The sequence below is a fragment of the Dolichospermum sp. FACHB-1250 genome, assembly GCF_014696335.1.
Lineage (GTDB): Bacteria > Cyanobacteriota > Cyanobacteriia > Cyanobacteriales > Nostocaceae > Dolichospermum > Dolichospermum planctonicum.
This window is the reverse complement of sequence record NZ_JACJPZ010000013.1, coordinates 1-57,671: the sequence shown is the minus strand read 5'-3', so window position 1 is coordinate 57,671 and position 57,671 is coordinate 1. Positions and strand designations below refer to the sequence as shown.

Genomic DNA, 57,671 nt, shown 5'->3' with positions numbered 1-57,671 from the left:
GGAAAATTTTAACAGCTAGTCCCCAAACAGGTTTGTTTTTCACTTTTTTATTAGTGATGACTATTAGCTTGTTTATGCAAGATCCTATTCTAGAACCTTACGCAGGGGAAGTGTTTAAAATGCCTTTAGCGGAAAGTACCAAACTCAACGTTTTTTATGGAACGGGCATATTAATCTCCTATGGTATCACAGGTTTTTTGATTGTGCCTCGGTTGGGTAAACGCAAAACTATAAAATTAGGCTGTGTTTTAGTCGCATTTGCGGCTTTATTACTGGGTTTTTCGGGATTATCTGCCAATCCCTTGGAACTGAAATCAACTTTAGTTTTATTTGGTTTAGCGACTGGTGTTGTCACCACTGCGGCAGTTAGTCTGATGTTAGATTTGACAATTGCTGAAGCTGCCGGTACATTTATAGGTGCTTGGGGACTTGCTCAGTCTATATCTAGAGGAATTGCCATTGTCATTGGTGGTACTATTTTAGATGTGGGGCGCAAGTTGTTACCAGATAACTTAGTATTAGCTTATGGTTTGGTATTTGCTTTAGAAGCTTTGGGAATGTTGGTATCAATTGCTTTTTTGAATCGTGTCAATGTGGCAGAATTTCAAACTAATACCAAAAAGGCTTTAGCTTCTGTTCTCGAAAGTGATTTAGATTAATGGTAATGGGTAATTGGTAATTGGTAATTGGTAATTGAAAACCAACTGACAACGGACAACGGACAACTGACTAATAACAAATGAACGACTTTTGGAATACGATTTTAGAATTTGCTGAAACCACTACTATCAGAGTAGGAAAACAGTTAATGCAGGATTTTGGCAAAGTTCAAGCTACACAAAAACCTGATGGTAGTTTAGTGACAAAATCCGATAAATGGGCAGATCAAGAAATTAGAGATGCTATTGTTTCTACTTTCTCAGGTTACGGCATTTTGAGCGAAGAAAGTGATAACGTGCTGCAAGCAGGTCAAAGTTTTCCTGATAAAGAATGGTGTTGGGTAATTGATCCTTTAGATGGTACAACTAATTTCACCAGAGGACTTCCTATTTGGTCAATTTCTCTGGGTTTACTTTATCGAGGAACGCCGATTTTTGGCTATGTTTATGTGCCACCATTAAATCAAGCCTTTTACGGGTTTTGGGCGGGTTCATCGGGCTTAACAACGCCAACGGGAGCATTTTTAAATCATCATCCTATCCATACAAGTAAAGATATTCCTAGCAAAAACCACTTTTTTAATCTTTGTTCTCGCAGTACCGGCATTATTAAACCGGATTTTCCCTGTAAAATTCGGATGTTAGGGGTTGCTAGTTATAACTTTCTGACAGTCGCAACCGGTGCGGTTTTGGGGGGAATTGAAGCCACACCAAAGGTATGGGATATTGCAGCTGCTTGGGTAATTGTTCAAGCTGCTGGTGGTACATGGTTATCTCTCAATTCTGTGTCTTTTCCATTATCGCCGGGAATGGATTATAGCGATCGCTCTTTTCCGACCATGGTTGTGAGTAATTTAGGTTTAGTCCCCATTTTTACACCATTTCTCTCTCATCTCAAACTCTAAAATGTCTAGTTTGATTTTTGGAGATTTCTGGAATTTAGTACAATCATGGTAGCTACTATGGCTAAAATCAAAATTTTACAGGACAATAGATATTATAGCTTGTTATTATGGGAATTTTAGAAGGAGTAGAAGTATAGAAATAACAAATAACAAATAACAACTAACAAAATTATGAAAGGACTTTGGCTAGAAAGTAATCAATTACAATTACGTACTGATATTCCTATTCCTGAACCACCAGCGGGGGAGGCTTTAGTGCGGGTTTTGTGTGCGGGAATTTGTAATACTGATTTGGAATTAATTAAAGGTTATTATCCCTATACTGGCATTATTGGCCATGAATTTGTTGGTGTTGTAGAACAAGGTCCAGAACATTTAATTAATCAAAGAGTAGTGGGGGAAATTAATGCTGCTTGTGGTTATTGTCGCTTTTGTCGCAGTGGACAACCTACCCATTGCGAAAATCGGACGGTTTTAGGTATTGTGAACCGTAATGGTGCTTTTGCAGAATATCTATCTTTACCTATTGAAAATTTGCATATTGTACCGGAAAATGTCTCTACAGCAGCTGCAACTTTTACAGAACCCCTGGCCGCAGCTTTGGAAATTCAACAACAAATAACATTATGTGAAGATGATCGAGTATTAGTAGTTGGAGATGGTAAACTGGGTCAATTAATAGCCCAAACTTTAGCTTTAACTGGTTGTGATTTATTAGTAGTGGGAAGACATGAAGATAAATTACTAAATTTGGCAGCGAGAGGAATTAAAACCGCTTTGGCTAATAGTGTCAAGGATAGATATTTTGATGTTTCTATTGATTGTACAGGAAATCCAGAAGGTTTTAATACTGCCCGACGGGCTTTACGTCCTCGTGGTACATTGATATTAAAAAGCACCTATGCAGGAAATCTCAGTTTAGATGCTTCTGCTTTGGTGGTAGATGAAATTACTCTCATTGGTTCTCGTTGCGGTCCTTTTGTGCCAGCGTTAGAATTATTAGGGACCAAAAAGGTAAATGTACAATCTTTAATTCAGGGTATTTATCCCCTATCTCTTGGTTTAGAAGCTGTTGAAAAAGCTAAAACTAAAGGGGTTTTAAAAGTGTTGTTAGAGATGATTTGATAGATAATTGTCAGTTATTTTGTAGCTGTATTTGATAATGTTCATTATTTCTATGATCCAGTAAGTTTAGCTTGAGTAAGGTATACTTTATGCGGGCAAGATGCCCGCACCACAAGAGTTTTATCATTAATAATTAATATCTGTACTTGATAATATCGGGAATTGCTGTAAGTGCTGTATTTGATAATGTTCATTATTTCTATGATCCAGTAGGTTCAGCTTGAGTAAGGTATACTTTATGCGGGCAAGATGCCCGCACCACAAGAGTTTTATCATTAATAATTAATATCTGTACTTGATAATATCGGGAATTGCTGTAAGTGCTGTATTTGATAATGTTCATTATTTCTATGATCCAGTAGGTTCAGCTTGAGTAAGGTATACTTTATGCGGGCAAGATGCCCGCACCACAAGAGTTTTATCATTAATAATTAATATCTGTACTTGATAATATCGGGAATTGCTGTAAGTGCTGTATTTGATAATGTTCATTATTTCTATGATCCAGTAGGTTCAGCTTGAGTAAGGTATACTTTATGCGGGCAAGATGCCCGCACCACAAGAGTTTTATCATTAATAATTAATATCTGTACTTGATAATATCGGGAATTGCTGTAAGTGCTGTATTTGATAATGTTGGGTAACATTATGTCAACCCAACCTACATATTAAATAAGGATTTAGAAGGAGAAAAAATCATGAATGTGATTGATAATCTTTACAACCAATTGCTGCTTCTGTACTAGCAATATATGGATTTACTGTACATTTAAGACGGTAATTATTGGTGAAAAATTGGCAATTATGACAGGGGATTTTGTGCATTTCTTGGGCAATTTTAACAGTTTCCTTTGTAGCTGTCCATAAATTCAAAAACACCATAATAATCATGGTCCAAGCTATGAAAAAGCAAATCGGAACTAAGAAAGGTTGTATCCCGTGAGTGAGGAAAGAGATAAAATTTAACATGACAATTGCTAAACTTGGTAAACTGAGGAGTTAAATCCCCGACTTCTGAAAAAATCGGGGGATTTGGAATTAATAAATGTTAAACTCCAGCATGACCTAATGCAATACCCGTTACCAACATTCCCAAAACCAAGAAAGGTTGGGCGCTGGCTTGATATTTGACATCATTAGCTATGGGGTCACGGAGGAAATACATATCTTGGAAAGTGATTTGGGGGATAATTAATAATACGAGAATAGCTGCATATAAATTCTCGTGAATACTGACCAAATAACCAGCAACCAAACCTTGAAATAAATCAATCATGACCACACAAATTAAGGCCGCAGTTTGTACCCCAAACATAACTGGTAATGATTGTAAACCTAATTGGCGATCGCCTTCCACACTTTTAAAATCATTAACAATGGCAATACCCAAACCTGCCAAACTATAGAACAGAGTCAGAACGACAATTTTCCAATTCAATTCACCAAATAAAGCATGACCGGCCCACCAAGGTAAAGCGATATAACTAGCGCCTAAAGCATAATTTCCTAACCAACCATTTTGTTTTAACTTTAATGGAGGTGCAGAATAGATATAAGCAATGAAAGTACCAAAAACAGACAACATTAAAACAGTAGGAAATGGATGATTTGCCCATAAATCCAAAGTATAAGCTACCCCATATCCTAATAATAGTAAAACAATGATTTGGCTAATTACTTGCTTTTCGGAAATTGCCCCGGAAGGAATAGGTCTGTAAGGTTCATTAATAGCGTCAATGTCCCGGTCATAATAATCATTGATAGTTTGAGTATAACCGGTTAATAAAGGACCAGAAAGCAGCATACAAAGGGCTGATTTGAGAACATTTTCTAGAGTCCAAGTGTAATTACCAGCAGAAGCCGCACCACAGACCACACCCCAAATTAGGGGAATCCAAGTAATCGGTTTCATCAATTGTAAGCGAATTTTCCAAATAGAAGTTTCCCCTGGACTTGCACCTTTCATTCCTAGTAATTGCCGAGTTTTGGCATTACGGTCTTCCGTTGTTGTTACTTCTTGATTTGTAGATTCTCCAACTACCCCATTTGCTTGAGGATTTGGATTAATAGAATTTGATTCGGACATAAGGTGTAATGGTAATTGGTAATTGGTAATTGGTAATTGGTAATAGGCAAAATTGGTTGTATCAATTTCTTTTACCTATTACCCATAACCTAAAAAGAAATTATCAAATAACTGTTTTGAAACTTTGCCCCAGTCACAGGTTTACCACTTAAAGCAGGAGGGAGGAAGATATTGCGTCTTTGATCTCCGGCTTCTACCGTGACTTCTGGACCGTACTGAGTAAGTTTAACTTGTTTTTTGTCAAAACCAGGTAAAAAGAGGCGTACTTGGCGATTATGTACATCAATTTCTATTGGTTGATTAGCTTGTAATGCTTGCTCAACAAAATTGGGTAAAGCATTAATTAGAGGTTGCCATTCACCATTAGATACATCAGGAACTATACTCACAGGTAGAGGTGCAAATTCCGAGGTTAGATGAGTATTTTCCCCTCCAGCTACTAAAATTAACCCACCAATAGTTAGACCAACTTGTTGAGCGCTTCCCCAAAGATAGCGCGAATTTGCCACATCAATTGAGTCTGATGTTGTCACCAGAAAAGCAGCGACACGCTGGGGATTAGCCACAGCGGCTTTACCTTGTTCGAGAAAACCATTAACTTGGTTAGTAGGTTGAGCGAAATTATCAGCAGTCCAATTAACATTAAAAAGACTACTAATTAAAGGTTGAAGAAAGGGAGATTCTGTAATTGTTTTCCCCAAATCAGAGTTAATAAACAATTGCCGAAATCGTCTCACGTACCAACTCAAAGATTCTGGCATTCCTAACATTCGCAAGGTGGAATCATCTCCGGTGCCATCATAGATAATCGCGTCATATTTGCCACTGGCATCATATTCACGCAGGGCATTGAGCGCGAGAGCGTGATCCATACCTGGTAATGCTACTAATTCTTGCCCGTAAACTTCTTTAAAAATCGGTGTACGCAGGTATTGAGCCTCTAGTTTTTTCATCTCGTCCCAATTGCGTTCTAGCAGTACAGATGCTGTAAACTGTACTGCTTGGAGATTGGGAGAGATTTCCTGGGGGTCAGGAGTCAGAGCCGTATTGAGTAGAATTGGCAATGTTGGATCTGCTAGTCCTGCTAAGAGTACCCTTTTACCTTGTGTTGCCAAACTAATGGCTGCGGCGATCGCTATCTTACTGCGATAGATGCCGTTTTTGCCCAAAAATGTCAGTATCAAGGCCATTACTCAATTTCCAAATCGCCTATCTTGTCAATTACAACTTAGCACTCAACCAATCTTTTTAGCTTCTGCTGTGAGTTATTTTGATTAAGCTGGTTTGATTTCATCGGCAAAAAACCAGGTAGAGAAGTTATCGTCAAACTTCACCACCACGCCAATTCCTGCCCCGTCAGTGACTTTGTAGCCTTCGATAATGCCGATTTTTCCCAGTTTTTGAGCGATAGTAGAGGATACCCGGTCGCGCAAACGAATCACTTTAACTTTTTGTCCAATTTCCATGATCTAGTTAACATCCAATAATCTCAATCTCAGTGTAGCGGAATCTGGCACTCTATTTTCACCCTCTATAGTTTAAAATTAAATCAGTAAGCAAGTAGGTATACTCTTATGTTTGTTACAGCCCAGCAGCTAGAACAACAAATGCCGGATGCCACTCGTTTGTTAAGTGATGAACCGGAAATGGAAAGTTCTTTACATTATATGCAGTTACTAATACTAGTAACTAGTTTAGAATGGTTGTGGCGCGATCAAAATGATTTTTTTATTGGTGCAAATCTCACTATTTACTTTAGTCGTCAACAGTTAAAAAATCGAGAATTTCGCGGACCTGATTTCTTTTTAGTGAAAAATACGGAAAAAGTTCCTCGCACTTCTTGGGTTGTATGGGAAGAAGATGGCCGTTATCCAGATTTGATTATTGAATTACTGTCAAATAGTACAGCCAAAATTGACCGCAATTTAAAAAAAGCTCTCTATGAAACCCGCTTTCGTACTCCAGAATATTTCTGGTTTAGTCCCGAAACTTTAGAATTTACAGGTTTAAGGCTCGTAGGCAATCAATATGAAGAAATTGTTCCCAATGAACAAGGATTACTTTGGAGTGAAGTCCTAGATTTATATTTAGGTGTGGCAAATGGTCAACTTCGCTATTTTACAGCTACAGGCGAATTAGTACCAACACCGGAAGAAACAGCTACAAAAATCCAAAAAGAAGCTCTGCAACTTAAAAACCAAGCTCTGCAAGCTGAACAGGAAGCTCAAGCATCCCAGCAAAAAGCTTTGCAAGCTGAACAGGAAGCTCAAGCATCCCAGCAAAAAGCTTTGCAAGCTGAACAAGAAGCTCAAGCATCCCAGCAAAAAGCTTTGCAAGCTGAACAACAATTAGCGCATGAAAAAGACAAAGTACAACTTTTAGCAGCGCATTTATTGTCTCTGGGAATAGACGCTGATAGTTTGAAGTAACTAAATATGGAGGGGATACTAAATAAACTCTAAACCTATATAAATCAAAGGGTTGGGGTTGATAAGAAAGAAAATAGGTGCCAGGTTTTTGAAGGTAAGAGGCGCGAAAAATGTAGGGTCAGTGCCTCATGAGGTACAATTGTAGCGGGCAAGATGCCCGCACCACAAGATTTTTATCGTTAATATCTATACCTGATAATATCGGAAACTGCTGTATCTCGAAATTAATCGTAATTAATGGTGTAAAATAGCCAAATGAGTTTTTTCCTGTGTGTAACGACGGTGCTTGAAAAATGACACTTTCCCTGAAAAATAATTTACATTGGTCACAAGTACAGCGTTATTGGGAACTGCTGTATGTTTTAGTAGTGCGAACTCTGAAAGTACGCTACCGGGGTTCTTTTCTAGGGGTTTATTGGTCGCTATTGAACCCATTGATTATGACGGGGTTATATACTGCTATTTTTGGTGCTACCTTTGCATCTTATTATGGTAACTCTATTCTTAACTATATGCTGGCGGCGCTGACAGGGCTGTTAGTCATTAATTTTTTCTCCGCTTGCACGTCCCAGGCTTTAAGTAGTGTAGTCGGTAATGGTGCATTATTAAATAAAATTCAGTTGCCAGTTAGTGTTTTCCCGGTATCAATGATTGCAGCTAATGTCTTTCAATTTTCAGTGGGAGCATTTCCGTTACTGGCAATTATGACTTTAGTTAATGCCAAAAGTCTAGTCAATGTCCTAGCGTTGATATTTCCATTTATCGCACTGATTTTAGTTTCTACAGGGGTGGGGTTTTTAGTTAGTGCTTTGTATGTATTTTTTAGAGATTTACCTTATTTTTATGAATTAGTGGTATTTGTAATTTGGATTAGTAGTCCTATATTTTATCCAGCAGCTATTGTACCAAAGCAGGTTAAGCCATTTTTAGGTTTAAATCCCTTATCCCCAATTATTGAAAGTCTACGTCAGATTACATTATCAGGTGCATCACCAGATTTAGGTTTGATTTGGGGGGCTTTGCTGAGTGGTATAATTATTTTAGCTTTGGGATGGACTTGTTTTCATCTGTGGCGACATCAGTTTATGGATTTACTGTAACATGGTGAAGAGTTGATAATTAGACTGGGTAGGTCCTGATATTTTATCATTAACAAAAGATAGTAAATTATCCCCATAAAATTTATGGCTTTAACCGCACAAGAAATAGAAGCATTAATGCCAGATTGTACGGAACTACTCAGCGACGAACCAGAGATGGAAAGCTCTTTGCATTATACACAACTATTAATCTTAGTAACTTGCTTAGAATGGTTATGGCGTGATAGAGAGGATTTTTTCATTGGCGCAAATCTCAGCATCTATTATAGCCGACAACAGTTAAAAAATCGAGACTTTAGAGGACCTGATTTTTTTCTAGTCAAAGACACAGAAAAACGTCCCCGTCTGTCTTGGGTAATTTGGGAAGAAGACGGTAAATATCCTAATGTGATCATTGAACTACTTTCTGATTCTACTGCGAAAGTAGATAAGGGATTGAAAAAACAGTTATATCAAAATCAATTCCGCACTCCTGAGTATTTTTGGTTTTCACCAAATACCTTAGAATTGGTAGGGTGGAGATTAACAGACAGTGAATATAAAATTATTCCCGTATCGGAAAATGGCTGGTATTGGAGTCAAGAACTGGGATTATACTTAGGAGTTTGGGAAAATAGATTGAGGTATTTTACCGTTGCGGGAAGATTGGTACTCACACCGGAAGAAGCAAATTTAGAGGAAATGAGAAAAGCTGAAACTGAACGGGAAAGGGCTGAAACTGAACGGGAAAGGGCTGAAACTGAACGACAAAGGGCTGAGACTGAACGACAAAGGGCTGAAACTGAACGGGAAAGGGCAAATAAATTAGCAGAATATTTGCGATCGCTCGGTGTAGATCCTGATAGTATAAATTAAACTTAAGCAAAAATCAATAATATGTATTAAAATTATTCAGCATTGTCAAAATAAACCATGACGACAATGTATGATTTAGCGATTGATTTAGTAGGATAATCAGGATTAACGGAGGAATTTGATTGTCTACAGGAGGTTGTTTGAAAAGTCTAATTTAATACTTGTCTTAGGGACGATAATTCCTGGCTATACAGACAAAAACCATTTTTATGGGTTGCAAATCTACGCAGGTGGACTTTGTTTGTGTATTAGCGATTTATAATCGCCGATAGCCAGGTTGGCGTAGCCAATATCATATATCTTGAAAACAATCTCCTAGTGGCATAATTATTATATTCTGGGATGGACTTGTTTCATCTGTAGCGACATCAGTTTATGGATTTGCTGTCAATGGAAGTAATACGTTTAGATAGTGTTTCGCTGTGGAGAAGGACTCAAGAGGAATTTTCCTATGATTTGAAAAAAACGCTCCTATCTGTGGTAGAGGGTAAATATCGCCAACCTGCGAAAAAGTTAGTGTTAAATAATGTTAACCTAGTAGTTGACAAGGGCGAAAAAATAGGTATAATTGGTGCGAATGGTTCTGGTAAGTCCACGCTGTTAAAGATAATTTCTGGTATTCTTAAGCCTACAGTTGGTAATGTCAGGGTTAGGGGTCAGGTCGCACCTTTAATTGAACTGGGAGCAGGTTTTGATCCAGATATTTCGGTGATGGACAATATACTTCTCTATGGCGTATTATTGGGTTTTTCTAGGACTGAAATGAAAGCAAGAGCGCGTTCTATTTTGGAGTTTGCTGAATTAGAAGATTATGCTTTAGTTCCAGTTAAGGGTTTATCTTCGGGTATGGTGGCTCGTTTGGGTTTTGCTATTGCAACTGATGTCCAGCCGGATATTTTGATTTTAGATGAGGTATTGTCGGTGGGAGATGAGGGTTTTAAGAACAAGTGCAAGCAAAGGATGGATCAGTTTTGGGATGATGATGCTACGGTTTTAGTTGTTTCTCATGATTTAGAGTTTGTCAGCACATCCTGTAAAAAAGCGATTTATTTAAGTCAAGGAAATATTAAATTTGCTGGTGATTCACAGGAGGTGGTAGATTTCTATTTAGAAACTGTTAAACAATCTGAAATGGTGACTTATTGAGGGTAGATATGGAAAGGTTTAAAGATGGAAGCTAAGGCTATAAACTTAAAAGAACTGTATGAACGAGATTATTTATTGTGGTTAGAGGAGAATGTTAGATTATTGAGCGATCGCCAATTACAAGAGTATAGATATAGTTAATTATCATTTATAAAAATTGTCAGCTGCTAGGAATTATCACTTAAATAGGATATATGACAATGATTACAGCACAACTAGATGAAGATGTACTCTACCCTGACAGTGATGGTAAACCAATGGCGGATAATACGGAACAATATAAATGGATTGTTATTATTAAGGAAAATTTAGAAATTTTGTTTGCTGATGTAAATAATGTTTTTATAGCTGCTGATTTATTATGGTATCCAGTACGTTCTAAAGTGATTACACCAACTGCACCTGATGTTATGGTAGTATTTGGCAGACCTAAAGGTAAACGTAGATCTTATCGTCAATGGAGAGAGGAGAATATACCACCCCAAGTAGTGTTTGAAATTCTTTCAACTAGTAACAACGATGATGAAATGCAGCGTAAGCTAGAATTTTATCAGCAATATGGAGTACAGGAGTATTACATATATGAGCCTGAATCCTATGAAATTGAAGGTTGGATCAATAATAATGGCTCTTTGGTACAACTTGAACAGATTAATGGTTGGATTAGTCCCCGGTTAGGAATAAAATTTGATACATCTCAAGGAGAATTAATTATTTATCGTCCTGACGGAGAAAGGTTTTTAACTCCTGTACAATTAAGAAAGGAGTTAGAAGCACAGCGTGAATCTACTGATATAGAACGTCAAAGGGCTAATGAAGCGGAAGCTAAACTGTCTATATTAGCTCAAAAGTTGAGAGAGTTAAATATTGACCCTGATAGTTTATGAATAATGATCACTAATAATGATATTATTTTCTGGATTAGAGAAAACACAATGATATGACTCAACAGGAGAAAATTCACAATGGAGTCTGTGGACAACTTGCAGAAAAAACAACCCCCAACTAATTTCCGTTGTTATTGAAAACAATGAAGATGGTTATTTAGCTAGAATACCTGGTATTCTAGGTGCTTTTGCGGAAGAGGATACTCTTGAAGATGCTATGTTTAATTGTATTGATGTTTTTAAAATGATTATTGATTATAAAAAGGAGGAAGATAAACCAATTTGGAAACTATAGAAATTTCTGATTTGATTAAATTATTTGACATAATAGGCAATAACCAGTTATCATACAAAGTAATTAAGGAGAAAAATATGACTCTAGCCACTCCTATTCAAACAGAAAAAACCTATTATACCCCAGAAGAATATCTGGAGTTAGAAAGTGAATCTGAAAGCAAAAATGAATACTTAAATGGGCAAATTATCGCCATGACTGGGGGAACAACAAATCATAATAAATTAGCAGGACAAATTTATGCTTTTCTTTTGTTTAATTTAGGTAATAAAGGTTATGAAGTATATATAGGAGATGTAAAATTATGGATTGAAGCATCTAATCGTTATACTTATCCTGATGTGATGGTAGTGGAAGGTAAAGCGAGTTATCAAGGTAAAACTCAAAATGTTATTACTAATCCGCTTGTGATTATTGAAGTCTTATCAAAATCCACAGCTAACTATGATCAAGGGGATAAATTTGATGCTTATCGGACGATTCCCAGTTTTCAAGAATATGTTTTAATTTCCCAGACTGAATATTATATTAAACAGTTTGTGAAAAATGAACAAGGTAAATGGCTATTAACTGATTATCGAGGAGAATCAGAAGTTTTAAAGTTGGAATCTGTGGATTTTGAGATGAGTTTAAAAGCACTTTATCAGTACATTGATTTTAGTCAAGGTGAAGATTAGAAAAGATAAACAATTAAAGATTAATTTGTGCAACAACAGGGTACTTCCCGATTTTTACAAAACTAAACATATCTCGATTTTATTGTGTCGCCTTACTTAATTATAGCCGTTCCCATTCGAGTGAGGTACAAGCAGTAATAATTGAACGCAGATGGACGCAGATAAACGCAGATAATTTTGTACTTCATTAGACTGGAAAACGCTATATCCTATTTTCTCGCTTTTTTACAAAGAAATCCATACTCGATTTGAGGTATAAAAAATGGCAGCAATAAAGCACTTGGACATAATAAACTATAATACTATTGAATTTCCCTTTGCTAAGATTATTCAGGAAATATTCGGTTTACCCTTAGAAAAACTACATGAGTTAGAAGAATACCCTCTTTTTACTCGTGCAAGCGATCAATTAACAGTTTTTCATCGCAAATTTTATGATGCTTTTAATAGTAGTTTAAAAGATATGTATTTATCATTTCTTCAAAATGTGATTCATCCTTATGTAGGTGATGATTTAGCTTATCAAAAAGTACCCACCTTTAGGGTAGGTTTTCCTAATAATGTCTGGGTAGGTGAATATCATCGAGATAGTTGGTATGGACATCCCCATGAAGAACTAAATTTTTTAGTACCTTTTACTGATATGTATGGTTCAAAATCTCTATATATTGAATCAGAATCTTCTAAGGGAGATTTTCAACCTCAGGATATTAAATATGGTCAGATATTACATTTTGATCATACCGGATGTACTCATGGTAATGAGATTAATAAAGAAGGGACAACTCATGTAAGTTTTGATTTTAGAGTCATACCTTACCGCCATTATAATGATGATGTGAGTGCTAAATCTATCAATACTGGGATGGAATTTAAAATAGGTGGATATTTTGATTTAATGCAGTTTTAACTACTTATAGATGAAGTTATTGAAGTTATTTATGAAAATTTGCCTTTTAGGAAGTACAGGTATAATTGGTAGTGATTTAGCTTTGCAGTTATCCCACCTGTCCACAGTGGAATTAGTGTCTTTATCTTCTTCTGATTTAGACCTATATTCTTATTTACAAGAATTAGAAACTGTATTAAGGGAAATTCAACCACAAATCATCATTAATGCAGTTGGTTTTACCAACATTGACGCAATCGCTAATCACCAAAATAAAGGTTTTTTTCTCAATTGTCTGCTTCCCCATATATTGGGAGAGTTTTGTGATCGCCACTCTATCCAATTGATTCATTTTTCGTCAGACAATGTTTTTGATGGTGCGAAAAATAGTTACTATATCGAAGAGGATCAATTATCACCGATTAATTACTATGGTTGGACAAAAGCTCACACTGACCTGCTTTTATTACAGTATTTTCCCCATCATTCAACCATTTTCCGAATTTCTGGTATTTATTCCCAGAACCGAAAAAACTTTTTTACATCTTTTCTCCATCGTCTAGCTACACAAAAGCAGTTAGAAGTGGTAAATGATATTATAGTCGCGCCTACTCCTAGTAGATTAGTAGCAAAATTAATTACAGAATTGATTAATAATCAGAAATTATTTTCTCTCAGAGGTATTTATCATTTAACACCAAAAGGTAGCTCCTCCTGGTTTGATTTTGCTAACACTATAGTTAGTGCTTTACAGCTTTCTGACAAGTCAATTTCTCCGGTAAGTATTGAGAGTTATTCTACTACAGTCAAACGTCCTCGCAACTGTTTGCTTCTTTCCCAAAAATTAGAACAAGAAACAGGTCTAGTTTTACCTCACTGGGAAGACGAGTTTCGGGAGTTTATTACAGCGGATGGTCTTCAATCTTTAATTAAGCAGTATTTTTAGGTTTATAAAAACTATGGGTATTTTTTTGGAAACAGTAAAAAAAATAGTAATAAAAGCTTTAATAACTTTAGAAAAAAAGCTGATTATCCCCTGTAAAATACAATATTTTGCCATAGATTCAGCGATTGTTGAAGAGGTGATTTATGATAAAAATACTCATGGATTTACCTCCTGTGTTTTGTTTTGTCATTATAATAAACATGGCTTAATTTTAGAACAAGTAAAAGAACTTTGTTTATTTTTTCAATCTCAAAGAATAGATGTAATATTTGTCACCACTAAAGTATCTTCAGAAGCTAGACTGTGGCTAGAGAAAAATCTCTCAGCCCTCATCATCAGAAAAAATTTCGGTCGGGATTTTGGAGCTTGGAAAGATAGTATTTCCTTTTTAAAGAAAAGGGCTTTATTTAGTAACTGTTCTCAGTTATATTTAATTAATGATAGTATTTTATTACTTGAAAATAACCTGCGAAATGGTCACTTTCAAGCTGAATTTGTGGATGATAATAATAGTGATATGATTGGTTTAACTGAATCCTGGCAAAAGGCCTATCATTTGCAATCTTATTGCCTCAAATTTAATCAAAAAGTTACCCAATCTGAATGTTTTTCTAATTATTGGGACAATTATTATTTAATTAACTCGCGCAGATTTTCTATTGAAAATGGTGAGATTGGACTGACACAAATGGTGTTAAAAAATGGATATAAATTAAAAAGTTTATATCCATTATCAGATATATTAAAAACAGAAAATTTAGAAAGGTTTTTATCTATTGTTGAGGATTTACCTCTCCCAGAATTTAGCGAAACTAGGGAAAGGTTATTTGATGAATTATTTTTACTGGATTTTAACGATATTAATCCTTCTCACCGTTTGTGGCCATTAATTGTATTAGCTGGTTGTCCAGTTTTGAAAAGGGATCTAATTGAAAAAAATCCAGATGGACTGCTTTCTATGAAGTATTTTATGTATTTTATGGAAAAATTTATTGACAATGATCAGACTAAAGAGTTGTTGCAGTCCTCTCTCTTGCATATTAAATATCAATCTCTTTAGGAAAATCAAGACTGACAGACTAAGGAAAATGAATGGAATTAGGGGCAACTTTCTGGTAAAGTAGAGGATGATATAACTAATCCTAGTCAAAATCAAACCGAGGTAAAAATAATGGAACTATATACAATTATTCAACAACAATATAATTCTGTTCTTAAATGTCCAGTCTGTGGATATGAACATATTTTTGAACATTTAGTCAGCTACTCAGGTAATCAATTACATAAAGACTACATTAAGTGTAGTTCTTGCGGATTAGTTTTTTCCCATCCACTCACCGTCCCAGATTATACTGATAGTCACTCTAGTGATCTTGCTGGTTATTATGGCTATCAATCTTATGTAGATATCGGTGCGGGGATAGAATCCATGATTCGTCCTTTAATTGCATTACTTACTAATTCTATTCCTAACCTAGATAATTTTTTGGATGTGGGTTGTGGTTTTGGCTATTCTGTCAAATTTGCTAGTAGTTTAATGGGCGCAAATGCTATCGGCTACGAACCAGGGGAATACGGAAAAATCGGTTCAAAAGTGATGGATGTGAACATTATTAATGAATATTTCTCATCAAACTCATCCCCAGAAAAATATACTGTAATTTTTTCATCAGAAGTGATTGAGCATATTCCATATCCCTATGATTATCTTCAGACTTTATGTAATAATTTACAACCTGAAGGGATTGCTGTTTTAACTACACCTAATAATCAATATTTACATGAGTGTTTAGATAAAAAAGATAATTCAGATATCAAAGCTATGGCTTTACTAAATCCTGGACAGCATCTTTGTTTATTTAATCGAGAATCGATAATATTTTTATTAAAAAAATGTGGTATTTCTCAATATAAAATTTTTGAAGAAGATGCTAGTTTAATTATTTATTTTAGTCATCATAGAGATTTAAAAAACTTTAATTTTGTTACTAATGATGAAGCTAGAAGCTGTTATTTAAAATTTCTATTTCTTCTACTTAAAAATGATAAAAATCATACAAAAAACCAGCTAGTAACTATTATAAATAAAATTTTACCTGGTTTTATAAAAAATAATAATCACAATTATCGGGACAAACTTATCACTCGTTTTCAGTTAGGTACTGCTTATCGTTTGATGAGAGAACTAACTAATGATGGTGATTTTAAAAATGCTAAGGAAATTCAACAAAAGTATGAACTTCTTTATCAAGAATGTTTTGATATTACTGTTAATCAGGCTTTAGCTTCTATTGATCCTCATGATATCCTTGAATGTGCCAACCCACTATCTATTTTAGAACTGTTTACACAACGAAAAGTCAGTTTTAATCTTTACGCGTTTTTATTTTATAAGACTAATCTTACTCTCAATGATGGTAAAGAAGATCTACAGAGTAATCTTTTGTTATTGATAGACGCTGGAAAAAAAGCCACTGCCATTTTAGCATCTTTATTTGTCAGTTTAAAAGATAATCCCTTAGCTCTGACATGGTTTTGCGAGTATTTTCGATTATATCCGCGATTTTGCTTTGGATTAGCAATCTTACACATACACGCAAATAGAGGAGCAGAAGCTTTAGCTATCTTGGAACAATTATTAGTTATGATTGCTCAGGATTCTTTGGAGATTGATTCTAGACTGATACCCGATTGTCTTTTACAAAAGTCTGTGATCTTTCTACGCGATCGCGATCTAATCAATTTCTCTGCTTGTACTCAGGAGCTGACTACAAACTATCCTCAATTTTCTGCTTCTAGTGGATTACTAGCTGAACTTATTCAGAAAGCAGAAGAATTTTCTATTTAACTATCATATTAAAGCTATGCAATCAAAAGTAGCCGCTTATATAACTTGTTATCAAGATCAAGAATCCGCTAATAGGTGTATTCAAGCTATTGAAGCCCAATCAATTAAAGTTATAGCTATATATATAGTAGATAACTCTGAAAAACCATTACTACTTCATAGTAATAGGAATCTATTATTAATTCATCACTATCCCCAGAATATTGGAATTTCCGAAGGTTTAGTAAAAGCATTAGCATGGGCTATTGATCAAAAATATGATTTTCTATGGACATTTGATCAAGATAGTATTCCTACACCAAATTGCTTAGAGATTTTACTCAAAACCTATTATCAATTATTTCAAAAACATAATTACAAAATTGGTATTATCGCTCCTACTCCTTGTGACGCTAGATCCTGTAAAATTATAGAAGGTGCAATTTTTGATTATGATCATTTCATAGGAGTTAAACATGATAGTAATGTTGATTTTTATGAATGTGATTCACCAATAACTTCTGGATCTTTAATTTCTTTAGCGGCTGCTCAAACTATTTCTCCTCCTTGTGCTGACTTGTTTATTGATGGTGTTGATTTTGATTATGGTTTAAGACTTACAAAAAAAGGTTTTCATAATTTGATTGTCACTCAAGCAATTATGTACCATAATTTTGGCAATCCTGTAGAAGTAAAATTTTTTCATAAAAAACGTTATCTACAAAAATACTCAGCTTTACGCCATTATTATATATGTCGGAATCATACTTATTTAGAAACCAGATTTTCACAAGGTTATTATCGTTTGACTAGTTTCTTTAAAAGAATCAAATATATGAATTTTACTATTTTAAAAATAATGCTATATGATTCTGAAGATAAACAATTAAAAATATGGGCTTGTCTATTAGGAACTTATCATGGCTTCATAGGTAAACTTGGTAAGACTTGGTAATTAATATCCTCATTACACAACGTTTAAATATTTGTTCTAAAATAATTATTTTAAAAGAAACTTATTATGATATATTTTTTAACAGTTAACTATTACTCGACCAATCTAATAACTAAATTAATAGGTTCTCTGCCATCTTGTTCAGATAGTAACTATCAAGTTATTATCATTAATAATTCACCTGATGATAATTCAATTAATAAACTTAAAAATCAATCAACAATAATTATTGAAGCAGAAAAAAATCTTGGTTTTGCTAGTGCTTGTAATTTAGGTCTACAATGGATTTACAATCAAGATAAACAAGCAATTGTTTGGATAATTAATCCAGATGCTTATTTACCAGGAAATACTTTAGAACAAGCTCAATTATTTTTCGATTCACATCCAGAATTATCAATTTTAGGGACAATTATTTATACTCCTGAAAACAAAATATGGTTTGCTGGTGGTCAGTTTATTCCTGAAAATGGCGCGATTTTAGAAGTAGATTTATTAACTAATACAGATACAGATTATACTAATTGTGATTGGGTTTCAGGTTGTAGTTTAATAATTAATTTAAAGAATTTTTCTGAATGTCCTTTATTTGATTATGCTTATTTCCTATATTATGAGGATTTTGATTTTTGCAGACATTATGCTAATCAAGGACATTTAATAGGCATTACTAAAAAGTTTAGTGTCATACATCAACCATCATCAATCACTAATAGAAATATGTTTAATAAAATTAGGTATAGTACCTATAGTTATTTATTAACATTAGAAAAATATACTAATATACAAATTATAATATTAAGACTTAGCAGACTGATTCTTTTTGCTATTATCCTTTTTCCAACTCAGCCTAAAATAGCATTTGGCAAAATTTATGGTATATATGATTATGTTAGAAATAACCGAAAGAATAATAGTTGATATTATAAGAAAATGCAATTACTGATTAATCTTTCATTTTTACTGACCAAACCTACAGGTATTAGCACTTATGCGTTTAATCTTATACCTCATTTAACATCTCTCAATCCTACACTATTAACATCAGAAAAATACCCTAATTATAACTGCTATTCAGTCCCCAATAATCTTACCCCTGCTGATGGTACAAAAGGACATTTAAACCGCTTAATTTGGACACAATTCCAACTCCCAAAAATCTATCAAAAGCTGAAATCTCAACTTTTATTTTCCCCTATCCCCGAAGCACCTTTATACACTAACTGTCGTTTTATTGTCATGTCCCACGATATGATCCCATTACGCTTTCCGAAACGGTTTTCACCGCTGACACCATATCATCTTTACTATGTTCCCCAAGTTCTTAACCAAGCACAACACATTATTTGTAATTCCTACGCAACAGCTAAAGATTTAGTTGATTTTTTCCATATTCCTAGTAATAAAATCACACCAATTCCCCTAGCTTATGATTCCTCACATTTCCAATTTCTCAACCTCCCCACCCGCAATTACTTCCTATATATCGGTCGTCAAGATCCTTACAAAAACCTGCAAAGATTAATTACCGCTTTTTCTGCACTACCTAACAGAAATGACTATGAACTATGGTTAGCTGGTCCCTACGATAAACGTTATTCCCCATTGTTAGAAATCCAAACTCAAGAATTAGGCATAAATCATTTAGTAAAATTCCTTAACTATGTACCTTACGACGAATTACCAATAATAATTAATCAAGCAATTGCGCTAGTTTTCCCCACACTTTGGGAAGGTTTTGGTTTACCTGTTTTAGAAGCTATGGCTTGTGGTACTCCCGTTATTACTTCTAATATTTCCTCGCTTCCAGAAGTTGCGGGAGATGGGGCTATTTTAATTAATCCCTATCATATAGAAGAAATTACAGCAGCAATGAAAATGATCATTAATGATTCAGAAACTAGAAAACAACTTTCAGAACAAGGTTTAAAAAGAGTAAATCAATTTAGTTGGGAAAAAACGGGACTGGCCACAGTTGAGGTTTTGAAACAATATCTTTGAGGATATCTCACATTCAAATGATACAGCAAGTTTAACTTGAGTGAGGTACACTTTGTGCGGGCAAGATGCCCGCACTACAAGATTTTTATCATTAATATATGTACCTCATAACACCGGGAAGTGCTGTATCATAAAATTATGATAAACTAGGAGAAGAAAAAAAACTAAATCTTGAAATACAAATGATTTTTAACTCATATTCACACAAAAACAATGGCAAAAGATGTTTTTCACCAACAGGTAAAAAATGCTTTAATAAAAGAAGGATGGAATATTACCCATGACCCCTTGACGATTCGCATTAGTGAAGCAGTCAAACTCCAAATTGATTTAGCCGCAGAAACCACCATAGCCGCAGAAAGGGACTCAGAAAAAATTGCTGTAGAAATTAAAAGCTTTATTGGAGATTCAGATATCAGTAGTTTCCATACAGCATTAGGTCAATATCTTAACTATAGCCAAGCACTTGAAGAACAAGAACCAAACCGAATTGTTTACTTAGCCATTCCTTTTGAGACTTATTACGACTTTTTTCAACTTCCATTTATCCAACGAATGCTACAGCGATATCAAGTCAAGCTGATAATTTATGATCCCAAACAGGAGGAAGTTCGACAATGGATAAAATAGAAAAGTATAGACAATTTATCACACAAATTTTAACAGAACACGCCCAGATTTGTACCACCAATGATACAGTCAAAGCACAACTAATATTTGATAGTGAACATGACCATTACCAACTCAATTATATCGGATGGCAAGGGGATAAACGAGTGTTTGGACCAGTGATGCACTTTGACATTGAAGACGGCAAAATTTGGATTCAGTACAACGGAACTGAGGAATCTATAGCTGAAAGATTAGTGCAAATGGGTGTACCAAATTCAGATATTGTTCTTGGTTTTCATTCTGCTTTTAAACGGCAATTTACACCTTATGCAGTGCAGTAAGGGAAGGTTTGTAACATTCTACGCGCTAAAAATGAGAAATGCCATTACTCACTAATCTTTCATTCTGACTTTAACAGTCAAGATGTTACGGTTTTTTCTGGCAGAAATAGCAAAACATAATTATATTAATTACAGTTCTCTTATTTAATGGACTGATTATGACCACATTAGCAGCAGCAAATCCCTATTTACAAGGGAATTTTGCACCCATAAACACGGAAATTACCACTGATACCTTAGAAGTAATTGGAGAATTACCTCCAGAATTATCAGGGATGTTTGTCCGTAATGGTCCCAACCCCCAACGAAATCCCATTGGTCAATATCACTGGTTTGATGGTGATGGAATGTTGCATGGTGTACAGCTTCATCATGGTAAAGCTACTTACAAAAATCGTTATGTGAGAACGAAGGGATGGAATATTGAACATGAAGCGGGTAAGGCTATATGGACTGGAATGTTAGAACCACCACAATTAGACAACCCCCACGGTATTAGTAAAAATACTGCTAATACAGCCCTTGTATGGCATAATAAACAACTTTTAGCATTATGGGAAGGAGGTGCGCCCCATCATATTAGTATTCCTGATTTAGAGACTATTGGAGAATACACTTATAATGATAAACTAGTTTCTGCTTTTACTGCCCATCCCAAGGTAGATCCAGTGACAGGGGAAATGATGTTTTTTGGTTACGGTTTTAGACCGCCTTATCTACAATATGGCATAGTTTCTGCCCAAAGTGAGCTATTATCAACAGTACCAATAGAAATACCAATGGCTGTAATGATGCACGATTTCGCCATTACGGAAAATTATAGCATTTTCATGGATTTACCTCTCACATTTAGCGTGGAACGAATGCAGCGGGGAGAACCAATGTTAATGTTTGAAAAAGATCGTCCCAGTCGCTTTGGTATCATACCTCGTCATGGTGACAACAGCAATATTCGCTGGTTTGAATGTCCTTCTTGCTATGTCTTCCACACCCTCAACGCTTACGAAGCTGGAGACGAGGTGGTACTTATTGCTTGTCGCATGAATTCTACTAATGTCCTTATTTCTAATGATACATACAGTGATCCCCTAGAAGGTATCCCTTTTTTACACCGTTGGCGCTTTAACCTTTCCACGGGTAGAGTCACGGAAGAACAATTAGATGATGTACCTGGAGAATTTCCCCGTGTTAATGAAAACCTGTTAGGTAGAAAAAATCAGTATGGCTACGTGGGAAAAATAGTATATTCTCAAAATCCTTTATTTGAGGGTGTCATTAAATACGACTTTGAAAAGGGTACATCCCAAACCCATGAATTTGGTAAAAATCGTCATGGTGGAGAATCAGTATTTGTACCATCTCCTAATGCTACTGCTGAAGATGCAGGATGGTTGATGACATTTGTTTATGATGAAAATTCCCAAAGGTCGGAACTCTTAGTTATTAATGCTGAAGATATGACCAGCGAACCCATAGCGCGGGTAATTATTCCTCAGCGTGTACCCTATGGATTTCATGGTACCTGGATATCCTATTAGGAGGATAGCAACAGGAAGGTTTTTAACTTTTTAACTAATTACGAAATATTCACTAAGGTAAGGGTGAGGTTAAGTTAGTCTTACCTTTTTTTTTGAGATTGTAAAATTATCGGTTTGTGATCATTAGACGTATAACCAGGTAGAATTTCTACCCCAAGCTGAGTTAACCTCAATGTTAAAGAAAGCCGTAATTTACCGCTCTGATTACGGATAGAACGATGTATAAGGTTGTCGGTAAATAAGACAAATTCTCCAGGTTTTAGGACTACAGGAATAGCTTTTTTTTCAATTTCATGAGGGATATCAAAAAAGTGATTACCACTAAAAGGATCTGTCATTTTTATCTGACACTTTTGAGAATCATTATGAGGTATATATTCAAAACCATTATGTTCATTAACTTCTGTCAAAGCTATATAAGCATGAATAGTTTTACCATTTCCTTGGAGTAATTTGGGATAAGAATCTTGGTGCCACAAAGGAATTAATTGTTGGGAAGGATAATTTACCCACAATTCTGAGCGCCATAATACCAAATTTTCTCCTAAATATTCAGTCAGCTTTTCTAATAAGCTTTCATTGTGACATAATTGCATGATTATGGGTGAATCTAAATGTCTTTCCATGTAAAAAGATTTTTTAAAACCTTGAAGTATGATCAGCAAAAAAGATCCAAAATCAAATTTGATTAATGATAATAATAGTTGAGTAAATAATATTTTCTTTGGAAATCTGGGCAAGACTTTATTTAAAATATGTTTTGTAATTTCCTCTAGTTCGTTGTTATCTAAATTCAGGGAACTAGGTCCCCAAATACCATCATTTTCATGATAATTAATTGTTTGTAAATTCTGCTGTTGATTGCAACCAGTCCATAATAAACTACGTTGCCATAATTGCTGTAATATTGCTTGATTTCGCGCTATTTTGGGTAATGGAATTTCTTGGTTATGACGGTCTAAGAACTTTCCGGTAATATCTTGATAATCTGGAGAAGTAGTACAAATTAGGGTACTATATGCTCCAGCTGCTGGGGAAATGCCTAAACCTAAATATTTACTAAAATGATGCCAGATAGTAATATTTGATTGCACAAAACCTGGATGAATTGCGTTAACAGTAATTTGAGAATTATTTAATCGTTGAGAAAGTTCTTGGGTTAATAGCAATAAGCAGAGTTTAGAAATGGCATAGAGGTTGAGAAAATTTAATGGTGTTTTTTTAACTAATAAATCCCAGTTAATACTAGTTGGAGATAATGCTAAATCTGAGGATATCATAATAATGCGACCTGGTGCAGATTTTTGCATTTTTTCTAATAATAAATAAGTCAATAAGAAGTGACCTAAATAATTAGTTCCCCAAATAAGTTCAAAACCTTCTTTTGTTGTACCTCTGCGGTTAAATATGCCGGCATTATTGACCAATATATGCAGGGGTAAGTTTTTACTATTGAATATTGTAACACAGTTGCGAACTGAATCTAAGGAAGCTAGATCAAGGGGTAAAAATTCCACGTTTTGATTCCCTGTCGTTTGCTGAATGTATTCTATAGCTTTTGCTGCTTTAGTTGCTAAACGACAAGCAATAAATACATGATTACCTAATTTGGCTAAACCTACAGCCGTCATTAAACCTACACCAGAATTACCACCTGTAACTAGACAAACTTGCATTATTAAACCTCTTGTAAACCTTGATTTATTATCTACATTATATAACAAAAATTGAAATTTTTTCCAGTTTTCTCCAGTCTCTAATAGATAATCTGAAAAAGTTAAGCTATTAGCAAGGAACTAACTAAAGTTAAAGTTCCCTGCGATGATTATCTCACGGAAAATGCCTCGCTGAAACGTCGAGTGATAGGTTCAACAATGAAGGTCAAAACCGATTTTTTGCGAGTGACAATTTCGGCGTTAGCAACCATTCCGGGATTAAATTCTACTTCTTTTCCGCGCACATTTAAAGAATGTTTACTTAACTTAATTCTGGTGGGAAAAACCAAACCTAATTCTTTATCAATTGTCGCATTAGGACTAATTTGTAATACTTGACCTTCAACTACACCAAATTCTTGAAAGGGAAAAGTAGCGATTTTAACTTTCGCTTTCATTCCCTGATTAATAAAGCCAATATCACGGTTAAGAACTTTTACCTCTAGGAGCATTTCTTCCCCTTCTGGTAAAATTGATAATAGTTCTTCTCCAGATTGTACTGGACCTTTAGTAGCTTTAATTTTGTAAATTGTACCAGCAAATGGGGCTTTAATAGTTTCTCCGTCTTTTTGTTTTCTAGCTTGTTCTAATTGACCAGCAACAGTGGTTAATTCTTCTTTGCGTTTGTTGATTTGGGTGAGAATTTCACTTTGACGTTCTGAGGTTAAACGGATATTTTGATTACGTGCTGTTTGATAGGCTTGTTCTGCTTGATTAATTTCTTGAATTTGAGCAGCAATGTCTTTTTCTAAAGATGTAATTTTATCTTTGGCTTCTGTGAGATTATTTTGAGTTTTTGTGATTTCATCTGCACTTCTAATCATCTCTGTCTTGGCACGATTTAATCTTTCCTGAGCCTCTAGGTAATCAACTCTGGGTAAAGCGCCTGGTTGCATTAAAGTCCGCAGATTTTCTTCTCTTTGTTGGGCAATTTGTAAATTATTATCTAACATAGAGCGCAGGCTTTTTGTATTTTCTAAGTTTTTTTGAACATTGCTAAAAGTGATTTTAGCATTGGCCAAATTTTCCTGTAAACGACTTAATCTAACTTGGGCTTGATTCATAATTGATTGTTGTCGTTTGGCTTCGGCTGCTGCTGCTGCTTGCTTGGCTTTATAGTCTAATAAACGGGAGTTTAAAAGTTCATCTTGGATGATTGTTCCCGCAGTTTTTCCTCCAGAACGTTCGGCTTGTAATCGTTGTAAATCGTCTTCGATTAATTGACTAGATTTAGCTAAACGGTTAACATCTGTTTGTTGAAAATTGGGATCACGTTGAATTAAAATTTGATCTTTAGTAACGCGATCGCCTTCTTTGACTTTTACTGCTAAAATAGAACCATTGCCCAAAGCTGTCACTGGTCTAACTTGGGTAGAAGCAATTAATTCTCCTGTTGCTGTGGCTACTTCATCAATTTCTGAAAAATGCGCCCAGGAAATTGCGCCAAATATGACAACACTAATTGTTCCTGCTAACAATCTTGTGTAAAGTGGTGGTAATTCCTGTACAGCTTTACCCAATTCATAAGACAATTTTTCTTCTGGTTTAGCAAATCGCTCTTTTGTCTGACGCGCTTGTACAGCATTTGCAGCTAGGGAAAATTTCATATTCATAATTGCTGGGGTTTGTTAGTTGTTTTTTATTGAGTTATCCCAATTTTATCTAAGGCTTATAAAACTATAACGGTATGCACTTACATGAGAAAATCTTTTCCTCCGACGGGTTTTTATATCTGGAATTAACAAAAGAACCGCTATAAATTCTCAAGGAGAAAACGCCGAACCGAACTTAATAATTTGTATGACCAATAAACAAGGACTAAATGACTAAATAACTAAATATTTAATGGTAATCTATGGGAATATAAAATACTGTTATCTATGTCACCACTTTTAACATATCCAGATCCCCGACTTCTCAAATAAATCGGGGATTTTAAAAACATGAGAGTTTTGAGAAAAATTATCTGTATTTCTTTCTACAGTTAGAAGCAATTTTCTCTACAATGTATTTTAATCAGCTAGTAGCTTACTAGCCAAGGAAATAACCAATTAACTATATGATTTACCACAGCGACGCGATTGCATCTCGCCAAGAAGGCAAATTTTCAGGTGTGGGTGGGCTTGACTTATATTACCAAAGCTGGCATCCTGGGGGGGAAGTCAGGGGAATATTAGCCATTGTACATGGGTTGGGAGGACACAGCGGACTTTACAAAACCATAGTTGAGCATTTGTTACCCAGAGAATATGCGGTTTATGCCTTCGATTTACGTGGTCATGGACGTTCATCCGGTCAAAGAGGTTACATTAATACTTGGGCTGAATTTCGTGATGATTTACAAGCTTTTCTCAAGTTAATTCAACAGCAACAACCAGGATACCCGATTTTCCTGTTGGGACATAGCTTGGGGGGAGTAATTGCATTAGATTATACTCTCCATTATGTCAAAGATCAATCTACATTAGCGGGTGTGATTGGTTTTTCACCTAGTATTGGTCAAGTAGGAGTACCACTGAGTCGCGTAGTTTTAGGTAAGTTATTTTCCCGCGTCTGGCCGCGTTTTTCCTTGCATATTGGCTTAGATTTTAGCGCGGGTTCACGAAATCAGAAAATTTTAGATTCCTATACTCAAGATAAATTACGTCATACCCTCGCTACTGCTAGGTTATCTACAGAGTTTTTTGCTACAGTAGATTGGATTCACACTCACGCGGAAAAATGGCAAGTACCACTGTTAATTTTACATGGTGGTGCTGATAGAATCGCTTTACCAGCAGGAAGTAAAATCTTTTATGAAAAGGTGAATTATCCAGATAAGTTAAGAATTGAATACCCTGGTGGTTATCATAATTTACATGATGATATTAATTATCTTGAGGTAATCACTGATTTAGTGGATTGGATGAATAAACACTAAACTGTCACAAAACCTCAATAAATCTCCACAACAATATCCCGGAATTCTCTCACAAGTCCGGGGTTGTGAAATCTCGATTTTCAAACTAATCATGAATACGAAATAGATAAAAACCAGCAAGTACCAAAATAAAAATCATAGTTGCTGAGTAGACAATTACATCTTTCACCAGAAAGGAAATCCAATCTTTTCTCAATTCTTGTTTAAACTTGAGTTCTCGTAATTTCCGCTCCAGTTCTATATCTTCTTTCTCAGGTAATCTAATGTAAGGACTAATTTCTAAATCATCAATAATCTCTTCTGTTGGCTCTGGATTTTGCCAATTATCTAATGTAGAATTAGATCCAGTAACGATGATTGGCTGATGATCCTGATTTTGATTTTTTATCTCTTTTCTAATTACCTTTTTGACAATTTTTATAATTAGAGTTTCTAAGTTTTTATCCGCCATATTGAGTGAAATTCAATTTATTTATACCATTTCCTACTCCACCAAAGTACAGATTTATCTGCGGTGAACTTCCTCACCTCTCTCCTGGTCGGAGAAAGGCTGGTCAAACCGTTATTCCCTAGCAGAGAATGAGGTTTAAATTATAGTTCACCGATAATTTCCGGCTGATTTAATTCATCAGACATTTCAATAATTGCTCTCAATACGGGCTTCATTATTGAATCTTCGTTATTTTCAAAATCTTCATAACGTCGGCGTTTAGCACGGTTTGCAACTCGCACCGTAATGCGGTAGCGATTTGAGGCCGCACTAATTAGTTCTTCAGCACGGTGCATGATTTGAGACTGAGTTGCCTCGAATTTAGAACGCTTAAGCATAATTGACGACTCTGGAGATTCTATCCCAGTTTACTCGGATTTTTGAATTTAGGATGATTTTTATTTTTTAACCAATATCCTGCGGAAATTTGCCTAATGAGAATGATCAGGCTGATAATTTGCTGTATTTGTTGGATTTGCTGTTGAAGTATCTGATTTTTTAAGTTGAGGTTCTGAATATCTTCTTGAACTAGATAAATATTATCTACTGCTGTATGTAGCACTGCATAACTAGCGCGTTCATATTCATTAAATAAATCTGCTATCAGTGTTAGAGCATCCTTGGCTTGCCATAATTTTTGAGCTAGACAAAGAAGTAGGAGGGAAATAAGAATGTTAATCAGGACAACGAGAGTTACCATTTTTTATGTTGTTTGCCACTGATTTACCATATTATATAGTCGTAACACGCCCTAATCAAATTGGACTACTGTAAAATTTTGTAGATATTACTTTTGCTGTAACTGCCATGACCGTAAACACAAGAACTATCGTTATATTTGATATAGATGGCGTTATCCGTGATGTGAGTGGGTCCTATCGTCGAGCGCTATCAGATACGGTAGAATATTTTACCGGACAAGCCTATCGTCCCACAGCAATAGACATTGACCACCTCAAATCAGAGGGAATCTGGAATAATGATTGGGAAGCCTCCTGGGAGTTAATTTGCCGTCATTTTGTCAGTCAAGGACAGGAGCGGGAACAACTATCATTAGATTATAAAGAGATTGTTACTTATTTTCAAAGCCGTTATCGAGGTACAGATCCTGAAAATTGGAATGGTTATATTTGTCATGAGTCTTTATTAGTAGAGCCTAGTTATTTTCAAGAATTAACGCAAAGTGGTATTGCTTGGGGTTTTTTTAGTGGTGCGACTCGGTTGAGTGCTAAATATGTCTTAGAAAAACGGTTGGGTTTAAAAGCTCCTGTATTAATTGCAATGGAAGATGCACCCGGTAAACCAGATCCTACGGGGCTTTTTGCTAGTATTAACCTGTTAACAAATGGTAATGATCAAAAATCAACAGTTGTGTATGTGGGAGACACAGTAGCAGATATGTATACCGTGGCCAAAGCCAAAGCTATAGATAATTCACGGACTTGGTTGAGTGTGGGAGTGTTACCTCCTCACGTTCAGGAAACAGCAGCGGGACGTGAGCATTATGCAGAAATGCTGATGAAATCTGGGGCAAATATCGTATTTAATAATGTACAAGAACTAACAATTAAGACAATTTCCAAATTAGAATCATAATTTTACATCATGTCCCAAAATGCTGTAATCAATGTTGTGTGGAAACCTCAAATTCAGTAAAAACTTTGGCTTGTTCTAAAACCAGTTCCATTGCTAGAGCTTCCATATCAGGAGGATAGCGATATTTATGCAGTATAATACTTTGCTTCAGTTCTACTTGCGTCATCAGTCCACCTGAGTTTTCCGGTTCTTAATTTGGGAAATGTTCTTATTTTAATTTCAAAAATTTATCTAAGGCTAATACCATACTTGGCGGCCAACGGCGGATATTTGTCACCCAATTTATATCTTTATAACGAATATCTAATCCATAGGCTGCTACCCAATTACTTTCGGCTTCACCTCTATTTCCTGTCACCCAATAGGCTGCTGTTAACGCGGCTCGCATATCAGCAAACCGGGGATATTTACGGACTATATTTCGCATTTCCCGAATTGCTTTTTTTATTTGATTAGTTTCATATAAAGCTAGGGCGTAATTGGCTCTAGCAAAGGCAAAATTGGGGTTGATTTCTGTGGCTTTTTGGTAATCTAAAATGGCTGCTGGCCATTGTCCTAAACCTGCTTTAGCATTACCGCGATTATTATAGCCCATGGCATCTTGGGGATCTAATTCTAACACACGATTATAATCGGCGATCGCTTCTTCCCATCTCCCTAAACCTTCCAATGCTGTGCCGCGATTTAAATAAGGATCTGTCACATTGGGAGCAAGTTCTACGGCTTTATTATAATCAGCTAATGCTGCTGTTAATTTATTTTGACTAACACGAGAATTACCACGATTACTCCATGCTCCTGCATTGCTGGGAAATTTTTCAATGATTTGTGTCCAATAAGTTTCTGCTGTGACAAAATCACCTTTATTTGTGGCTATAAAGGCCTTAGTAGCTAATTCGTCTCCTATTTGTAACTCTTCTGCGGTTATAGTTTGAGTTTGTGCCATAACGGGTGTATTCCAACTAAAAACCATTAACAAACTCAGGAAAATGCTAATTAATTTAATCATCTAAGTAAGTGATATGCAACAATATTTATATTAATAATATAACAAAGAGTGGCAAATGGCGGTTTTTTTTTACAAACCACTCCAGATCGAGAGTACCCAGATGTAATTATAAACCAGATGTAATTATAAAAAAAATAAAAAAGGTGTTAATATCTCCTTTATAATTACTGAGAATTTACTCTAAAGGAAACAAAGCAATTGTTCTATCTTCACTCCCCGCAGCCAATACTTTACCATCTGGACTAAAAGCAATTGAGTTAATTACTGAATCATGGTACTTGATACTGGAAATTTCTTCTCCACTGTCTATTGTCCATATTTTCAGTGTTTTATCTTTACTCGCACTAGCCAATATTTGACCATTGGGACTAAAAGCTAGGGAAGAAATATGATCAGAATGTCCCGATAAGGTTCTTATTTCTTGACTAGTTTCTACATCCCAAAGTTTAATAGTTTTATCTTGACTACCGCTAATTAAAGTTTTCCCGTCTGGACTAAACGCAAGGGAAGTAATTCCTCCAAACCAATCAGAATGTCCTCTTAATGTTTTGACTTGATTTTCAGCTAATACTAAAATTTTGATGGTTTTATCATGACCACCCGCACCACTAGCTAATAGTTTACCGTCGGGACTGAAAGCTACACATAAAACTTCATCTGTATGACCTTGAAAAGAGTAAATTTCTTTTCTTGTTTCTAGTGACCACATTCTTACGGTTTTATCTTTACTACCACTAGCTATCAGTTTTCCTAAGGGACTAAATGCGACAGCATACACTTTCTCTTCATGTCCGATAAATGTGAAAATTGCTAGTCCTAGATTTATGTCCCATAATTTAATTGTTTTGTCATCACTTCCACTGATCAAAAACTGACTATCTGGACTAAAAGCTATTGAATTAATTCCCCTAGACCAACCATATTCTCCATCTCCATGTCCTTCTAAAATAGAATGTTTCTTGGTTGCTAAATCCCACAATATAATGATTTTATCATCACTTCCACTTGCTAAAAGTTTACCATTTGGACTAAAGGCTACGGAGAGAACTTTATTTTTATGTGTTTTGAGATTACTAAAAAATACTAATTTTCCAGTTTTCTCATCTATTAGAGATTTGGGAGGGGTTAGTTCTAGTGTTTCTGCTGTTTCTTGATCATTATCTTTTGGTTGTAAATTTGATTCATTTTCTATCTGTAACGGGTTGAACAAAGTATTTAATCCCCCTAATACATCCAATTTTTCCCAGGATTTGTTAAGAGAATTTTCAATGGAATCCAAGTTATTAATTTGGGAAATTTCCTCTATTTTTTGGCTTGTTTCTTCCATGATTGGCTTTGGTTGTAAATTTGATTTATTTTCTACCTGTAACGGTTGTACCAAAGCTGTAAATAAATTATCTAATTCTGTTAACGCATCTAATTTTGTTAATTGTTGGGTAATCACATCAAGGATGTGATGATTTTGGGAAGTTTCAATTTCTTGCTTTTGTTTAATTTCACTTATTTCTTGGTTGTTTTCTGAAATTGTTTGATGTAATTTCTCTGTTGAGTTGTCAATTTCTGTAAATCGGGAATCAATCACTGCAATTTGTTGATTAATCTGGGAAAGTTCCCTATTTTGATTTTGTTGATTATTATTTAATTCTGTTAATTGCTGTAAATTGTTTTGATGGTCACTTTCCATAAAGGTTTCAATTTCTGTAAATCGGGAATCAATCACTGCAATTTGTTGATTAATCTGGGAAAGTTCCCTATTTTGATTTTGTTGATTATTACTTAATTCTGTTAATTGCTGTAAATTGTTTTGATGGTCACTATGGAAAGTGTCCATAAAGGTTTCAATTTCTGTAAATCGGGAATTAATCACTGCAATTTGTTGATTAATCTGGGAAAGTTCCCTATTTTGATTTTGTTGATTATTATTTAATTCTGTTAATTGCTGTAAATTGTTTTGATGGTCACTATGGAAAGTGTCCATAAAGGTTTCAATTTCTGTAAATCGGGAATTAAAGACTTGTATCTGTTGATTAAGTGATGATAATTCAGTTTTCAATTCAGCAATATTGTTTAAATATTCATCTTTTTCAAGATGGGAACTCAAGTTTTCTAGGGAAGTATCTAATTGCTGTAAACGATTATTGACAATTTGAATTTCTTGATTAACTGCGTTAAATTCTGTACTCAATTTTTGGATTGGGATTTGAATTTTCTCGTCAATAATTTGACTAATTTCTTGTTTATAAGTCTCGATTTTACCCAAACTTTGATTAATTGCAATTTCAATCTTCTGGTCAATAATTTGACTTAATTGTTGTCTCCAAGTTTCGATTTGTTCTAGTCGTTGATTATATGTATTCATGGTTTTATTTAGTTGATCAAATTCTTCATCTGTATTTTGCAAATTTGTCTGTAATTGCTCAAGTGATTGTAATTGGGAATAATGAAACTGAGGACGATTAACTAAATTTAAAGTCACACTTAAACACAAGGGAATAAACCCATAAGCTACTTGTTGCGTCACTGTAGCTACTATTATTCCTAATATTGACAACCCTAAGCATACATACTCGCTAACTTTTAGCCACTGGTGATTATTCATCTTTGCTGGTGTTACTTGTCAAGTAGTGATTATAGCATATACCCGAATTATTTAAGAAGTGAGGGATCTAGATTTTTAGATTTTTACTTTGAATCCACTTACAATAATGATAACTGCTCCTTAGATGGCTTAAAACCCATGTGTTGATAAGCTGCTTTTGTCGCTATTCTACCCCTTTGTGTTCGGCTTAAATAACCTATTTGCATTAGATACGGTTCATAAACTTCTTCAATGGTTTGGGTGTCTTCCCCGGTAGTAGCAGCAATGGTTTCTAAACCCACTGGACCACCATTAAAGTTTTCAATTATTACACTGAGCATTTTTCTGTCTGTCCAATCTAAGCCACAAGGATCAACTTGAAATAACTGTAATGCTTCTGCTGCTACAGCTTCGTTAATTTCTATTAAGAGTTTTACTTCCGCATAATCACGGACTCTTTTTAAGAGTCTGTTAGCAATTCTTGGTGTTCCCCGTGAACGTTTAGCTATTTCCGTAGCCCCATCTAAACTAACTGCGGTCTCTAATAATTCAGCAGTGCGGAGAACAATCTGAGTTAGTTCTTCAACTTCATAAAAGCGTAACTTTTGAATTAAGCCAAAGCGATCGCGTAATGGTGAAGTTAAAGCTCCGACGCGAGTTGTCGCACCTACTAAGGTAAATTTAGATAAAGGTATACTTCTAATTCTGGCGCTAGAACCCTTACCTATGGTAATATCTAGGCGGTAATCTTCCATCGCTGGATACAAGATCTCCTCTGTCATCCGGGATAGACGATGAATCTCATCTATAAATAACACATCTCCCGGTTTGAGGTTGACCAATAACCCCACAATGTCCCGTGGTCTTTCCAAAGCTGGGGCGCTGGTAATTTTGTAGTTTACTCCCATTTCTGATGCTAAAATCATGGCCATTGTGGTTTTACCTAAACCCGGAGGTCCATACAATAACAAATGATCCAAGACCTCACTTCTCGACTTGGCTGCTTTAATGGCTATATCTAAAACATCCTTTAAATCCTGTTGTCCTATGTAGTCAGCAAAACGCTGGGGACGTATACTTTCTTCTGGTTTACCTTGTTCATTAATAGCAGCTTCTGACTGTAACAGATTTTCAGCAGCAGGTACTTTGGCTGATTTCTGTGGCTGTTTTACTTCTTTGTTGGGTTCTGGAGGCTGTTTTTTGGAGGAGATAATTGCCATAATTTTCGCTAATTCAGAAGTTCAGAAATCGGGATTTAGCACCGCTAAACCTTTACAGCAGTCAGGATCTAACACCAGTATAGGATATTTACGGTTACTTTCAATCCAGTGACAATGCCAAAAAATATAAATGTTTACATAAACATTTGTATTTACTTTTTAAGGTAATTTATCTGACTTAGTAGATAAGTATTTGAGTCAAATTAATTCTCTATTTTAGAAACAAAAAATATCATAAAGTATCTGGATTTATTGTCTGTTCTCTATTGGTGGTTTCTTTATTCTCTATTGGTGGTTTCTCTATTTTAAATATACAATTTATTTTGCATCACTACTTACAGGGTTGATAGTTAGTAATTCTGAAAATTTGCAGTTTTAACCCGGAACACTAAAAGAGTAATTGATAATTATTCAGTCCTATTTTGCAATTACACCCATACCTCCTTTAGTATATTTGAGTCTGGACAAAACCCATTGGATCTTGATCCACTCTTGTCATCTATTCCCCAATTGCCTTTACAATTAAAATTCCTAGCAATTACCAGGAGCAAAAAAGTATTATGTTGTCTAAAAGAATCTTACCTTGTCTAGATGTCAAAGCTGGCAGAGTTGTCAAAGGAATTAACTTTGTTGATCTCAAGGATGCGGGTGATCCGGTAGAACTGGCCAGGGTTTATAATGAAGCTGGTGCTGATGAGTTAGTATTTCTAGATATTACAGCCACTCATGAAGACAGAAACACGATTATTGATGTGGTTTACCGGACTGCTGAACAGGTCTTCATTCCCTTGACCGTGGGTGGAGGAATTCAAACCTTAGAAAATGTTAAAGATTTATTACGAGCCGGGGCTGACAAGGTTAGTATTAATTCGGCGGCGGTCAGAAACCCAGATTTAATTAATCAAGCCAGCGATCGCTTTGGAAATCAGTGTATTGTTGTAGCTATTGACGCTAGATGCAGACCTGATACGGAGAATCCGGGCTGGGATGTATATGTTCGCGGTGGTAGAGAAAATACTGGTATAGATGCTTTAGAGTGGGCTAAAGAAGTAACAAAAAGGGGGGCTGGAGAATTATTAGTCACAAGTATGGACGCTGATGGTACTCAAGCTGGTTATGATTTGGACTTGACAAAAGCGATCGCTGATGCTGTGGAAATTCCCATCATTGCTTCTGGTGGTGCTGGAAACTGTGAACACATTCACACTGCTTTAACTCAAGGTAAAGCGGAAGCCGCACTGTTAGCATCATTGTTACATTTTGGACAACTCAGCGTAGCACAAATTAAGAATTATTTGCAAGAACGTAATGTTCCTGTTCGTCTTCCTGCTTGATATCAGATCATAGCGACCAACTACCGCCGTCGAACATCAAACACAGTTTTCTGAAAGAGTGTTAAGATAATGGTACTACTATGAAGAAATATTAAGAAATATGTTGATTCCTATTTTAATCTTTGATGTGGCGCTTGTAGCATGGTCCCTACACCTGATGGAAAAAGCTTTTGAGCATAAAGAATTTTCTTTCATGTTAGCTGGTATGATAGTGGCATTAGCCGCAGTAGCAATGCTGGTGGTCTATTTTCTAATGGGACACTGTATGAGCTATTTGTTACAAATTTCTTAATTAGATCTTAATTAAAATAGAGGTCAAAATGATTCGGTGGACTAGGAAATGATATATAGATAGTTATCATCAACAGAATTAAGAGTTATCTATAGCCATTAGAGAAATTCAATTGTTATATTAAACTAAATCACTAGTATGTTAAGGATTTAGTAACTGTGCGAGATGATTTAGAGGAATTGGATATTAGTCATGAGGAACTGCAAAAATTGACTAACTTACCTGTTAATAATAAATTAATAATTATTACCGATATTATTCAGGAATTAAGTAGACAATTGCTAAAAAAAGTTAAAGGAACAGAAAATCCAACTTTAGTTTTTGCAGGACTTTCTATTTGCGTTTTTATATATCTCTTGGTAAAATCATCATTTTGGATACCATTGATTGTATTTACCTTATGGACGGGGGGAAGTATACAAACTATATTGTATTTACTATGGAAAGGAAAAAGTAGGTTTCTCAAACAACATCAGACAAATTCTTTACGGATTTTATTAAATGATGTAGAAAGATATAATTCCGTGATTAAAGCTATAGATATTAATGACCAAATCGAGGATGCTGGTAATTTAGGAGTGAGTATACAAGAAAGAGAAAAAGTATTAGCAGCACTAGAACTAACGAGGAATGATTTAATCCGCGCTTTAAAGACTGAGAGAATTTTGCGAGAGAATAAAAGTTTTATTATTACCAATTCTGATTTATTTGCTAATAATTTAGCAGCTTTAGCCTCAATGCAAATTACAGAGGAAGCCACAGAACATGGTAAATTATTAAATGAAGCTTTACAAATTTCCTTAGATGTGCAACAGGAAATGAAAAAGTTACAGAATAAGAGTTAAAATCAAAATACAATCATTAGACAATTAATAAATTTTGGCAATGAACTGGCAAGAAATTAGAGGTAATTGGGTACTTATTCCGCGTCACCCCGTGGGGATTATCCACTTTTTAGGTGGTGCATTTGTAGCTACTTTACCACATTTGACCTATCGTTGGTTACTGGAACATCTCGCTGCTAAAGGATATGTAGTGATTGCGACACCTTTTGTAAACACATTGGATCATATAGCGATCGCCAAAAATGTATTAATTAACTTTGAACACACCCTAGAAAGGTTACAAGAATCAGGAGAAATACGGAAGATTTACCTTCCTACCTATGGAATAGGACATAGTATGGGTTGTAAACTCCATTTACTTATTGGTAGTCTTTTTTCAGTGCAACGTGCTGGTAATATTTTAATATCCTTTAATAACTTTACTGCGAATGAAGCTATACCCTTAGTAGAACAGTTAAATTCTCAATTAAATTCTCAATTAGACATTGAATTTACACCTACACCCGCAGAAACTAACCAAATAGTACAGGAAAGTTATCAAATTCGGCGGAATTTATTAATAAGATTTAATAAAGATACTCTAGATCAATCAGCAGACTTAACAAAAATTTTACAAAAACTCTTTCCCGATATGATAACAACACAAACTTTATCAGGAAATCATACTACACCTTTAGGACAAGATATTAAATGGCAACCTGGAAGTTCTTTCAGTCCTTTTGATGCTTTAGGACAATGGTTAAAACAAGAAGTTTATCGAGATTTAAATCAATTAAAACAAGTTATGCTATTCTGGTTAAATCCCCTTTCATGAGTCTGATTCAATGTTTTCAGCTTGTAAAAAGCCTTGATTCCTAGCTGAGATTTCGTGCCTCACCCTCAGAAATGCGTTGGGTTTTACTCCCCTCAAACCCAGCTCCAAAAAAGGCAAAGTTATTGTAATTGATATTTATTTAAACTGTCATTATATCTCAGGTTATTGCCATATAAATTACCCTAAATTTAAGGAAAGATTTAAAATTCCTACTCTCTGTGTCTGAAGGGACTAGACTGTGACAGGACTTACGCAAAATATCTCTCCCTAAACCCCCATTTCTCTGTGTTCTCTGTGTCTGGAGTGGTTCGTTTATTCCGTAACTCATGGGTGTCGTCCTATGTGAGACAAATACATAATTTTATTCAGTAATATCCAATGTTTGAAATATTAGTAATTGATGATGATCGCTCCGTACAAATATTTCTCAAAAGAATATTAGAAAAACAAGGTTATGAAGTGATTACTGCTAGTACCGGAGAAGAAGGAATTTTAAAAACCTTGGATTCACCTCCATCCCTAATTATATGTGATTGGATTATGCCCGGGTTGAGTGGTTTAGAAGTGTGCGATCGCGTTAAAAAAGATCCCAGATTATCTACCACATTTTTTATTTTATTAACATCTTTAGATTCAGTCGCTAATCGAGTCAGGGGATTAGATGCTGGTGCTGATGATTTCATCACCAAACCTATTGAACAAAATGAGCTACAAGCAAGGGTCAGAGCCGGTTTACGTCTACATCAATTAAGTCAGGATTTACATAGCCAAAAGCTACTTTTAGAAACAGAATTAGCCGAGGCCACAGAATATGTAAAATCCCTTTTACCTCTACCTATAAATAACCCTTTGCGGGTCAAGTTTAAATTTTTGCCATCGCGGCAACTTGGTGGGGATTGTTTTGACTATAATTGGCTTGATCCTGATTCTTTGGCCATCTATTTGTTAGATGCTGCTGGCCATGGACTGAAAGCAACTTTACCCTCTATTTCTGTATTAAATCTATTACGTTCCCGCGCTCTCAAGGATTTAAATTACTATCAACCTAGCCAGGTTTTAGCGGCTTTAAACAATACCTTTCAAATGAATTATCAAAATGATAAGTATTTGACAATTTGGTATGGAGTTTATAATCGAGTTAGTCGTCAGTTAACATACTCTAGTGCTGGCCATCCACCAGCAATTATTGTTGCTGGGAACTCCCCTATTAACACAGAAGTAAAAAGATTAAAAACTCCGGGAATGCCGGTGGGGATGTTTCCTGAAGCCAAGTATGTTGATGCTTCTTGTTATATTGAAAAATCTAGCATCCTTTATATTTTTAGTGATGGTGCTTATGAAATTACTCAACCAGATGGTACTCTTTGGAGTTTAGAAGGTTTAATTCAGATTTTCATTAGCTTACAGTATTCTGTTGAGAACCAACTTGATTATATACTGGATTATTTAATTAACTTAAACTCCAAAGAGACATTTGAGGATGATTTATCTATTCTCCAAGTCAAATTTGATTAATTAACTGGCAGAAACTAAAAGATTTTCAAATGCTTCTTGACTGGGAACAATTGTAAATTTATTATCCATACCAGTTAATTCAAATAGCATCTTAACTTGCTCATTAGTTGAACAAATAACCATCTTGATCCCAGCTGCTTCCAACATTTTAAATGTGACAACTAGAGTCCCTAAACCAAAACTATCCATAAAGGTGACACTATGACAATCAATCAACACAATTTTGATGCCACTAGCAATCACCTCTTGAATATTTTCATGAAATTCTGATGAGGTACTAGCATTAAAGTTACCGCTGATGACAACCACTTTTACCTGCTGATTCATAATATCCTAATCTTGATTTAATTTAAGAATGTTCTGATTGTGATGTTGTTATTATATACTAAATATTTAGATAATATAAAAAATATTTAGTCTATTTATTCAACAAAAACATCAAGTGTTATTTAATTAAGAATACATGAAAGTTTCTGAAAAATAAAACAAGAAACTTCAATATTTTCTGATCTATTTATCAACAGAAAATAAACTTTACATCGGACTTACCCTAGCTCGATATAGCAACTGATCATATTGCGTATAGCCTGTATAACGTACCTTAACGATCTCTCCTGGTTGTGCTGTTCCCTCCAGTAATTGATGCAATTGCGGATTATAGGGGATTTGATCACCCACAGAAGCGATCGCCCTCACACCCCAGGCCTGTAATAATGCCTCTAAAGGCTTATCTACCAAAGGTAATATTTTTACTGCTGCTAACTGGTGATCCTCCCTAGCTCTATAGGCCGCTGTTGGCCATTGTAGCAGCAGTGATTCTAATATTTGTAAACTTGACCGCTGAAATTCCTCTTGTAATAATTCCCTTTGTTGTAACATTGACAACGATATTCTTTTATGCTCATTTTGTAATTCTGTTATTTGTTGTAATAAGTCTATATTATAGTCTTCACGCTGAGTTTTTGCTGTTTTCAATGATAAACCCTGAACACCAAAAGTTTCTGCTAATTCACCCCCAGATATTTGCAAAACCTGTGATATTTTTAGTAATACCTCCACCCGCATCTGCCGAATTTTTCCCCTCCGTAACTGCAAAATTTGCCACTGGGAAACACCGGCAGCCAGACTCAAGGATTTAAAACTGGCAAAACCGACCTTTTGCATTAAATTTTGCAAATTCTGGGTGAAGTCAGCTTGGGACATGGATGACAAGGGATAAGGCATTGATAGCCATTATAACCTTTATATGACTTTATTCTTCTAGTCAACTTCCGAGCATCCAAGTAGTTTTTTTCATCTACCTGCATCCTTTGAGCATAATGACTTTTACAAAAGGCGTAATTGTATTCTAGAAGCGTATAAGCGAAAAACATATAAAAACATATAATTAGGTAATAGGCAAAAGGGTTTGAAACGGTTAATTATTCAAAATCTTGCCGATAGCATAAGGGTAATTAGAATTAGTCTTCATGAAAATATTTTTTTGGCATTCTTCCTACAGATTAATCACAACCCTGTGTTTATTGGGATTGACTGCTGCATCAGAACCAGTAAGCAAGAATCAGGATGTAGAATTAAAAATTGGCATTGTGCAGCGATTTGGGGCTAAACCCACCGACAAATTAGAATTAGCCCCCACAAAAGGCGATCGCTTAACATTGAAATTTGCCGTCGGTAATCAGCAGCAAACCTTAACTACCGACCAACCCATCCAGTTAACAACAGTCATGAGAACCTTGATCCAGCGGGAGATTAAGGAGGTATTAGTTTTGGGTGACTTCCGTACCTTTGAAACAGCCGAAGATAGCGCCAACTACTGGCGTTCCCAAGGTATAGAAGTAGAAATAGCCCAGCCAGAACGCTGGCAAGTATGGGCAAAACGGGACGTTTACAGCACTCCCTTAATTCGCCGTTTGCTATTACAAAGTATAAAAACATCTGGTGATCAAAATGCTTATTTAGCCACAAATATTCGCCAACAAGTACCAAAAATTACTTGGAATGTCAATGGTAAAAAGTACAGTCCAAATTATCTAGAAGTAAGTACAAGTAAAGATATAATTAAGGTCAAGGCAGGTAATCAAACCGAAACAACCCCCCAAAAAAACTTGAACTATGGGGGAAGAATGACTTTACAGCCCAATGCTTACGGGAATTACACCTTAGTCAATACAGTACCATTAGAAACCTATATCCGTGGAGTTTTACCCCATGAAATTGGTACAAACGCGCCAAAAGCAGCCCTAGAAGCACAAGCCATTATTGCTCGCACTTATGCCTTACGCAATGTCCGCAGATTTGCAGTAGATAACTATCAGTTATGTGCTGATACTCACTGTCAAGTTTATCAAGGACTCAGCGGAGTTGCTAAAAATACAGATCAAGCCATTGCCTCTACTAGAGGTCAGGTTCTTACTTATAAGAATGAAATAGTTGATGCTTTGTATTCTTCCACTACAGGTGGTGTAACTGCTAACTTTAGCGATATTTGGAATGGTGAAGACCGTCCGTATTTAAAACCAGTTATAGACGCTGCTAATAGTAATATTTGGAACTTGTCTAATCAGAATTTAGCAGATGATCAGAATTTCCAGAAATTTATCGCCCTGAAGGACGGATTTAATGAGAGTACATGGGATGTATTCCGTTGGCGCAGAGAAACTGATATCAATACAATTACCAAAGACTTGCAAAAATTTTTACGTGCTAAAAAAAGCCCTGACAGCAAATTCCAAACAATTCAGGCCATGTCTATCGTTCAACGCAGTCCCAGCGGCAGAATTTTAAAATTAGCTGTGAAAACAGATATCGGTATTTTTACTTTACAAAAAGATGAAGTTCGCAGTGCTTTTGCAGCACCCATTAGCACGCTTTTCTATATTGAACCTCTTAACAAAGGACAAAGGAATATTTGGGGATATGCTTTTATCGGTGGTGGCTTAGGACATGGCGTGGGTTTGAGTCAAACAGGCGCTCAGAATTTAGCCAAGTTAGGTTGGTCTAGCGCCAAGATTCTAGAATTTTATTATCCTGGCACTAAAATTAAAGGCAGTAGGTAATTGGGGAACTGGTAGAAAATCTGACTCAGTAGCCCATCCCCAATCCCCGGACTGAATTATTATTGCTAATAGCTGATAGCTATAGCTTAGTAGATGTCTTCTTCTTTATGGGTATAGATTTCAACATCAGAAGTAGGTTTAGCAACACAAGTCAAAACATATCCAGCTTCGATTTGATCATCATCTAAGAAAGACTGATCAGATTGGTCAACAGTACCGGATTTGATTTTACCCGCACAGGTTGAACAAGCGCCAGCGCGACAGGAGTAGGGTAAGTCTAATCCTTGATCTTCAGCAATATCTAGAATATATTCATCTTCGGGAACTTCAATAGTTGTGTCTAAACCTTCGGCTTCGTTGATAAGTCTCACTTTGTAAGTAGCCATTTAATTATCCTCTCTTGTGAAATCGGCAGTATAAGTTATTTTGATGCAAATCATAGGGCTATTCTCATAGAACCAGCCGCTGGTTTAAATTTGCTTCAATTCTGATACTAAGGGAAAAGTTACAATTTATAACAGAAAATCGCACCCGATTAGAAATGAAATTTATTTACAGAAGACTAATAAGTTTTTATTATCTAAAATCCTGTTTTAGATAGATGTCAAATTACATCTTGGTGAGTGGGACTGATGAAAATGCGCGGTACTGATAGAATGAGACGATATTTGTGAATGAAGTTGCTGCTATAGCTAACAACTGACTAAAATTAAAGGTAGCAAGAAATTGGGGAATTGGTAGTAACTCTGACTCAGTAGCTCCCAATCCCCGGACTCAATTCTTGTTGCTAATAGCCAGATAGCTAAGGCTTAGTAAAGGTCTTCTTCTTTGTGGGTTTGGATAGTAACATCAGAAGCAGGATAAGCAACACAAGTCAGAACATATCCAGCTTCGATTTGATCATCATCTAAGAAAGACTGATCAGATTGGTCAACTTTACCGGAAACGATTTTACCCGCACAGGTTGAACAAGCGCCAGCGCGACAGGAGTAGGGTAAGTCTAGACCAGCTTCTTCTGCTGCATCTAAAATATATACATCATCGTCAACATCAATAGTTTTGTTTAAACCTTCCTGTTCGTTGATAAGTGTCACTTTGTAAGTAGCCATTTAATTATCCTCTCTTGTGAAATCGGCTCTATAAGTTATTCTGATGCAAACAATAGGGCTATTTTGATAGAAGTAGCCGCTGGTTTAAATTTGCTTCAATTCTGATACTAAGGGAAAAGTTACAATTTATGACGGAAAATCAACCCCGATTAGAAATGAAATTTATTTACAGAAGACTAATAAGTTTTTGTTATATAAAGTCTTGACCTGGATAGATGTCAAACTGGACTTGACGAGTCAGGAATTATGATACTTATAAAATGGAGGTGTCAGACATTTCCTAATGCTGACCTGTTGATAAAATACTCATGGCATTAAACCCAAACATTGAAAACTGGTGATAAATCATGTATAATCATAGACCACCTTTATCCACAAATAGTCTGCGGGTGGGTTTAGTCGGTACCGGCTATGCTGCTAAACTTAGGGCTGAGGCATTGCGACAAGATCCGCGCAGTGATTTAATAGCTATAGCTGGTAATCCCCAAAGAACAGCCATTTTAGCCACAGAATACGCAATTGAGGCTATGAGTTCTTGGCAACAGCTAGTAGAACGGGAAGATTTGGATTTGGTGGTCTTATGCACTATTAATCAAGATCATGGCAAAATTGCCCGCGCTGCTTTGGAGAGGGGTAAGCACGTAATTGTTGAATATCCCCTGGCTTTAGATGTCAAGGAAGCCGAAGAACTAATTATTTTAGCAAAAACAGTCAATAAGCTATTGCACGTTGAACACATTGAATTATTGGGGGGTTGGCATCAAACGTTAAAACAACACTTATATCAACTGGGTGATTTGTTTTATGTTCGCCATAGTACCCTGAATCCCCAACAGCCAGCGCCGCGCAAATGGACTTATAATCATGAAATGTTTGGTTTTCCCTTAATTGGGGCTTTATCTCGATTAAATCGTCTGATTGATTTGTTTGGTGAAGTTTTTAGCGTTAACTGTCATCAACGATATTGGCAAATTGAACCAAATTATTACCAAACCTGTTTCTGTTCAGCCCAGTTGTGCTTTGACAGTGGTTTATTGGCACAGGTAGTTTATGGCAAGGGTGAAACTTTGTGGCAATCAGAACGTAAATTAGAGGTTCATGGTGAAAATGGGGGGATAATTCTCGATGGTGATACGGCAATGTTAATATTAGGCCAAGGAACGCAGTTAATTGAGGTGGGTACACGTCGGGGTTTATTTGCCAAAGATACAACTATGGTATTAGACTATTTATTTGATGCTAGTCCTTTATATATCACTCCAGAACAAAGCTTGTATGCCCTCAAGGTAGCAGATGCTACTTATAGAGCAGCAACGACTGGGTTAACTGTATTTTTAAAAGAGTAAATTAAAATTTGATGAAAACAGAAACTATAGTCATTTTATCCCAGCGGGAAATAGAAAAAATGCGTCGCGCTGGCCGCTTGGCCGCTAAATTGTTACAATATTTAGAACCTTTGGTGAAACCAGGAGTAAGTACCCTAGAATTGAATGATGAGGCGGAAAGATGGACGCAAAAGCATGGAGCAAAAAGCGCTCCTTTGGGTTATAAGGGTTATCCTAAGTCAATTTGTACTAGTGTAAATGAGGTAATTTGTCACGGTATTCCCAATGCTAAACAAATTCTCAAAGATGGGGACATTATTAATATAGACGTGACACCCATTCTGGACGGTTATCATGGTGATACATCAAAAACATTTCTGGTTGGTAGTCCTTCTCCAAAAGCCCAAAAATTAGTAGAAGTGACACAAAAGTGTCTAGAATTGGGAATCGCAGAGGTGAAACCAGGGGCGAAAATTGGGGATATTGGGGCGGCTATTCAAGAATATGCTGAGTCTTTCGGCTTTTCCGTGGTGCGGGATTTTGTCGGTCATGGAATTAGTAATGTTTTCCATACAGCACCCGATATTCCTCATTATGGCATTAGGGGTAGAGGTAAAAAACTTAGACCCGGTATGGTGTTTACTATTGAACCAATGATTAATGAAGGAACTTATGAGCCGGAAATGCTTAGTGACGGTTGGACTGCGGTAACCAAGGATCGCTTGCTTTCTGCCCAATTTGAACATACTATTGCTGTGACGGAGTCTGGGGTGGAAATTCTGACTTTACCAGAAAATTGATGATTTTTCTCACGCAGAGCTGCAGAAGACCAAAGAGAGGAGTTTGAGAAATTTTTTGGTTTTTATAGGTCAATTTACCAAGTCCAATTTTTTCTGTTAACGGATTTTGACTGTAATTTGATAGGTTTTGATGGGGGGAATATTTTTTTCCCAAGCCCGTGAATATTGGAGTTTTAGCTGGGTTGAACCGGAGTTTTGGGCTAAAAACCGAAAAACTTGATTTTCAGGTGATCCTACTAATTTGACTTTGGATTCTCCTGCTGCTGTTGGTAATGGTTCAAATACTGAATCTCCCAAGGGTTTGAGTTTTTGAGGATCATTTTTAATGATTTGCCAATTATAACCTGTTGATGGATTGGCTGATAATTTAATTATCAAAATTTTACCTTTTTCTAGGTTGATTTGTTTGTGATTGTTGCTATCGTTGATGGTTATTTCTGATTTAGAGGGCGGATTTTTGGCTGTGGTGCTAACTTGGGAAATAATACCCAAGGTAGTTAATAAGGAAAGAATTAAAAAAACTCGTTTAGTTACAGTCATGATTTCAACCTATTAATTGTCAATGTCCTCTTATCTACCTAATTTATTGGGAATTCCTTCACAACCTCCCGGAATGGTATTTCTGGTTTTTTCTCCACACCAAGCACAACAGTAGTAATGAGTAGCTGGGGACATTCTTTGTGCATTAGTGAAGTCAGCATTTTCAATAACTGCACCAGTGTGTTCCCCGGTTTCGTAGTTGGGTGGTTGAGTGCGACTGCGGGGAGATGCTTGTTCTACTAAACCATAAAATAGACGAACTCCGTTTAAATCGGTATTACTGAGATTGGCTTCATATAGTATTGTTCGGGAAAGGTTAGCTTTTACTAAGTCACAATTACTAAGATTAGCACGGACGAGATTGGCTTCACTTAAATCTGTCCAGCGTAAATCATTATCGGCTAGATCGGCACCTGCTAACATCACACCTAAGTCTATGACGCGCACTCCTTCCAAACGATCTTCAGCATAACCACCACTACCATCTAGAATAGCTCTTCCTAAACGGCGATCGCGTTGTAGGGGGGTAAGTAATTTAGAACGGGAGAGAAATCGCAGAATTTTGGCTTTACCACTACCATCTACACTACTGAATATAGCAGCAGTACGTCCTTCGGCGATCGCTCTTTCTTGCGGCCAGTCTTCTAATAATCCTTCTTCGTCCAATATTAGGTCAGAAACTCCTTGAAAGTAGGAGTCTATGGTTTGTTGTTGGGTAATGACGTTTTGCTGTACAGTTAGTAGGTTTTGTTGAATAGTTAGGTCTTTAGAAATTACATATTGTCGCCATGCTACATAAACGGCGATAATGGCAATGGCAATTTGTCCTAAAGCCCCAAACCATTCTGCTAAAGTACCAGAGGCTTCCCAATTAATTCTCTTTCCCCAAAGTAGTAGACTATGACCCAAATTAGTAAATCTGAATAAGCCAATTATTGCTACTATTACTCCTATAAAACCAACAAACACATTTCTATCTTGAGGTGAAAACCATTGTTGAATGATATCTTGCCACCAAGGGTAAAGTATCAATAGTGATAACAGCAAAGTTGCCAAAGTTCCCAAAATCCCCAGCCATGAGTTATTAATGACAATACTAATTAAAGTTATGGCCATGGACAAGCTAGTAAATAATAAAATCCTTGGGGTAATCAGGACTTGAATACGGGAATTGTCACTAAAAAAAGCAGAAATTTCTTTGAAAATATTTGTTTTCACGGAAGATTGTGCCGATACTTGTTTTTTCTCCGGTTCTACTTTTGTTAATGATTGATTACTTTCAGTAATTTCCAATTCATCTTCTTGATTTATCTGTGGGGAAGGTAGGTGGGATGAATCAGATTCATTAATAGTCATATTTTTTTCCTCCAATTAACTCACCATAAATTGAAACATAAATTGAAACATAAATTGAAACGCCGCGAAAACACTTGTATTAACAGTATTATACACTCCCGACCTTGGCTAAATGAGTTAGTGAGAAAATTTCCTGGCTGCAAAAGCAACAAATAGGTGATTTGATCACAGATCCTTGAGAATTTTTCTGTAGCATCACTCTTTGATATTTGTAAAACTGCTGATACTTGGAGCAAGCGTAAAAAAGTTTTTTAGTGAAAAGTAGGATTCAAGTCAGTAGAAGAAAGCAGAAAGCAGAAAGAGGAAAGAGGAATCATAAAAAGATAATTGATTTATGGAGGATGATTATGGTATTGTATGGGTAGTTTTTGAAAAGTTTATCGAAATCTTAATTTTAAATTTGCAGAATCAAAAAATAATTGATAATAATTAGTTGATTTTGATACTGCTTTTAAATTACAATCAGTTCCAGGATCATTATATGAGTTTTGTAGGAGCAGTATGGTAATTTGGCGAAGCTTAATTGCCTCTAGTTTAATCAGTTTGATGATAATTGGCTGTAGTGACCCGGCAAATTATTCATCTGAAAATGCTAAACAAGTTGTTCAAGAAAGCAATGTTAATCAACTGATTACAGAAGTACAAGACAGTCAAAAGGCAGAAAATTTACTAATACAAGCTAATGGTTTATTAGATGCCCGTCGTTATCAAGAAGCTTTAGTATTCTATAATCGGGTGATAGCTATTAAAAATGATAGTGCGGAAACATGGGTAAATCGGGGAAATGCTTTGATTGCTTTACAACAGTACCCAGAAGCTGTAGAATCCTATGATAAAGCCATCGCAATTCGCCCAAATAAAGATGAAGCCTGGTATAATCGTGGTAATGCTTTAACAGCTTTACAACATTACGAAGAAGCCGTAAAATCTTATGATGAAGCGATCGCTATTGACCACAATAAACATGAAGCTTGGATTAATAGAGGAATTGCGTTGACAAAATTACAGCGCTACAAAGAGGCTTTAGCATCTTACAACCAAGCAACTACTATTCGTCCTAATTTGCATCAAGTTTACTATAATAAAGCTTGCAATTATGCCTTACAAAATAATTTAGAACTGACAATTGAAAACCTCAAGAAAGCTATCGAACTTTTCCCCAAAAAATATCAACAATTGGCGAAAAATGATAGAGATTTTGATAAAGTTCGGAATGAAAAACGGTTTCAGGAGTTATTACAATAAATATGACAACTGGGGTACAAACTTATCTGTGTTTGATGTCCGATTTCTGTAATTATAACCATGGGAATGCTATAGTATTGACATATAACAGATACAGGTAAATGAGGAAATTTCCTTTAATTAATAATGAATAAGCTGGCTAATGTTTTTATCGAGGGGATAATTGCTTTTACTGTGACTAATATTGACGATATGATGATTCTACTACTATTGTTTTCGCAAATAGATAGTAATTTTCGTAAACGTCATATTTTCATTGGTCAATACCTCGGTTTTTTTGCCATTATTATGTTGAGTTTACCAGGATTTTTTGGCGGTTTATTCATACAGCGAGAATGGTTGGGATTATTAGGAATATTACCCATAGCTATTGGTATGAAACAACTGATTAATCAACAAACAGAAAGTACGGAAGTTCAGACAGTTAATCCTGATTTTCGACGGTTATTACACCCTAACCCTGTATTCTCTTTTTTCTTGAGCATTTTACACCCAAATACTTATCAGGTTGCGGCTATTACCATTGCTAATAGCGGTGACAATATTAGTGTTTATATACCTCTATTCGCGGGTCAAGATTTTGTTAGTTTAGGCATAATTATAGCTGTATTTTTAGCTATGGTAGGAGTTGGCTGTGGTATTGCTTATCTATTGACCAGTCAAGTTACTATTGGTTATATTTTAAGTCGCTATGGTCGGGCTATTATTCCCTTTATATTAATGGCCTTGGGGTTATTTATTCTGTACGACAGAGGCACATTTAAGCTACTAACTCAAATTGCTATTTAGAGATTGCTACTTTTACGGATTTTACATACAATGTAGTCTAAAAATTCATCTTAATCATGTCACAACTTCAGCGTATTACCATTAATCCCCAACAACTTCAAGAAAACCAACTTTTATTAACACCTCAACAGCAACATTATTTGCTGCGGGTGTTGCGGTTACGAGATGGTGATAAATTTATCGCTATGAATGGTATGGGTAAATGGTGGTTAACTAAGTTACAAGGAACACAAGGAGAGATTGTAGAAATACTAGAGGTAAAAACGGAATTACCTGTATCTATTACTTTAATGATGGCCTTACCAAAAGGGAATGGATTTGATGAGGTTATCCGCTGTTGTACGGAATTAGGTGTAACTTATATTGCTCCACTTTTAAGCGATCGCAGTTTATTAAATCCCAGTCCCCAAAAGCTAGAACGTTGGCGGCGCATAGCATCAGAGTCCGCTGAACAGTCAGAAAGAGCAGTGATTCCTACCATTCTAGAACCAGTAGCTTTTAAAACTGCTATAAATGAAAATACAGCCAGTCATAGTTATATCTGTGAAGCCCGTGGTGATTATCCTCACTTAAAGCAGGTGATAAATAATGCTAACACTGCAAGTGAGATCATTATTGCTATTGGACCAGAAGGGGGGTGGACAGATCAAGAGCTAGAAATAGCTGTAAGATCGGGATTTGTAGCCACTTCTCTGGGTTGTCGTATTCTCCGCGCAGTTACAGCGCCCATAGTTGCGATATCCTTAATAGCAGCAAATTTTGAATTAAGCCCTTGAAATCAGCAAAACAACATCTAATTCAACACCTAATTATTTTTACTCGTTATCCAGAACCAGGAAAAACAAAAACCCGGTTAATACCAGTTTTGGGTGATATTGGCGCTGCTAACTTGCAAAGACAGATGACTGAACAGACCATTTTGCAAGTTAAAGAATTACAAAATCTGATCAAATTATCTGTAGAAATACGTTTTACTGGTGGTAATTTAGAAAAAATGCGAAATTGGTTAGGAAATGACTGGTTATATCAATTTCAGGGTGAGGGAGATTTAGGTCAAAGAATGGAGCGATCGCTTGTAAATGCGTTTAATCAAACAGCAAAACAAGTAATTATCATTGGTACTGATTGTCCCGATTTAAACTCACAAATTTTACTAACTGCTTTTGAGAAATTGCAAGTTTTTAATCTTGTTCTAGGTCCAGCCATTGACGGTGGTTACTATTTAATTGGGTTACAAAAACCAGCAGCGGAATTATTTACAAATATCCAGTGGGGTACGGCTGAAGTATTTGCAAAAACACTAGAAATTGCGGAGAAATTGAATTTATCAATAGGTTATTTGCCATCTTTAGCAGATATTGATCGTCCAGAGGATCTTGAAAGTGAGTATGATTAGTTTCAGTTAAAAAGTAAATGATTAGAGGAGAAAATTATGATTATATTATTATGCATTGAGGGAAAAATTTGATAAAATAACCTAGAGAAAATATCAACCCCGTTTAATTTTCAAGAAACCATGTTTGAAATCCCTCCAGCATTTTCAGTATTAGGTTTACCAGTTCATGTTATGGATGATTATCCAGACTGGTTATTATATTCTTTAAAAGCAGGTAAAGGAACTCATGTAGTTACCCTTAATTCAGAAATGACCATACAAGCAGAAAAAAATCCCACCCTAGCAAATATTATTCAAAATGCTGAATTAGTAATTCCTGACGGTGCGGGAGTTGTGCTGTATTTACAGTATTTATTAGGGAAAAAAATACAACGTATTCCGGGAATTGAATTAGCAGAAAAACTGTTACAAACAGTTGCGCAAAAACAAATATCTGCGTCAATATTTTTCTATGGAGGCGCACCAGGAGTAGCCGTAAAAGCAGCAGATTTATGGAAACAAAAACTTCCGACACTAACTATATCAGGAACACATTCTGGTTATCATTCTTCAGAAGAAGAACAAGAATTATTGCAAAGCCTCAGTCAACTACAGCCACAAATAATATTTGTTGGTTTAGGAGTTCCGCGTCAAGAATTATGGATTTCTAAAAATCGCCATTTATGTCCTAACTCTATTTGGATAGGTATTGGTGGTAGTTTTGATATTTGGTCAGGAACAAAAACACGCGCTCCCAACTGGTTAGCAAATAATAACTTAGAATGGCTATATAGATTATATCAAGAACCTTGGCGTTGGCGACGGATGTTAGCCCTACCAGAGTTCGTTTTTAAATCCTTAATTTACAGCAGTTTTGGGGCAAAAGTGCTAGAAAAATGATTAATAATCTGTAGCAAGATGGATAAAAATTTGCTATTTGACAAACCTCCAAATTTGTGTAGAGAATCAACAAAATCTAAAATCCAGAATCCCGATGTGATGAACGGAATAAATGGTCATGTTGAGGATGATATAAACGGGAGCGTCCGGTTACTGGTAAAAGTGCTGGACTGATTACATAAAGTGTAGTTCTTTGTAATTTTTCTTCATGAGTACAAGCGGTCATTTGTGCTAAAGTAACAACGCGGATTTTTTCATCCGGCCAGCCTAAGCGATAGCAAATTGCTACGGGAGTCTCTGGATTATAATGTTCTAACAACTGAGTTTGTGCTTCAGTGATATGATGGACACTCAGATATAAACATAAGCTGGCCTGATGTGCTGCTAAACTGGCTAATTCTTCCCTAGCAGGAACATAAGTGCGGCCACTAATACGAGTGAGGATAATAGTTTGTACCAAACCAGGAACAGTTAACTCAATTTTCAATTTAGCTGCGGCTGCTTGAAAAGCGCTGATACCGGGAATAACTTCAAAAGGAATATTAGCTGCTGCTAATAGCTGCATTTGTTCATGAATAGCGCTATAGAGACTAGGATCACCAGAATGCAGTCTCACGACGGATTTATGGGCTACTACGGCATCAATCATCAGTGGTAAAATTTCTTCTAGAGTCCGATTTGCCGTTTTGATAATTTCCGCATCTGGACGACAAACAGCTAAAATCTGTTCAGGAATCAAAGAATCTGCAAATAAAATCACATCAGCCCTAGCCAACAACTTTTGCGCTCTAACGGTTAATAAATCGGGATCTCCCGGTCCTGCCCCCACAATATAAACTGCTGGATCTAGGGAATTTTGGTAGTCATTAACACTTAAATTACTCGTATATTCCTTCATTAACTTTGCTCTGAAAAACTCCGACAAAAAACTTTTGGCAAATCCTTCAGTACCCTTCCGGATTCACTACTTTTGAGTTGTAGAAATAGATGGTAGATGCACCCTGGTTAAGCCCTGGAGATTAATTACTCTGGGGCATTTTTTATTTTTAGTTAATCTCCTTTGAAAGAGGAAACAACATCAGGTAAAGGACGCTTGAGTACATACAGCCAAGCTAAACCAACCAGTCCTAAAAACATTCCTCCTAAACTGACCATTTGTGCCATTCGTAAAGGTCCTAGCATTAAGCTATCCATGCGTAAACCTTCAATCCAAAACCGCCCGAAGCTGTAGGCTACCGAGTAAACTAAAAATAAAGTCCCTACTTTCAAACGTGGTTTTTGAGATAAAGCCCGAAAAAACAAAGTTAGCAATAGTGCAAAAACCATGAAATTCCACAAAGATTCATAGAGAAAAGTGGGATGAAAATATTCAAAATTAACTAAATCCAAAGGACGACGTTCTGGGGGAATATACAACTTCCAAGGCAAATTAGTGGGACGGCCAAAGGCTTCCGAGTTGAAAAAATTCCCCCACCGGCCAATTGCTTGCCCTAAAATCAAAGAAGGTGCGACTAAATCAGTTAATTGCCAAAAAGATATTTGATTAAGTTTAGCAAAAATCAACGCCGCGACGACACCGCCAAGAATTGCCCCATGAATAGCAATACCTCCTTCCCAAATGGCAATGATCTTTTCTGGGTGTTGAGAATATTCTGACCATTGAAATAAGACATAATAGAGCCTAGCTGCGGGAATAGAGGCAATTACCAGCCAAATTGATAAATCATTGAGTAAATCTGGGTTAACGTGACGACGTTTGGCCAGATATTGGGAAAGGGTGACACCAATTAAGACAGCAGTGGCAATTAATAACCCATACCAGCGAATAACAATTGGTCCGAGTTTAACTATAATCGGACCGGGAGAAGTAAATTGAAACCCCAAGGGCAAAATCGAAAAATCTACTACCATGGAAAATTATCTATAGGAATATGAAATCTACAAAGACAAAGACAATAATAAAGCAATCTTGCAATAGGCAATCTTGCAAGAGGTTTTCAGCGATTTTACCTTTCTTTACACAGTTTGGTTTTATTGTGTTAACTTACTTAAGTAGGTTAGCGTTAAAAATTGTCGTTATGACAAGGGAACAGGGAACTCTTAACTGGGAAGAGGTTTTGGGCAACTTTACTTTTCGTTACTTATGTCGGTTTTTTTCCATTCACCTACTTAGTCACTAATTGCCAATCATGAAGCATGAGATGTTAGACTTAACTAAGTTATGGAAAAAAGCTGTTAGTTTATTTAATATTTAGACCTAAAATAACATTGTGATTGCTATTTATCCTGGTAGTTTTGATCCCATCACCTTGGGACACTTAGACCTAATTCAGCGTAGTAGTCGCCTGTTTGAACAGGTGATAGTTGCCGTCCTTCGCAATCCAAATAAGATACCATTATTTACAGTCGAGCAAAGATTAGAACAAATTTGTATAGCTACAAAACATTTACCAAATGTAGGAGTAGACAGTTTTGATGGTTTAACTGTAGAATATGCTCAAATGCAACAAGCACAAATTTTGTTGCGGGGGTTAAGAGCGGTATCTGATTTTGAAATTGAGCTACAAATGGCTCATACTAATAAAACACTGTCTACTCAGATTGAGACAGTTTTTCTAGCGACATCAAATGAGTATAGTTTTTTAAGTAGTAGTGTGGTAAGAGAGATTGCCCGGTTTGGTGGCTCTGTTGATCATCTTGTTCCCTCACACGTTGCCCGAGATATATACCAATGCTACAACCAAGTTCAATCTCTGCCCATGAGTCCAACCAAAACGGAAAAAATCCTACCCCACGGGAGTACGTAAAGGCAATCCCTCAAGACGGGACACTGCCAACACCTGGGGTAGATATTCAGCAAGAACTCAACCGCTTAGAGGACATAATTCTCTCTAGCATGAGGATTCCTTTAACGGGACGTACCCTAGTAGATGAAGATAAATTACTCGAACAACTTGATTTTATCCGCATATCTTTGCCGGCGGTTTTCCAGGAAGCATTAGATATTTTGGCACAAAAGGATGAAATTCTCTTAGAAGCCGAAGAATATGGACAACAGGTTGTAGACGTGGCCCAAGCCAAAAGGGCGCAAATTTTGGCTGAAAGTGATATTATCAAGCAAGCACAAAGGGAAGCTGACCAACTGCGGCGACAAGTCCAACAAGATTGTGAAGCGATGATGCAAGAAACTATCGCAGAGGTTGAGCGTAAGCGTCGCGCTTGTCAGCAAGAGTTAGAAGAAATGCGCCAAACTGCAATTGCTCAAGCTCAAGAGATTGAAGATGGTGCTGATCAATATGCTGATCATGTTTTGAGTAATATGGAACAGGATATTCAAGAAATGTTACAAATTATTACTAATGGTCGTAAACAATTACGTGGGGATAATCCACAGCGGACTGCCAATAATTCTCATAATTCTAAAAAGAGCTTTCCTAAGTCAACAACAAAATAAACAAAACTAATAATAGTTGTGGTGAATAAGGTGAATAAGGTGAATAAGGTGAATAAGGTGAATAAAATTATCAAAATCTTGCACGCAGTGAATAGTTGTAATCAGTTCACTTGAACATTATTCTTTGTAGGTTTCCGTTTCTCGTTCTAGCTTGATAGATATCATTTTTGTTTTCTGTAATGAATGGTTCTTGATATTTTATCTTCTATAATACCTCTAAAAATATGATCGCCCTGAACACATTCCTAAAAGCGATATCTAGAATAAGCTAAGGCTAACCTATGCTGTAGCCTACAGAACAAACATTAATTACAAATAATTACAAATAATTACAAATCATCTTCTACCAATTCAGCTATCTTCATGATTGATTTTCAAGTCCCAAGTTTTAAATCTTGATTTCTATGTACAGGAATAGAAATAATTTTACTTTCATCAGGTTTTTCATAAATATAGTGACTACCTGTAATTTTTTTGAGAATCCAGCCTTTTTTCTCAACAAGTTTACATAGTTTTTTCCCAGAAATTGATTTCATACTGCAATTTCAATCACTTGTGAGATTGGATCTGGTTTTTGAATTTCATTCGCTACTTCTAGCCAACCTTGTATAGCATCTTGAAGATTATTAATTACTTCTTCCATTGTATCCCCTTCTGTTATACAACCAGGAAGTGCAGGTACTTCAGCCCAGTAACCCCCTTCTTGGGCAGGATAAATAATAGCTTTAATTTTCATTGCTTTTACATTTGTAGTTGTTTACCTGAACAAATTTTAACAAATTAACTTGCAAAAATTTCTCCATTGAGAGCGAACTGACAAGTCAGGACTGGCGCGATCGCACCTTCACATCTCCCCACAAGCGCTTCCTAGGGAGCGCATCGCTTAACTACTGACGTGGTTTTTTCTTGGAAACCTTGAGTACAGGTAAAGGAGCAGTAGAAGACTGAGGGGGTAAATAATGTTGAACAACTAGCTCTTCTGGTAAAGACGGACGCTGCTGCATACGCCATAATTTAAAAGCAAAAGCCAACCCTGCTGTTGCTAAACCAAAGGTGAAGAGTGACCAACTATCATCCAACCCACCAATTAGAGCATCTATTACACCTACAGTTAACAATACACTAACTATAGGTTCTTTGCGGTAGGCTGACTTTAAAAAACGAGGTAATACAGCATTCATCACGGCTTACTTAGTTCCATTTAGTGGTTTTGTATAAATTTACTTGGAGTATTTCAACTACAAGTTGTTTGTTTCATCAAGGGCAAATAATAGCACAAACTATTGTAATCTTCCTGGGCAAAAAAGTGGGTACGGTAATTCGCACTCGGGGAGACTACTGTTTGTTCGGTTTCACTGATTATTTGATGATAGTTCTTCCTCGTCGTTTCTATGATAACATTTTTAAAATCAATTGTCAAGCCCTAATTCTACTTTTTTCGCGGGATTTGATGAGGAGATAAATTACAGCAAGTAGCTTTGAGTGAAGTACATTTTGTGCGGGCATCTTGCCCGCACCACAAGAGTTTTATTATTAATATCTGTATTTTGTGAATATTGGGAACTGCTGTCACTATGAAGTGATGAAGGAGATGATGGTTAGGTGCGTTACGCAATGCTAACACACCCTAGGATGTTTTCTAATTATTTGATGATAGTTCTTCCTCGTCGGTTCTATGATAACATTTTTAAAATTAATTGTCAAGCCCTAATTCTGCTTTTTTCGCGGGATTTGATGGGGAGGTAAATTAACCACGAAGCAATGAAGGACATGATAGTTAGGTGCGTTACGCTTTGCTAACACACCCTAGGATGTTTTCTAATTATTTGATGATAGTTCTTCCTCGTCGGTTCTATGATAACATTTTTAAAATTAATTGTCAAGCCTTAATTCTGCTTTTTTGCGGGATTTGATGAGGAGGTAAATTAACCATGAGGTCATGAAGGAGATGACGGTTAGGTGCTACGATAAGTATTGTTCTGCTTCTAGCTTCAATTTATCTCCTTCCAAAAGCAACTGGTCAATATAATCTTTAATATCCATGTAAGGTTGTCTCAAGCTAATTTTTTCTGACTGAATAGCCCTTCTGGTACTTTGTCTTAATTGACCTGCTAATTTACGTTTACCAAATAAATCTAAAGCAACAGAGACGATGCTATCAGGGGTAGTTTGTGTAGCTTGTTGATTAATTTCTCGAATAGCTAAATTCACCTCTTTTTTAATAGCTCGTAGTTGTTTTTGAATTAAGCTGATATTTTTGACTTGTAATTTCACTGATTTTGGATGATCTAAAGTTAAAGTCATTTGTTGCTTTAGTTGATAAATTTGGAGTTGGGTTTCTTGTAAATCCATATTTACGACCATTTCTGTTAGCTACTGGGTTTAAGTCTTTTATTAATTGGTTTAACTTCACAACCAATAGCTTCATTACAGCGATTCCTAAATAGCGATCGCATTTTGTCTTTGGTTTAATGAACCTATACCACAATCTTTTAATTATTTAATGATAGTTCTTCCTCATCGGTTCTATGATAACATTTTTAAAATTAATTGTCAAGCCCTAATTCTACTTTTTTCGCGGGATTTGATGAAGAGATAAATTAACCACGAGGTCATGAAGGAAATGATAGTTAGGTGCGTTACGCTTCGCTAACACACCCTACGATGTTTTCTAGTTATTTGATGATAGTTCTTCCTCGTCGGTTCTATGATAACATTTTTAAAATTAATTGTCAAGCCCTAATTCTACTTTTTTCGCGGGATTTGATGAAGAGATAAATTAACCACGAGGTCATGAAGGATATTATCAGGTGCGTTACGCTACGATGTTTTCTTAATTATTTGATGATGGTTCTTCCTTATCGAGTCCAGGATAACATTTTTAAAATTAATTGTCAAGCCTTAATTCTGCTTTTTTCGCGGGATTTGATGAGGAGATAAATTAACCACGAGGTCATGAAGGATATTATCAGGTGCGTTACGCTTCGCTAATGCACCCTACGATCTGTTATTTTTGTAATTATTGACAAGTCGAGTATCTTGTTGTTCAGAAAAAACCTATGACATCATCAACACCAGAGAGTTTATCTAAATTCGTCCAATTTTGCAACCAACATAT

At 35.9% G+C, this 57,671-nt stretch carries 62 protein-coding genes (1 of these 62 running past the window's edge); 37 read left to right on the top strand and 25 right to left on the bottom strand.

The window, feature by feature from the left end; all coding sequences use genetic code 11:
* The 3 genes from H6F39_RS06635 to H6F39_RS06625 form a co-directional block, all read left to right on the top strand.
* Nucleotides 1-659 carry the 3' portion of a BCD family MFS transporter gene (locus H6F39_RS06635; RefSeq protein ID WP_190396420.1) on the top strand. The gene continues 772 nt to the left of window position 1, outside the view, so the window shows 659 of its 1,431 coding nt (coding positions 773-1,431); its start codon lies beyond the left edge, outside the window; its stop codon occupies nt 657-659.
* 80 nt (nt 660-739) lie between these two features.
* Nucleotides 740-1,564, top strand: coding sequence for an inositol monophosphatase family protein (locus H6F39_RS06630; RefSeq protein ID WP_137907143.1), 825 nt, complete (start codon nt 740-742; stop codon nt 1,562-1,564).
* 171 nt (nt 1,565-1,735) lie between these two features.
* The gene (locus H6F39_RS06625) at nt 1,736-2,689 is read left to right on the top strand and encodes an alcohol dehydrogenase catalytic domain-containing protein (RefSeq protein WP_137907142.1); all 954 of its coding nucleotides are present in this window, start codon (nt 1,736-1,738) and stop codon (nt 2,687-2,689) included.
* Nucleotides 2,690-3,385: 696 nt separating this feature from the next.
* Here the strand turns inward: H6F39_RS06625 and H6F39_RS06620 are convergent.
* The 4 genes from H6F39_RS06620 to H6F39_RS06605 all read right to left on the bottom strand — a co-directional run bounded on the left by H6F39_RS06620 (nt 3,386) and on the right by H6F39_RS06605 (nt 6,241).
* Nucleotides 3,386-3,658: a hypothetical protein gene (locus tag H6F39_RS06620; RefSeq protein WP_137909166.1), complete on the bottom strand. Its 273-nt coding sequence runs from the start codon at nt 3,656-3,658 to the stop codon at nt 3,386-3,388.
* A gap of 79 nt (nt 3,659-3,737) precedes the next feature.
* The gene (gene chlG, locus H6F39_RS06615; RefSeq protein ID WP_190371248.1) at nt 3,738-4,775 is read right to left on the bottom strand and encodes a chlorophyll synthase ChlG; all 1,038 of its coding nucleotides are present in this window, start codon (nt 4,773-4,775) and stop codon (nt 3,738-3,740) included.
* Between the two features lie 89 nt (nt 4,776-4,864).
* Nucleotides 4,865-5,965, bottom strand: a complete 1,101-nt coding sequence (locus H6F39_RS06610) for an ArsA family ATPase (RefSeq protein WP_137909164.1) — start codon at nt 5,963-5,965, stop codon at nt 4,865-4,867.
* A gap of 84 nt (nt 5,966-6,049) precedes the next feature.
* Nucleotides 6,050-6,241: a DUF2862 domain-containing protein gene (locus H6F39_RS06605; RefSeq protein ID WP_028084001.1), complete on the bottom strand. Its 192-nt coding sequence runs from the start codon at nt 6,239-6,241 to the stop codon at nt 6,050-6,052.
* A gap of 108 nt (nt 6,242-6,349) precedes the next feature.
* Here H6F39_RS06605 and H6F39_RS06600 point away from each other — a divergent pair, with 108 nt between their 5' ends.
* The 17 genes from H6F39_RS06600 to H6F39_RS06525 all read left to right on the top strand — a co-directional run bounded on the left by H6F39_RS06600 (nt 6,350) and on the right by H6F39_RS06525 (nt 22,273).
* Nucleotides 6,350-7,204: a Uma2 family endonuclease gene (locus H6F39_RS06600; protein WP_190371249.1), complete on the top strand. Its 855-nt coding sequence runs from the start codon at nt 6,350-6,352 to the stop codon at nt 7,202-7,204.
* Between the two features lie 293 nt (nt 7,205-7,497).
* Nucleotides 7,498-8,304 carry an ABC transporter permease gene (locus H6F39_RS06595; RefSeq protein ID WP_137909162.1) on the top strand — a complete coding sequence of 269 codons (807 nt, stop codon included), beginning with the start codon at nt 7,498-7,500 and terminating at the stop codon, nt 8,302-8,304.
* Nucleotides 8,305-8,388: 84 nt separating this feature from the next.
* Nucleotides 8,389-9,159: a Uma2 family endonuclease gene (locus H6F39_RS06590; RefSeq protein ID WP_190396419.1), complete on the top strand. Its 771-nt coding sequence runs from the start codon at nt 8,389-8,391 to the stop codon at nt 9,157-9,159.
* 390 nt (nt 9,160-9,549) lie between these two features.
* A complete protein-coding gene (locus H6F39_RS06585) occupies nt 9,550-10,305 on the top strand; it encodes an ABC transporter ATP-binding protein (protein WP_137909160.1) in 756 nt (251 codons plus the stop codon).
* A 24-nt stretch (nt 10,306-10,329) separates the two neighbouring features.
* Entirely contained in the window at nt 10,330-10,446 is a 117-nt protein-coding gene (locus H6F39_RS20600; RefSeq protein ID WP_137909159.1) for a DUF29 domain-containing protein, read from the top strand.
* Nucleotides 10,447-10,505: 59 nt separating this feature from the next.
* Nucleotides 10,506-11,192, top strand: a complete 687-nt coding sequence (locus H6F39_RS06580) for a Uma2 family endonuclease (protein ID WP_190371251.1) — start codon at nt 10,506-10,508, stop codon at nt 11,190-11,192.
* A gap of 372 nt (nt 11,193-11,564) precedes the next feature.
* Nucleotides 11,565-12,164 (top strand): Uma2 family endonuclease, encoded by a 600-nt coding sequence (locus tag H6F39_RS06575; RefSeq protein WP_190371252.1) that lies wholly within the window; start codon nt 11,565-11,567, stop codon nt 12,162-12,164.
* Nucleotides 12,165-12,426: 262 nt separating this feature from the next.
* Complete coding sequence (locus H6F39_RS06570; RefSeq protein WP_190371253.1) at nt 12,427-13,074, top strand: hypothetical protein; 648 nt, start codon at nt 12,427-12,429, stop codon at nt 13,072-13,074.
* A 31-nt stretch (nt 13,075-13,105) separates the two neighbouring features.
* A complete protein-coding gene (locus H6F39_RS06565; RefSeq protein WP_190371254.1) occupies nt 13,106-13,999 on the top strand; it encodes an NAD(P)-dependent oxidoreductase in 894 nt (297 codons plus the stop codon).
* 25 nt (nt 14,000-14,024) lie between these two features.
* The gene (locus tag H6F39_RS06560) at nt 14,025-15,059 is read left to right on the top strand and encodes a rhamnan synthesis F family protein (RefSeq protein WP_190396418.1); all 1,035 of its coding nucleotides are present in this window, start codon (nt 14,025-14,027) and stop codon (nt 15,057-15,059) included.
* Between the two features lie 369 nt (nt 15,060-15,428).
* Entirely contained in the window at nt 15,429-16,847 is a 1,419-nt protein-coding gene (locus H6F39_RS06555) for a bifunctional 2-polyprenyl-6-hydroxyphenol methylase/3-demethylubiquinol 3-O-methyltransferase UbiG (protein ID WP_190371256.1), read from the top strand.
* A 16-nt stretch (nt 16,848-16,863) separates the two neighbouring features.
* Nucleotides 16,864-17,781, top strand: coding sequence for a glycosyltransferase family 2 protein (locus tag H6F39_RS06550; RefSeq protein ID WP_190371257.1), 918 nt, complete (start codon nt 16,864-16,866; stop codon nt 17,779-17,781).
* Nucleotides 17,782-17,847: 66 nt separating this feature from the next.
* Nucleotides 17,848-18,702, top strand: coding sequence for a glycosyltransferase (locus H6F39_RS06545; RefSeq protein WP_190371258.1), 855 nt, complete (start codon nt 17,848-17,850; stop codon nt 18,700-18,702).
* Nucleotides 18,703-18,714: 12 nt separating this feature from the next.
* Complete coding sequence (locus H6F39_RS06540) at nt 18,715-19,782, top strand: glycosyltransferase family 1 protein (RefSeq protein ID WP_190396417.1); 1,068 nt, start codon at nt 18,715-18,717, stop codon at nt 19,780-19,782.
* A 213-nt stretch (nt 19,783-19,995) separates the two neighbouring features.
* Nucleotides 19,996-20,412, top strand: coding sequence for a XisH family protein (locus H6F39_RS06535; protein WP_190371260.1), 417 nt, complete (start codon nt 19,996-19,998; stop codon nt 20,410-20,412).
* On the top strand, nt 20,400-20,735 hold the full coding sequence (locus H6F39_RS06530) for a XisI protein (RefSeq protein WP_137909152.1): 336 nt from the start codon (nt 20,400-20,402) through the stop codon (nt 20,733-20,735). Before H6F39_RS06535 ends, H6F39_RS06530 begins: the two co-directional genes overlap by 13 nt.
* A gap of 158 nt (nt 20,736-20,893) precedes the next feature.
* A complete protein-coding gene (locus tag H6F39_RS06525) occupies nt 20,894-22,273 on the top strand; it encodes a carotenoid oxygenase family protein (protein WP_190396416.1) in 1,380 nt (459 codons plus the stop codon).
* 80 nt (nt 22,274-22,353) lie between these two features.
* On the opposite strand, the gene H6F39_RS06520 is transcribed toward H6F39_RS06525, so the two are convergent.
* Nucleotides 22,354-23,949 carry an SDR family NAD(P)-dependent oxidoreductase gene (locus H6F39_RS06520; RefSeq protein WP_190396415.1) on the bottom strand — a complete coding sequence of 532 codons (1,596 nt, stop codon included), beginning with the start codon at nt 23,947-23,949 and terminating at the stop codon, nt 22,354-22,356.
* A gap of 149 nt (nt 23,950-24,098) precedes the next feature.
* Nucleotides 24,099-25,595, bottom strand: a complete 1,497-nt coding sequence (locus H6F39_RS06515) for an HlyD family efflux transporter periplasmic adaptor subunit (RefSeq protein WP_190396414.1) — start codon at nt 25,593-25,595, stop codon at nt 24,099-24,101.
* A gap of 452 nt (nt 25,596-26,047) precedes the next feature.
* On the opposite strand from H6F39_RS06515, the gene H6F39_RS06510 reads away from it, so the two are divergent.
* Complete coding sequence (locus H6F39_RS06510) at nt 26,048-26,908, top strand: alpha/beta hydrolase (RefSeq protein ID WP_190396413.1); 861 nt, start codon at nt 26,048-26,050, stop codon at nt 26,906-26,908.
* Nucleotides 26,909-26,993: 85 nt separating this feature from the next.
* Here H6F39_RS06510 and H6F39_RS06505 read toward each other — a convergent pair whose 3' ends face one another.
* From H6F39_RS06505 to H6F39_RS06495, 3 genes are all read right to left on the bottom strand, one after another.
* A complete protein-coding gene (locus tag H6F39_RS06505; RefSeq protein WP_137909148.1) occupies nt 26,994-27,359 on the bottom strand; it encodes a hypothetical protein in 366 nt (121 codons plus the stop codon).
* 140 nt (nt 27,360-27,499) lie between these two features.
* Nucleotides 27,500-27,736, bottom strand: coding sequence for a DNA-directed RNA polymerase subunit omega (locus H6F39_RS06500; protein WP_137909147.1), 237 nt, complete (start codon nt 27,734-27,736; stop codon nt 27,500-27,502).
* A gap of 20 nt (nt 27,737-27,756) precedes the next feature.
* Complete coding sequence (locus H6F39_RS06495) at nt 27,757-28,098, bottom strand: hypothetical protein (RefSeq protein ID WP_190371264.1); 342 nt, start codon at nt 28,096-28,098, stop codon at nt 27,757-27,759.
* Nucleotides 28,099-28,205: 107 nt separating this feature from the next.
* Here H6F39_RS06495 and H6F39_RS06490 point away from each other — a divergent pair, with 107 nt between their 5' ends.
* Nucleotides 28,206-28,994: a TIGR01548 family HAD-type hydrolase gene (locus H6F39_RS06490; protein WP_190396412.1), complete on the top strand. Its 789-nt coding sequence runs from the start codon at nt 28,206-28,208 to the stop codon at nt 28,992-28,994.
* 28 nt (nt 28,995-29,022) lie between these two features.
* Here the strand turns inward: H6F39_RS06490 and H6F39_RS06485 are convergent, their stop codons facing one another.
* The 4 genes from H6F39_RS06485 to ruvB form a co-directional block, all read right to left on the bottom strand.
* Nucleotides 29,023-29,160, bottom strand: coding sequence for a type I restriction enzyme endonuclease domain-containing protein (locus H6F39_RS06485; protein ID WP_190396411.1), 138 nt, complete (start codon nt 29,158-29,160; stop codon nt 29,023-29,025).
* Nucleotides 29,161-29,202: 42 nt separating this feature from the next.
* Nucleotides 29,203-30,003: a tetratricopeptide repeat protein gene (locus tag H6F39_RS06480; protein WP_137909144.1), complete on the bottom strand. Its 801-nt coding sequence runs from the start codon at nt 30,001-30,003 to the stop codon at nt 29,203-29,205.
* A gap of 175 nt (nt 30,004-30,178) precedes the next feature.
* On the bottom strand, nt 30,179-32,602 hold the full coding sequence (locus tag H6F39_RS06475; protein ID WP_190396410.1) for a hypothetical protein: 2,424 nt from the start codon (nt 32,600-32,602) through the stop codon (nt 30,179-30,181).
* A gap of 98 nt (nt 32,603-32,700) precedes the next feature.
* Entirely contained in the window at nt 32,701-33,801 is a 1,101-nt protein-coding gene (ruvB, locus tag H6F39_RS06470; RefSeq protein WP_137909253.1) for a Holliday junction branch migration DNA helicase RuvB, read from the bottom strand.
* Between the two features lie 560 nt (nt 33,802-34,361).
* Between ruvB and hisF the strand changes: the two genes are divergently transcribed.
* The 5 genes from hisF (at nt 34,362) to H6F39_RS06445 (ending at nt 38,601) form a co-directional block, all read left to right on the top strand.
* Entirely contained in the window at nt 34,362-35,135 is a 774-nt protein-coding gene (hisF, locus tag H6F39_RS06465) for an imidazole glycerol phosphate synthase subunit HisF (protein ID WP_137909252.1), read from the top strand.
* Nucleotides 35,136-35,235: 100 nt separating this feature from the next.
* Nucleotides 35,236-35,427 carry a hypothetical protein gene (locus H6F39_RS06460; protein ID WP_028084026.1) on the top strand — a complete coding sequence of 64 codons (192 nt, stop codon included), beginning with the start codon at nt 35,236-35,238 and terminating at the stop codon, nt 35,425-35,427.
* A 158-nt stretch (nt 35,428-35,585) separates the two neighbouring features.
* Nucleotides 35,586-36,272 carry a hypothetical protein gene (locus H6F39_RS06455; RefSeq protein WP_137909251.1) on the top strand — a complete coding sequence of 229 codons (687 nt, stop codon included), beginning with the start codon at nt 35,586-35,588 and terminating at the stop codon, nt 36,270-36,272.
* Nucleotides 36,273-36,312: 40 nt separating this feature from the next.
* On the top strand, nt 36,313-37,086 hold the full coding sequence (locus tag H6F39_RS06450) for a DUF1350 family protein (RefSeq protein WP_137909250.1): 774 nt from the start codon (nt 36,313-36,315) through the stop codon (nt 37,084-37,086).
* A 378-nt stretch (nt 37,087-37,464) separates the two neighbouring features.
* The gene (locus H6F39_RS06445; protein ID WP_137909249.1) at nt 37,465-38,601 is read left to right on the top strand and encodes a PP2C family protein-serine/threonine phosphatase; all 1,137 of its coding nucleotides are present in this window, start codon (nt 37,465-37,467) and stop codon (nt 38,599-38,601) included.
* On the opposite strand, the gene H6F39_RS06440 is transcribed toward H6F39_RS06445, so the two are convergent.
* Both H6F39_RS06440 and grpE read right to left on the bottom strand, forming a co-directional pair.
* Nucleotides 38,602-38,928 (bottom strand): STAS domain-containing protein, encoded by a 327-nt coding sequence (locus tag H6F39_RS06440; RefSeq protein WP_137909248.1) that lies wholly within the window; start codon nt 38,926-38,928, stop codon nt 38,602-38,604. It abuts the gene before it with no gap.
* 207 nt (nt 38,929-39,135) lie between these two features.
* A complete protein-coding gene (grpE, locus tag H6F39_RS06435) occupies nt 39,136-39,804 on the bottom strand; it encodes a nucleotide exchange factor GrpE (protein ID WP_190371269.1) in 669 nt (222 codons plus the stop codon).
* Nucleotides 39,805-40,070: 266 nt separating this feature from the next.
* On the opposite strand from grpE, the gene H6F39_RS06430 reads away from it, so the two are divergent.
* Nucleotides 40,071-41,660, top strand: a complete 1,590-nt coding sequence (locus H6F39_RS06430) for a SpoIID/LytB domain-containing protein (RefSeq protein WP_137909247.1) — start codon at nt 40,071-40,073, stop codon at nt 41,658-41,660.
* A gap of 86 nt (nt 41,661-41,746) precedes the next feature.
* Here the strand turns inward: H6F39_RS06430 and H6F39_RS06425 are convergent, their stop codons facing one another.
* Together H6F39_RS06425 and H6F39_RS06420 are read right to left on the bottom strand one after the other, a co-directional pair.
* Complete coding sequence (locus H6F39_RS06425; RefSeq protein WP_137909246.1) at nt 41,747-42,046, bottom strand: ferredoxin; 300 nt, start codon at nt 42,044-42,046, stop codon at nt 41,747-41,749.
* A 423-nt stretch (nt 42,047-42,469) separates the two neighbouring features.
* Entirely contained in the window at nt 42,470-42,769 is a 300-nt protein-coding gene (locus H6F39_RS06420) for a ferredoxin (protein WP_137909245.1), read from the bottom strand.
* Between the two features lie 347 nt (nt 42,770-43,116).
* Between H6F39_RS06420 and H6F39_RS06415 the strand changes: the two genes are divergently transcribed.
* Nucleotides 43,117-44,115, top strand: coding sequence for a Gfo/Idh/MocA family protein (locus H6F39_RS06415; protein ID WP_190371272.1), 999 nt, complete (start codon nt 43,117-43,119; stop codon nt 44,113-44,115).
* Between the two features lie 11 nt (nt 44,116-44,126).
* Nucleotides 44,127-44,894 (top strand): type I methionyl aminopeptidase, encoded by a 768-nt coding sequence (gene map / locus H6F39_RS06410; RefSeq protein ID WP_137909243.1) that lies wholly within the window; start codon nt 44,127-44,129, stop codon nt 44,892-44,894.
* Between the two features lie 96 nt (nt 44,895-44,990).
* On the opposite strand, the gene H6F39_RS06405 is transcribed toward map, so the two are convergent.
* Together H6F39_RS06405 and H6F39_RS06400 are read right to left on the bottom strand one after the other, a co-directional pair.
* A complete protein-coding gene (locus H6F39_RS06405; RefSeq protein ID WP_190371273.1) occupies nt 44,991-45,434 on the bottom strand; it encodes a protease inhibitor I42 family protein in 444 nt (147 codons plus the stop codon).
* Between the two features lie 30 nt (nt 45,435-45,464).
* Nucleotides 45,465-46,790, bottom strand: a complete 1,326-nt coding sequence (locus tag H6F39_RS06400; RefSeq protein WP_137909241.1) for a pentapeptide repeat-containing protein — start codon at nt 46,788-46,790, stop codon at nt 45,465-45,467.
* A 501-nt stretch (nt 46,791-47,291) separates the two neighbouring features.
* On the opposite strand from H6F39_RS06400, the gene H6F39_RS06395 reads away from it, so the two are divergent.
* From H6F39_RS06395 to H6F39_RS06375, 5 genes are all read left to right on the top strand, one after another.
* Nucleotides 47,292-48,035 carry a tetratricopeptide repeat protein gene (locus tag H6F39_RS06395; protein ID WP_137909240.1) on the top strand — a complete coding sequence of 248 codons (744 nt, stop codon included), beginning with the start codon at nt 47,292-47,294 and terminating at the stop codon, nt 48,033-48,035.
* A gap of 126 nt (nt 48,036-48,161) precedes the next feature.
* Nucleotides 48,162-48,824 carry a cadmium resistance transporter gene (locus H6F39_RS06390; protein WP_190371274.1) on the top strand — a complete coding sequence of 221 codons (663 nt, stop codon included), beginning with the start codon at nt 48,162-48,164 and terminating at the stop codon, nt 48,822-48,824.
* A gap of 56 nt (nt 48,825-48,880) precedes the next feature.
* Nucleotides 48,881-49,600, top strand: a complete 720-nt coding sequence (locus tag H6F39_RS06385; protein ID WP_190371275.1) for a 16S rRNA (uracil(1498)-N(3))-methyltransferase — start codon at nt 48,881-48,883, stop codon at nt 49,598-49,600.
* Nucleotides 49,588-50,220, top strand: a complete 633-nt coding sequence (locus H6F39_RS06380; RefSeq protein ID WP_370539369.1) for a TIGR04282 family arsenosugar biosynthesis glycosyltransferase — start codon at nt 49,588-49,590, stop codon at nt 50,218-50,220. Before H6F39_RS06385 ends, H6F39_RS06380 begins: the two co-directional genes overlap by 13 nt.
* Before the next feature lie 120 nt (nt 50,221-50,340).
* A complete protein-coding gene (locus H6F39_RS06375; protein ID WP_190396409.1) occupies nt 50,341-51,099 on the top strand; it encodes a WecB/TagA/CpsF family glycosyltransferase in 759 nt (252 codons plus the stop codon).
* Between the two features lie 76 nt (nt 51,100-51,175).
* On the opposite strand, the gene cobM is transcribed toward H6F39_RS06375, so the two are convergent.
* The gene (cobM, locus tag H6F39_RS06370) at nt 51,176-51,997 is read right to left on the bottom strand and encodes a precorrin-4 C(11)-methyltransferase (protein ID WP_190396408.1); all 822 of its coding nucleotides are present in this window, start codon (nt 51,995-51,997) and stop codon (nt 51,176-51,178) included.
* 152 nt (nt 51,998-52,149) lie between these two features.
* On the bottom strand, nt 52,150-53,010 hold the full coding sequence (gene lgt, locus H6F39_RS06365; RefSeq protein ID WP_137909234.1) for a prolipoprotein diacylglyceryl transferase: 861 nt from the start codon (nt 53,008-53,010) through the stop codon (nt 52,150-52,152).
* A gap of 359 nt (nt 53,011-53,369) precedes the next feature.
* On the opposite strand from lgt, the gene coaD reads away from it, so the two are divergent.
* Together coaD and H6F39_RS06355 are read left to right on the top strand one after the other, a co-directional pair.
* Nucleotides 53,370-53,906: a pantetheine-phosphate adenylyltransferase gene (coaD, locus tag H6F39_RS06360; RefSeq protein ID WP_137909233.1), complete on the top strand. Its 537-nt coding sequence runs from the start codon at nt 53,370-53,372 to the stop codon at nt 53,904-53,906.
* The gene (locus H6F39_RS06355; protein ID WP_137909232.1) at nt 53,831-54,553 is read left to right on the top strand and encodes a DivIVA domain-containing protein; all 723 of its coding nucleotides are present in this window, start codon (nt 53,831-53,833) and stop codon (nt 54,551-54,553) included. Before coaD ends, H6F39_RS06355 begins: the two co-directional genes overlap by 76 nt.
* A 374-nt stretch (nt 54,554-54,927) precedes the next feature.
* Here the strand turns inward: H6F39_RS06355 and H6F39_RS06350 are convergent, their stop codons facing one another.
* The 4 genes from H6F39_RS06350 to H6F39_RS06335 form a co-directional block, all read right to left on the bottom strand.
* A complete protein-coding gene (locus H6F39_RS06350; RefSeq protein ID WP_137909231.1) occupies nt 54,928-55,089 on the bottom strand; it encodes a type II toxin-antitoxin system HicA family toxin in 162 nt (53 codons plus the stop codon).
* Entirely contained in the window at nt 55,086-55,289 is a 204-nt protein-coding gene (locus tag H6F39_RS06345; RefSeq protein WP_137909230.1) for a type II toxin-antitoxin system HicB family antitoxin, read from the bottom strand. Before H6F39_RS06345 ends, H6F39_RS06350 begins: the two co-directional genes overlap by 4 nt.
* 151 nt (nt 55,290-55,440) lie before the next feature.
* Nucleotides 55,441-55,734 carry a hypothetical protein gene (locus H6F39_RS06340; protein WP_137909254.1) on the bottom strand — a complete coding sequence of 98 codons (294 nt, stop codon included), beginning with the start codon at nt 55,732-55,734 and terminating at the stop codon, nt 55,441-55,443.
* 781 nt (nt 55,735-56,515) lie between these two features.
* Nucleotides 56,516-56,905 (bottom strand): hypothetical protein, encoded by a 390-nt coding sequence (locus H6F39_RS06335; protein WP_190371281.1) that lies wholly within the window; start codon nt 56,903-56,905, stop codon nt 56,516-56,518.
* Nucleotides 56,906-57,671: the final 766 nt, after the last annotated feature.

Coding starts and splice junctions, on each gene's coding strand:
- H6F39_RS06600 (WP_190371249.1), top strand. CDS start 6,350: ATGTTTGTTACAGCCCAGCAGCTAGAACAACAAATGCCGGATGCCACT.
- H6F39_RS06405 (WP_190371273.1), bottom strand. CDS start 45,434: ATGACTGTAACTAAACGAGTTTTTTTAATTCTTTCCTTATTAACTACC.
- H6F39_RS06440 (WP_137909248.1), bottom strand. CDS start 38,928: ATGAATCAGCAGGTAAAAGTGGTTGTCATCAGCGGTAACTTTAATGCT.
- chlG (WP_190371248.1), bottom strand. CDS start 4,775: ATGTCCGAATCAAATTCTATTAATCCAAATCCTCAAGCAAATGGGGTA.
- H6F39_RS06460 (WP_028084026.1), top strand. CDS start 35,236: ATGTTGATTCCTATTTTAATCTTTGATGTGGCGCTTGTAGCATGGTCC.
- H6F39_RS06610 (WP_137909164.1), bottom strand. CDS start 5,965: ATGGCCTTGATACTGACATTTTTGGGCAAAAACGGCATCTATCGCAGT.
- H6F39_RS06570 (WP_190371253.1), top strand. CDS start 12,427: ATGGCAGCAATAAAGCACTTGGACATAATAAACTATAATACTATTGAA.
- H6F39_RS06425 (WP_137909246.1), bottom strand. CDS start 42,046: ATGGCTACTTACAAAGTGAGACTTATCAACGAAGCCGAAGGTTTAGAC.
- cobM (WP_190396408.1), bottom strand. CDS start 51,997: ATGAAGGAATATACGAGTAATTTAAGTGTTAATGACTACCAAAATTCC.
- H6F39_RS06530 (WP_137909152.1), top strand. CDS start 20,400: ATGGATAAAATAGAAAAGTATAGACAATTTATCACACAAATTTTAACA.
- H6F39_RS06510 (WP_190396413.1), top strand. CDS start 26,048: ATGATTTACCACAGCGACGCGATTGCATCTCGCCAAGAAGGCAAATTT.
- H6F39_RS06350 (WP_137909231.1), bottom strand. CDS start 55,089: ATGAAATCAATTTCTGGGAAAAAACTATGTAAACTTGTTGAGAAAAAA.
- H6F39_RS06495 (WP_190371264.1), bottom strand. CDS start 28,098: ATGGTAACTCTCGTTGTCCTGATTAACATTCTTATTTCCCTCCTACTT.
- H6F39_RS06485 (WP_190396411.1), bottom strand. CDS start 29,160: ATGACGCAAGTAGAACTGAAGCAAAGTATTATACTGCATAAATATCGC.
- H6F39_RS06555 (WP_190371256.1), top strand. CDS start 15,429: ATGATTCGTCCTTTAATTGCATTACTTACTAATTCTATTCCTAACCTA.
- H6F39_RS06520 (WP_190396415.1), bottom strand. CDS start 23,949: ATGCAAGTTTGTCTAGTTACAGGTGGTAATTCTGGTGTAGGTTTAATG.
- map (WP_137909243.1), top strand. CDS start 44,127: ATGAAAACAGAAACTATAGTCATTTTATCCCAGCGGGAAATAGAAAAA.
- H6F39_RS06550 (WP_190371257.1), top strand. CDS start 16,864: ATGCAATCAAAAGTAGCCGCTTATATAACTTGTTATCAAGATCAAGAA.
- H6F39_RS06345 (WP_137909230.1), bottom strand. CDS start 55,289: ATGAAAATTAAAGCTATTATTTATCCTGCCCAAGAAGGGGGTTACTGG.
- H6F39_RS06625 (WP_137907142.1), top strand. CDS start 1,736: ATGAAAGGACTTTGGCTAGAAAGTAATCAATTACAATTACGTACTGAT.
- H6F39_RS06390 (WP_190371274.1), top strand. CDS start 48,162: ATGAATAAGCTGGCTAATGTTTTTATCGAGGGGATAATTGCTTTTACT.
- H6F39_RS06430 (WP_137909247.1), top strand. CDS start 40,071: ATGAAAATATTTTTTTGGCATTCTTCCTACAGATTAATCACAACCCTG.
- H6F39_RS06540 (WP_190396417.1), top strand. CDS start 18,715: ATGCAATTACTGATTAATCTTTCATTTTTACTGACCAAACCTACAGGT.
- H6F39_RS06340 (WP_137909254.1), bottom strand. CDS start 55,734: ATGAATGCTGTATTACCTCGTTTTTTAAAGTCAGCCTACCGCAAAGAA.
- H6F39_RS06595 (WP_137909162.1), top strand. CDS start 7,498: ATGACACTTTCCCTGAAAAATAATTTACATTGGTCACAAGTACAGCGT.
- H6F39_RS06420 (WP_137909245.1), bottom strand. CDS start 42,769: ATGGCTACTTACAAAGTGACACTTATCAACGAACAGGAAGGTTTAAAC.
- lgt (WP_137909234.1), bottom strand. CDS start 53,010: ATGGTAGTAGATTTTTCGATTTTGCCCTTGGGGTTTCAATTTACTTCT.
- H6F39_RS06475 (WP_190396410.1), bottom strand. CDS start 32,602: ATGAATAATCACCAGTGGCTAAAAGTTAGCGAGTATGTATGCTTAGGG.
- H6F39_RS06525 (WP_190396416.1), top strand. CDS start 20,894: ATGACCACATTAGCAGCAGCAAATCCCTATTTACAAGGGAATTTTGCA.
- H6F39_RS06515 (WP_190396414.1), bottom strand. CDS start 25,595: ATGAAATTTTCCCTAGCTGCAAATGCTGTACAAGCGCGTCAGACAAAA.
- H6F39_RS06575 (WP_190371252.1), top strand. CDS start 11,565: ATGACTCTAGCCACTCCTATTCAAACAGAAAAAACCTATTATACCCCA.
- H6F39_RS06545 (WP_190371258.1), top strand. CDS start 17,848: ATGATATATTTTTTAACAGTTAACTATTACTCGACCAATCTAATAACT.
- H6F39_RS06335 (WP_190371281.1), bottom strand. CDS start 56,905: ATGGATTTACAAGAAACCCAACTCCAAATTTATCAACTAAAGCAACAA.
- H6F39_RS06450 (WP_137909250.1), top strand. CDS start 36,313: ATGAACTGGCAAGAAATTAGAGGTAATTGGGTACTTATTCCGCGTCAC.
- H6F39_RS06585 (WP_137909160.1), top strand. CDS start 9,550: ATGGAAGTAATACGTTTAGATAGTGTTTCGCTGTGGAGAAGGACTCAA.
- H6F39_RS06590 (WP_190396419.1), top strand. CDS start 8,389: ATGGCTTTAACCGCACAAGAAATAGAAGCATTAATGCCAGATTGTACG.
- grpE (WP_190371269.1), bottom strand. CDS start 39,804: ATGTCCCAAGCTGACTTCACCCAGAATTTGCAAAATTTAATGCAAAAG.
- H6F39_RS06535 (WP_190371260.1), top strand. CDS start 19,996: ATGGCAAAAGATGTTTTTCACCAACAGGTAAAAAATGCTTTAATAAAA.
- ruvB (WP_137909253.1), bottom strand. CDS start 33,801: ATGGCAATTATCTCCTCCAAAAAACAGCCTCCAGAACCCAACAAAGAA.
- H6F39_RS06400 (WP_137909241.1), bottom strand. CDS start 46,790: ATGACTATTAATGAATCTGATTCATCCCACCTACCTTCCCCACAGATA.
- H6F39_RS06620 (WP_137909166.1), bottom strand. CDS start 3,658: ATGTTAAATTTTATCTCTTTCCTCACTCACGGGATACAACCTTTCTTA.
- H6F39_RS06355 (WP_137909232.1), top strand. CDS start 53,831: ATGCTACAACCAAGTTCAATCTCTGCCCATGAGTCCAACCAAAACGGA.
- H6F39_RS06480 (WP_137909144.1), bottom strand. CDS start 30,003: ATGATTAAATTAATTAGCATTTTCCTGAGTTTGTTAATGGTTTTTAGT.
- H6F39_RS06505 (WP_137909148.1), bottom strand. CDS start 27,359: ATGGCGGATAAAAACTTAGAAACTCTAATTATAAAAATTGTCAAAAAG.
- H6F39_RS06490 (WP_190396412.1), top strand. CDS start 28,206: ATGACCGTAAACACAAGAACTATCGTTATATTTGATATAGATGGCGTT.
- H6F39_RS06445 (WP_137909249.1), top strand. CDS start 37,465: ATGTTTGAAATATTAGTAATTGATGATGATCGCTCCGTACAAATATTT.
- hisF (WP_137909252.1), top strand. CDS start 34,362: ATGTTGTCTAAAAGAATCTTACCTTGTCTAGATGTCAAAGCTGGCAGA.
- H6F39_RS06605 (WP_028084001.1), bottom strand. CDS start 6,241: ATGGAAATTGGACAAAAAGTTAAAGTGATTCGTTTGCGCGACCGGGTA.
- H6F39_RS06565 (WP_190371254.1), top strand. CDS start 13,106: ATGAAAATTTGCCTTTTAGGAAGTACAGGTATAATTGGTAGTGATTTA.
- H6F39_RS06415 (WP_190371272.1), top strand. CDS start 43,117: ATGTATAATCATAGACCACCTTTATCCACAAATAGTCTGCGGGTGGGT.
- H6F39_RS06630 (WP_137907143.1), top strand. CDS start 740: ATGAACGACTTTTGGAATACGATTTTAGAATTTGCTGAAACCACTACT.
- H6F39_RS06500 (WP_137909147.1), bottom strand. CDS start 27,736: ATGCTTAAGCGTTCTAAATTCGAGGCAACTCAGTCTCAAATCATGCAC.
- H6F39_RS20600 (WP_137909159.1), top strand. CDS start 10,330: ATGGAAGCTAAGGCTATAAACTTAAAAGAACTGTATGAACGAGATTAT.
- H6F39_RS06580 (WP_190371251.1), top strand. CDS start 10,506: ATGATTACAGCACAACTAGATGAAGATGTACTCTACCCTGACAGTGAT.
- H6F39_RS06385 (WP_190371275.1), top strand. CDS start 48,881: ATGTCACAACTTCAGCGTATTACCATTAATCCCCAACAACTTCAAGAA.
- H6F39_RS06395 (WP_137909240.1), top strand. CDS start 47,292: ATGGTAATTTGGCGAAGCTTAATTGCCTCTAGTTTAATCAGTTTGATG.
- H6F39_RS06375 (WP_190396409.1), top strand. CDS start 50,341: ATGTTTGAAATCCCTCCAGCATTTTCAGTATTAGGTTTACCAGTTCAT.